Raw genomic sequence first — 55,617 nt, 5'->3', positions numbered from 1 at the left:
CGCTCAGCTCATCGAGCGCGACGGCTCGTTGCGCCCGCACGCGTTCGAGATCAGGTCGATAGCCGGATGCCTCGAGCTCGCGTCGCCACGCATCCTCGCTGCCGAGCCGGGTCGGCTTCTTGTGCGGCCGCTCGTGATCCCACGCCATCGCGGTCAGTCGCGACATCGCGGCTGGTCCTGGTTCCTGGCCCGGATGCGCCGTTCGCCATGCCTTCTCGAAGCGAGCCAGGTTGCGCGCAACCTGCTCGGCACGCTTGCTCATCGCCGCGTTGAACGACTGCAGTTCGGTGGCCTCGGCCGTCACCGGATCGAGCGTGAGGCCGTGCGCGTCGAGGGTCGCCGCGAGCTGCGGGTGAGCTGCGATCACGGCTGTGCCGAGCGCGCGGATCGCACCTTGCTGCCGGAACAGCGCCGCCGTGTCGAGACCTCGCCATGTGGCATCCGCCCAGACTCGCGTGCCGATCTGGAAGTGGATGTGCCGGTGCGGGTCGCCCGCTCGCGAGGTCTTGTGTGAGACCGCGACCGTCTCGAGCTGCTCGACCGGCACCACCCGCTGCCCGCCGCGCGGGCCGACCCGCGTGACCGAGTGCTGGCCGAGCCAGACGCGGATCTCGGCGACCGCATCGCGCTGCGCCGCATCGAGAGCATCGGATACCTCGGGGTGCAGTGCCGCGGCGATCGACAGCGATTTCGGCGCGTTCACGACCATCTCGGCGAACCGCGGTGATCCGTGGCGAGCGTCGCCGGCGTGGCGGGGTGTACCCATCGACTCGCCGGTAAGCGGGTTGATCCAGTCGACCCACTGGGCGTACTGGTCGGGGATGAGTGCGCCCTCGCCGATCAGGTCGCCGTTGCCGTCGACGACGGAGAACTCGGCCAGCGCCGTGCCGCCTTCGAGGTAGTAGTCGTCGGCGCGGGAGCGATCGGACTCGAGGTAGCGGCGCGCGTCGGCCCCGGAACCTCGGTACAGGATCACTCCACCACGCATCGCCTTCCTCCGAGCAAACTCAGGTTCTTGCAACTACCTATGGTAGCATACGTCCATCCATTCTGAAGCGGATGGATGGACGTATGCGCGTGACCGTAGAGCAACCTTGGAGCAGTTCGCATAGGTGCCCTTTGGCGGAGCATCGTCGTAGTGATCAGCTGCATGTGAGGATTGCGCCATTGAGTCGTTGACTGATCCTCATTCGGGCAGTGCCCGTGAGTGGACCATTCGTGCACGGATTGGCTGATGCCCCGCGGCAGCTGGGCTGTTCCCGCTGGGAGCGATGCACAGAACGAGCTTTGCCCGGGGGGAGCTTCCTAGTGTTCGACGACCCACTCCTCGTACCAACGAGGTCCGTCGCCTTCGAGGCCGTCGAACTTACTGCCGTCGATGTTCCCGGCGGCGCGAAACGCATAGTCCGGCAGCTCTGACCGTGCGATGAGTTCGCCATCGTCGTAGTCAGGTCCGTGAGACAAGAACACACGGTCGCTCGGCTGGGTCGTGCGTGCGAGGCGACGATCGCGGCGAACTGCGTCGCGACGGCGCTCCTCTGCCTTGAGGTCCCGCTCGCTCATGTTGAATCTCACGTTGCGCTCAAGCTGGTTGGGTCCGGTCACGTCGCTGGTGAAGCCCGCCAGAAGCGCACCGGCGATGAACGCGCCGTTGGTGAGATAGTCGCCTCGGAGCTCTTCTGCCAGGTGCTTGAGTCCATAACTCGAACGTGAGCGGTTCAGGCCCTTTAGCGGTGTAACGCTCTCGATCAGCCAGTCGTGGACCCACCGGATCGCCTCGAGCTCGCCGCGCAAATACTCGCGCAGCTCGGTGAGCTTCATGTCGCGTTCCTGAGGCGAGAGGGCGAAGTACTTGCGCGTGCCGAACGCGGTACCCCGGATACCGTCCATGCCGACGCTTGTGAGCTGCGGCCAGTCCTGCATGAGCAGCGCGAGCCGGCGTTCAAAGTCGTCCGCCGAGCGAAGGGCAGCCCAGTTCGTGAACCCGGCCTCCTGCGCGATGAGGTGCTGTGTCCTCTGCAGGGAGCGCGCCTCTTCCGGCGGAGTGCGGTGCTCCTTGAGTCGCTGGCGGGCGAGAATCTTGAAAGCGCGAACGGAATCCATGTGATGTCACTTTCCGGCCCGGCATAGTCGCTCGCATAGACAGCCGAACCGCGGTGAGATCACAGATGGTTCGTGAGGTACTGCTGGAACTGGCGAAGCCTTCGCGCGAGCCGCGGGCATGTCCCTATGCCCGGGGCCAGTGTACATGGCACCCAAATCTCCCGCTCAGGTTACCGATCCGCCTCGAGTATCGTTTCCTCCGTTTCGGCTGCCGGAGCTCGTCCGGCGATGCGCGAAACGGGAGCGTCGCGTGCGACCGCCAGCGAGCGCGTAGGCCATCCGCCGTGCGTGTGGCGCAGGTGAGTCAACGGCTCCCAGGAGCGTCGACCAGACATCTCACGGATGCGGTTGCGTGCGCCGCGTTTGAGGGGCGCCCGTTGGGCTCATCTGGGGCGCGACTCTATTGATGCCCTGCCGTGGGCCTACTCCGACGCAGTGGGTGAGGATGGCGCATATGGGAAGAACCCATATCGCAACGACCCTGAAGTCGACTTGCTGAACTCAATCTCTTCGAGACCCCCACCCTGAGATGCCGGCGGGTTCACATTCTCCATAACGATGACTTGAACATTCGATGCGAGATCCTCAACGGACGCGTAGAAGCGCGCGGCGAAGTCCGGTGGAAGGAGTGATGCTTCGTCGCTGAGATCTTCGTCGCCATTCTTCGGCGGCTTGTATGTCACGAGCGGAGAGTCGAGCACGACAAATCCGGGATGCGGCAGCCCCTTCGACACACAGTACTGGGCGAGTGCAATCGTGAACGCCGCATGGAGAACAGCTCGCACGCCTTTTCCGTGGCCCGATCGGAGTTGGCCGTCAGCCACGATGTCATTTGCTGCCCGGTCGTACTTGGAGTGCTCGGCGTCAGGATAGCCCCACTGGGTGAGCACATCCGACACTTGCGAGGAGAACGCATCGATGGTGAGCAGTCCTATCGATTCGGCTTGTGCAGCCTTTTCTGCGGTAGTTTCCGCCTGGATGTCGGCAAGTAGCGTTCGGTATGTAGTCAGCTGGTCCCATAGAGCCAAGGACTTCTCGACTTCGAGCCGCAGATCTTGAAGCTCGCGGATTTCAGTTAGCGCCGGCGCATGACTGGCGTCCAGCTCCCTCAGGGCTTGTTCTCGCTCGCGCAGAATGCTGAGGTTGCGCGAGTGCTCCTCGCGAATGCTCACTTGATCGGTTTCCAGATCAGACAGTGTCTTCCGCAGATCTTCATGAAGTCGTGAGGTCTTCTCGATCTCCGACTTCACTGCATCCGCAAACGGGACTGATTCCTGATGCGCAAATTCGTGCTTCGATGAATCGCTCACGGTGCTTCCGCAGAACGGGCAGACTGCCGTGGAGAAGAATCCGAGGAGGCTGCCAACTTCTGAAATCATGTCTAGTCGCGAGAGATCCGAGGCGTACTGCGTATCGAGCAGACCGAGTCGCGCGGCCAGGGCACGCGTGTTGAGGAAGTCGGCACGTAGGGCCTTCACGTCGCCCTCAGACTTAGTTACCAGCTCCAGTGCTTCAGCACGCGCCCCAACGGCGTCACTCACCAAACTGTTTAGACTCGTCGTGCTCGCGTTGATGCGTGAGAGCTGGTCGCGCAGCTCAGATTCTTCTGCCACGCCGTGGAGTTTCAGGTCGACGTCGCGGATGAGCGTTTCCACCACTTCTGCCTTCGCCGCCTTCGCGCGCTTCTGCTGTGGTGTCGCCGAGATCGCGGTCAGGTCGGAGTCATCTCGGCCCTCTAGCAAGAGCTTGAGAACCGACAGTTCTTTCGTGCGGGTGGTCGGGCTTATGCCGGTGTAAACCGGCTCAAGCTCAGATTGCATCTGTGTTTCATCGACTACCGCGAAATGAGCGAGGTTGCGGAAGCTAAGAGAGTCTGTCTCATTACGAGCATTCCTCCTGATCTTTAGCCCGTCGAAACCCGTCAGTTTCAGAAGAAAGCGTGAGAGATTATCGTCCGTCACCGCATTGTGCTGAGTCGCCAGAGTTTGCTCAGGAGGGAACGTTGGCGTGGAGCGGATGTCTCCTTCATACAGAGAAACTCGTCCGCCTTTGATTGGGCGTGCGAGAGTAAAGTTCTCGCCGGCGATTGTCTTTAGGCCGAGAAGCACGTGCGAATAGGGCTCCAGGCCTTTGACTACCTTGAGCTTCTTGCTGCCGAGCGCGAAGTCGATGGCGTCGACGATAAACGACTTCCCAGTGTCAGACGGCCCGTGAATTACCGACAGTGCTGGACCGAAGCCCACGGACGCGGGCTCGACGTTTGTCCCGGCGAGAGTGAGATGGGTAAGCCGAATCAATGAGTCTCCAAGTAGTCAGTAGCATCGGCGGCGCTGAACTCCTCGGACCGGTCGCCGAGAAGTTCAGCGATCCGCGACCGGAGTTCGAGGTCGGACGCCTCGGAAAACGTGTCACAGACCCAATTAGCGCGTTGCGCCAATTCAACGTAGTAGTCAGCTGTCAGCAAGGACAGAAAGCCCGGCGCGTTCTCGGAGGCGCGAAACTCAATCCCGCCCGCGGTGGCGTGAACCTCCGCAAGGCCTACCCGGCATGCAAACTCAACACCATCGCTGATTAGGCTTCGTTTCATCCCGAGTTCTCCACTTCGCAAGGGAAGCTCAGGGTGGAGGCTCGGTGGGCCCCCTAGATCGGCGGTATGAAGCAGGGCATGATCCAGAAGCACAAGGCGTGCAATGTCCAGATGCGACGGAAACGCGGCCGTCAACAACGCACTGACCCGTACGCCGATCTCCAAACCTCCATTCAAGGGGCTCCCCATCTCAACGCACCCACTTCAGCCGGTCGTCGTTAGCGAGATGGTGGCACACCCCGCGGCGGTCCTCCGGACCAGTAATCTCAACGAGGCGTTGGCTGTCGAGTTGCACGTTTGTGGCCTGCGTGAGCACCGCCGTGAGCCGTTCGCGCCCTGTCTGGTAGTCAGCTTCCGCTACTTCGATGACACCTTCGTGCATATGGTCGACGAGTCGGTCGAAGGTACCGGGCGGGACCGAGTCGCGCGCGTACATTCGGAGAGCCTCTGCGCTGTAGAAAGCCCGACGTTGGCGTTGGAAATGGCTTGAGTGGTCAGCGTGGTCTGGCAGGTCGGCGACGCTCATGTCTGCTGAGCCGGTCGCCTCGCGGTACACACGCATCAGTTCTTCAACGTAACGCGCCTCACTGGTTTCGAGTTCAGCCGGTGGCGCGTCGACTGGCCCTCGCTGTGGAAGGGCCGTGCCGAAGCGGAATGCGTGGTACCGCGTTTTAGCGTGACCTGTTAGGAGCTCTGTGAGCTGAGTTGCCGTGAACATCGAGAAGTCCGTCCTCTCGGCCAACTTCCTCACGGCCGCGAGGGTGTCGATTGCGACACCCGCGACCTGCGGCGTGCCATCGGAGATCGCCTGGAGAAACTTCTCCTTCAATTCAGTCGGATGGCTGATGAGGCGGTTGAGCGTGGGCCCTGCTCCGCGCGGTGCCACGAAGAAGTATTTGCGCGGCAAGGTGTAATGATCCAGGCATACGTGTCCGAACATCTTGAGCATCTCGGCGTAGGCGGTCGCGGGAGTTAGCGCGTCGACGTAGTGCTTTGCCTGGTAGCAATCCCACTCACCCTCAAGGTGGTCGTCGCTGAGGAACCCCGCGATGTCGATGCCTTGGTCGCCGCTGCCCCCGATGCGCTTCACCTGGATGTATTCGGGGTGAAGGGAGTGTGCCCACTCGAGGATGAACTGCTCCCATTGATCCGGGTCATAGAAATACACGCGATGCTCCGGGGGCACGGGGGGGCCCGATCCGAGACCGAGCGCCTGCGCATCGGGGGCTGCGAGGTCCACCGCCACGATGGGCGTAACCGCAGGGTTCGACATAGCTGGCACGACTTCCGGGGTCAGAAACATGTGGTCCGCCTTGACCACCGACTTGGCTGATCCTATAGCTCGTTGAGGTCGGTGAAGTTGACCGCCACGGAGGAGTGCTCGGTCCATGGTGGAGTGAGGACCGCACGCGCTGCAGGCGACCGAGTCCGTTGTGTGCCGTCCGTGAACGAGTAGAGAAACTCCTCTTGGGTCGCCGGAGGTTGTTTCTCTCGAAGTTCGAGCAATGGGCCATAGGACGGGCGCGCTTGATCTGGCCGCGCGCGCACGAAGGCGCGTTCGAGACCCGATGATTGGCATGTGACTGATCAAACATGGATCGAGCGTGATGTCCCCGTTGGCGTGCGCCTCGCGCTCGGGGACCTCGTTCTCGCTGCAGCCGACCTCGAGCGGTATGCCTACGACATCGCAGCGGTATTCCGCATTTCGGCACCAGAGCGTCAGCCAGCGAAGCGGATCGTCGGCCTCATTCAGGCTCGCGTCGGCGAGCTCGGAACACCGCCCTGGGCCTCTGTCAGCCGCGAAGCCCTTCTCGCGTGGTGCCTGGAAGCCCGCGACGTGCTCACAGAACGGGACCGACACATTCACGCCTCGATGACGTTCATGAGAAACGATGACTCTTCGGGTTGGTATCCGGCACGAGCGACAATCCGCGACGGAGCAGAAGTGGAGATGGATGTTGAGTACCTTCGGGACCTGGTCATGCGGCTACTCGACGCTCGCAACAGTGCGCTACAGATCTTTCGGAGACGGCTGACCTTTCCCCCGTCCCCTTCCCACAGCTACTACCGGATTCCCGATTACGTACCGATCGATGGGCAGACGAGAACGTCGAATGACGAGTTGAATCCAGACTGGACTGCTTGGATAGGTCGCGCCGGCGCGACCTACTCTCACGCGGCCCACGAACGTAGCCGGGTAGCTCGATAGCCGCCACGATGGAATTTGGCCATCCAATAGATGATGCGGGAGTGCCGATCGAACGCTGCGGGCATGGAAGCCCATCCTTAGCCGCCGGTCGGCCGACTTCGACCGGACCCACCTTGGTGTGCGAGCTGTCCTTTCGGTTACCTCGCTCAGTGAAGTTGGCCCTAGAGCAGCGCCAACTTCAGCAGTGGGCCCGTCCGGTAGCGGCGATCAGGTGGGTCTCTAGGTGCCGATCCGCTTTGCTTCGTTTCGGAGCTGCCGCAGAGTGTGGCCTCCGACTCCGTGGTGTTGCTAGCCCGCCCGCCCGCGTCGCCCCGGCGGCAGGAGTCCGCGCTCGCGGGCCTTCGTGATCCAACCCTGTGCGGTCGACAGCGCGACCCCATTGATCTCCGCCATCGTGGCGCTCGGGTTCGCGTCGCCCTGCTGCGTCAGCTGGCCGTGCTGCAGGGCGACAAGCTCGTAGAAGTCGGGGGTCTTCTTCGGGTCGCCGAGCGGGTTGAGCAGGTCGCGCTCGCGGATCTTGTGGCCTGAGGGCAGCACGATCTTGCCGCCGGTGATCGTCTCCGTGCGCTTCATCGCGAAGAGGCGCTTGTTGATCGCGGCCTCGATGCGGGCGGTGGGCAGCTCACGGAGGAGTTGGCTCGTGATCGGGTCGCCCGGGCGCCAGGGGAGGTAGATCACGCCGGTGATGCGGATCTCCTCGGGCACGGCGAGAAGCTGGCGCTGCAGGCGGATCATTACGCGGGTGTGCGTGGCTTCGTGCTCGAGGTAGCGCCAGCGTCCGTCGATCGTCTCGTTCTCGTCAGAGGTGCGCTGGCCTTCGGCCTGCGAGTCGGTCGTGATGCTGTCGTCGTAGCCGAGCACCGCGTCGATCTTTGCGCTCGCATCGTCGTCGCGCTCACCGGGAAACCGGCTGGGCAGGTACCAGCCATCGGGCAGGTCTTCGGCGAGCAGCAGGTCGTCGTGCGACTGGTCGCCAGGGCGGTGCGGGGAGTCCGGCATGCGACGAGTCTAGTCACTAACTCAGATACTTGCCGAAATCTGCGACGCTGTGGTAATCTCAGGTACTTGCAAATAGCCGCGCGTGGGTCGGCATGCACGAGATGCCAGCCGGCGGCCGATGAGTCGAGGAGGAACGTCATGGCCGACACCGCGTGGAGGGTCGAGTACCTGAGCCGAGTCGAGGCGGCTGAGCGGTGTCGCATTCCGGTCTCGAGCTTCGACAAGCTGCGCCACGACGGACTCATCCCCGAGCCCGACGCACGCATGGGCAAGCACCTGCTCTGGAGCGCCGACACGATCGACGAGCTGCTCGCCCGGGGTGGAACGGAACACTGATGGCCGGGCGGCCGACGAAGGACACCCCGTCGCGGGTCGATCCGCGCACGGGTCGGCCGCTGCCCGAGGGCATCCGCTGGCGCGCCGACCGGCAGCGGTACCAGATCCGCGTCGTCGGCCCGAGCGTCGAGGGCGGCGCCGCCGAGCGGTCGCGCACCTTCTTGACGCTCGCCGAGGCCAAGCGCGAGCTTGCCAAGATGGTCGCCGGCCGCAACCCGAACGGGTCGATGACGCTCGACCAGTGGTACGACAAGTACTGGCCGGCGATCGAGTCGTCCATCCGCCCGGCGACGGCCCGCAGTTACGGCGTCGCTTGGCGGCTGCGCGTGAAGCCGAGTCTCGGCCGGCACCGGCTCGACGAGATCACCTCTCCCATGATCGAGTCGGCGATGGTCGCGTGGTCGGGCGGGGCATCCGCCAAGAACGACGCGCTCGCGGTGCTCTCGCGGTTGCTCGACGGCGCGCGCCGTTCGCGGTTCATCGACTACAACCCGGCCCGCGAGGTGAAGCGGCCGAGCATGCGCGAGTCGATCTCGCCGGTGTCGCGGGCGCTCACGCTCGAGCAGATCAGCAGGCTGCTCGGCCTCATCCCCGACGGCGTCTACCGCCGCTACTTCGCCGCCCTCGTCTACACGGGCATGCGCGCGGGGGAGGCGACCGCGCTGCGCGTCGGCGACGTCGACTTCGGGCGCGGCGTCATCCGCGTCAGTCGCTCGCTGAGTCCGGGCATGCGCGGCGAGCTCATCGAACAGTCGCCCAAGAGCCACAAGTCACGGGATGTCCCGCTGATCGACGCGCTCCGCCCGTACGCCGAAGCTGCCGCGCGCGGCAAGCGGGGGAGCGACCTGCTCTTCGACGGCCCTGACGGCGGACGCCTCACGAATCACAACGCCCGCCGCGCGGTGGGCTGGGAGGAGCTGCGTGAAGCGATCGGTCGGCCCGACCTGCGTATACACGACCTGCGGCACACGTTCGCGACGATCCTGTTCGACGCCGGTGCCACCGCGCCTGACGTGCAGGCGACCCTCGGCCATTCGAGCCTGCAGGTCACCGAGCGCTACTCACGTGCTCGCGAAGGCGTCGCGATCCGAGCCGGCGCAGCACTCAATGACGCGCTCAAGCGAGCCGACGAAGGCACCGATGCGAGCAGAGCCAAGCCCGGCACCAAGAGCGAAGCCAAGCCAGCCCACCCAGAACCAGAAATGGCACAACGCCGAACCAGGCGAACTCTTAATGGCACATTAATGGCACAGCCTCACGAGCGACCTCGAGGAATGTCCCTCTGACACGAAAAAACCCCCGGTAAACCGGGGGTTTTGACTGTGGCTCCGACCGGCATCGATCCGGTGACCTTTCGATTTTCAGTCGAACGCTCTACCAACTGAGCTACAGAGCCTCGAGGTGCGAAAGCATCTCGATAAGGAGAAAGCCCCTTCTCTCGTAAGGGAAAGGGCTTGTCGCCTGAGCGACCCTGACGGGACTTGAACCCGCGACCTCCGCCGTGACAGGGCGGCACGCTAACCAACTGCGCCACAGGGCCTCGTAGTGAGAAATCTCACCGAGACTGTTCAATTGTACTTGCCATTTTTCAGTGACCCCAACGGGATTCGAACCCGTGCTGCCGCCGTGAAAGGGCGGTGTCCTAGGCCACTAAACGATGGGGCCGGAGGTCTTGCCTGGGGCATGACCGCCGACAAGCAAGCATACGTGCTGATTCGCGAGAGTGCAAAACGAGCGGCGCGATGCCTCGCGGCGGCCTGGTTCGCCGGGTTCACGGGTGTCCGTCGACGAGTTCGGGGAGCGCCGAGGCATCCGTGGACATGCCCCTGAAATCCCCGGATTCGGCTTCGCCCGTGCCTATCGTGAAGGCTGCCACTGCCTGCATTCGAGAGCGAGGAGCGCGGGGAACCCGAGGCCCGCGTGGACGGGGAACCATGGACCGCACCACACCACGTACGAGCGCCGTGCGACGACTACTGGCCGGCGCCCTGCTCGTCTCGGTCGCCGTCGTCGGAGCGGTGGCGTCACCGCAGGCCGCCTTCGCCGCCGACTATCCCACGTGGGACGAGGTCGAGCAGGCGAAGGCCGACACCGCCGCCGGCGCCGCGGCGGTCGAGGAGATCGAGGGCCTCATCGGGCAGCTCGAGGTGAACGTGGCCGAGACGAGGGCCGAGGCCGAACGCCGCACCGACGACCTCATGGTCGCGCAGCAGAAGTACGACGACGCGGTGACCAAGGCCGCGCGCATCCAGGCAGAGGCCGACGCCTCGGCGAAGGAGGCCGCCGACGCCGAGCGCAACGCCGGCCAGGTCGCCGCGCAGCTGTATCGCAGCGGCGCGGGCGACCTCAGCGTCAACCTGTTCCTCGAGGCCGGCGACGCGAAGTCGACCGATGCGCTGCTCTCGAAGCTCGGCAGCATGAACCAGATGGTTGAGCGCTCCAGCGAGGTGTACAGCCTCGCGCAGGAGAAGCAGAACGCGGCGGCGGCGCTCGGCGACCAGGCCGAGGTCGCCAAGGCCGAGCGCGAGAAGCTGCGCATCGCCGCCGAGGAGGCGCTGCGCGCCGCGCAGGAGGCGCAGGCGCAGGCCGAGGCCGCGCTCGCCGAGTCGCAGGCGAAGAAGACCGAGCTCGAGGCGCAGCTCAAGTTCCTGAAGGACGCCGAGGCGAAGACGACCGCCGCGTACGAAGAGGGCGAGCGCAAGCGCAAGGAAGAAGAGGAGCGCCGCCGCAAGGAGGAGGAGCGCCGCCGTCGCGAGGCGATCGAGAACGGCAGCGCCGGCGGGGTCGCAACGTCGGGCTGGGCGCTCCCGGCCTCGGGTTGGATCTCGGGCGGCTACGGTCCCCGCGAGGTCATCTGCGAGAACGGGTACTGCTCGAACTCCTTCCACTACGCGACCGATCTCGCCACCGGGTGCTGGTCGCCGATCTACGCGGCCAACAGCGGCGTCGTGACGTACGCCGGCTGGTCGGGCAGCTACGGCAACTTCGTGAAGATCGACCACGGGGGCGGCATCTCGACCGGGTACGCGCACATCGTCGACGGCGGCCTGCTCGTCGGCTACGGCCAGTGGGTGTCGGCGGGGCAGCAGATCGCCTGGACCGGCACGACCGGCGCGTCCACGGGCTGCCACCTCCACTTCGAGGTGTACGACGGATGGAACCGCATCGATCCCGTGCCGTTCATGGCCGCGAGGGGCGTCTACCTTGGCTGAGCAGCGTACCGGTCCCATCTCGCGGAGCTCGGCGGCGGCCTTCTCGGCGGCGGTCGCCGTCGGCGCGGTGACGGCGTCGGTCGGACTGGTCGGGTCGCCGGCGGCGGCCGAGCCCGACTACCCGACCTGGGGCGAGATCGAAGCAGCCAAGCAGAACGAGTCGGCGAAGCTCGCCGAGATCGACCGGCTCGGCGGGCTCATCGCCGGGCTGCAGCAGACGGCGGATGCCGCGGTCGAGGTCTCGATGAAGGCCGACGAGGCCTACCGCCAGGCGATCGACGCGCGCGACACCGCCCTCGTACGCGAGCAGTCGCTCGGCCGCCAGGCCGACGAGGCCGAGGCGGTCGCCGAGATCTCGAAGATGCGCGCCGGGCTCATCGCTGCGCACCTCGCCCGTTCGGGCGGCGGCGATCTCACGAGCGAGCTCATGTTCGCCCCCGACCGCGCCGACGACCTGCTGCACCAGCTCGGCACGGCCGCGAAGCTCGGCGAGCAGGCACAGGGGCTCTACGAGCAGGCGCGAGCCGACCGCAACTCGGCCGCCTCGCTGCGCGAGCAGGCCGAGCAGGCTGCCGACGAGCGCGAGCGGCTCGCGGAGGTCGCCGAGACGCGCGCCGATGAGGCCCGTGCGGCCGCCGACGCGGCGACCGCCGCCGTGGCCGAGGCGGAGCAGCGGTCGGTCCAGCTCTACGCCCAACTCGCGTCGCTCAAGGACACGACCGCCGAGCTCGAGCGTGAGCGCGTCGAGGGGCAGGCCCGGGAGGCGGCCCAGGCCGCGCTCGAGGAGCAGGAGCGCCGGGAACGCGAGGAGCGTGAGCGCGAGGAGCGCGAGCAGGACGCTCGCGACGACGCCGCAGCGGGGAACGGCGGCACTGGTGGCGGCAGCGCCCCTGCTCCGGCCCCGCCGCCCAGGCCCGCCCCGCCGCCGGCTCCGGCACCGCCGAATCGCAGCGCCGTCGAGTCGGCGATCTGGTTCGCGAGCCAGCAGCTCGGCGAACGCTACGTGCTCGGCGGCGCCGGCCCCGACGTGTGGGACTGCTCGGGCCTCACCAAGGGCGCCTACGCTTACGCGGGCATCGGCATCGGCACGCACTCGGCGACGAACCAGTACTACACGCTCGCCGCGCGCGGCAAGGCGGTGCCGCTCGGCAGCATCGAGCGCGGTGACCTGCTCTTCTGGGGCTCGGGCGGCGACTACTACCACGTGGCGATCTACCTCGGCGGCGGTCGCATCCTCGAGGCGCCGCGCGAGGGCGTGCCCGTGCGCGAGTACTTCATCTGGGGGAGCCCCTCGGCGGCCGCCCGCCCGGCGGGCTGAGGCTTCGAGGGTCGCTGCGCTCCTCCTCGACCCGGTGGGCAGGCGAAAGGGGGCGAGCCGCACGGCCCGCCCCCTTTCGCTGCCCGGATGCCGCGAGGCATCCCGAAGTTTCGACCGGTCAGTGACCGGGGAACGCCTCGATCGCCTTCTGGATGAGCGCCTCGGCCTCGGCCGCGTTCGCCCAGCCCTCGGTCTTGACCCACTTGCCGGGCTCGAGGTCCTTGTAGTGCTCGAAGAAGTGCTCGATCTCCTTGCGCGTGAACTCGGGGATCGAGTCGACGTCCTGGATGTGGTTCCAGCGCGGGTCGCCCGCGGGCACCGCGATGACCTTCGCGTCGCCGCCGCCGTCGTCGGTCATGTGGAAGACGCCGACCGGGCGCACCTTGACGCCGACGCCCGGGAAGAGCGGGTACTCGAGCAGCACGAGCACGTCGAGCGGGTCGCCGTCGTCGCCGAGGGTGTTCTCGAAGAAGCCGTAGTCGGTCGGGTAGACGAACCCGGTGTAGAGCACGCGGTCGAGGAAGACCCGGCCGGTCTCGTGGTCGACCTCGTACTTGTTGCGGCTCCCCTTGGGGATCTCGATGACGGCGTTGTACTCGCCCATATGGCTCTCCTTGCGATGGAAGTCTGCGCTGTTGCGACAGCATGGCCGGGCGCTCGGCGCGCGGCGGAATAAGGTTACCCCGATGCCTTCAGACCAGCACATGGATGCCTCCGGCCCACGTCGCCCGCGACTGACCCCGCCGATCGCCGACGTGCGGCGCGCGGTGCGCGCCGCTCTGGGTGGAGGTGCGCCGCCGCAGGCGCCGCGCCCCGAGACCACGACCGGGCAGTCGCTCGTGCTCGTCGCGCTCTCCGGGGGCGCCGACTCGCTCGCGCTCGCCGCGGCCACCGCGTTCGAGGCGCCCCGCGCGGGCCGGCGGGCGGGCGCCGTGATCGTCGACCACGGCCTCCAGCCGGAGTCCGGGGATGTCGCGGAGCGCGCCGCTCGCGCCGCTCGCGAGCTCGGGCTCGACCCGGTCGTCGTGCGCCGGGTCGACGTCACAGCGGGCGCCGGCCCCGAGGCATCCGCCCGTGACGCGCGCTACGCCGCGCTCGACGAGGTCGCCCGCGAGACGGGTGCGGCGCTCGTGCTGCTCGGCCACACGCTCGACGACCAGGCCGAGACCGTGCTGCTCGGCCTCGCCCGCGGGTCGGGGGCGGCGAGCCTGTCGGGCATGGCGCCCGTGACGGGGCGGTACGCGCGGCCGCTGCTCGGCATCCGCCGGGCGACGACGCGTCGGGCCTGCCTCGACGCCGGGCTCGAACCGTGGGACGATCCGCACAACCTCGACCCCGCGTACGCCCGGGTGAGGGTGCGCGAGCAGGTGCTGCCCGTGCTCGAGCGAGAACTCGGCCCCGGCATCGCCGAGGCCCTCGCGCGCACGGCCGAGCAGCTGCGCGAGGACGAGGCGGCGTTCGCCGAGCAGATCGAGGAGTTCATCGAGGAGATCTGCGAACCCGCCGAGGCGGGCATCGCCGTCTCGGCGGCCGCGCTCGGCGCGAACCCGGCGGCGCTGCGGCAGCGCATCATCCGGCACGTGGTCGCGAGCGAGTTCGGGGTGTCGCTCAGCCGGGCGCAGACGCTCGAGGTCGCGCGGCTCGTCACCGACTGGCACGGCCAGGGACCGATCGACCTGCCCGGGGGAGCGCTCGCCACCCGGGCCGGCGGCCATGTGGTCTTCTCCACGACGGGGTCGACCGAGATCATTCCACACGATCACTGAACCGCGATCGCTAGGATCGACGCATGGATGCGCGCGAGATTCAGGCCGACCTCACCGAGACCCTCGTCACCGAAGCCGAGATCCACGCGAAACTCGCCGAACTCGCCCGCCGCATCGAGGCCGACTACGACGGCAAGGACCTGCTGCTCGTCGGCGTGCTGAAGGGCGCCGTCATGGTCATGGCCGACCTGGCGCGCGAGCTGCGGCCGCACCTCAGCATGGACTGGATGGCCGTCTCGTCGTACGGCGCCGGCACCCAGTCGTCGGGCGTCGTGCGCATCCTGAAGGACCTCGACACCGACCTCACCGGCCGGCACGTGCTCATCGTCGAGGACATCATCGACTCGGGGCTCACGCTCAGCTGGCTGCTCGAGAACCTGCGCTCGCGCGGCGCGGCCTCGGTCGAGATCTGCGCCCTGCTGCGCAAGCCCGACGCGGCCAAGGTCGAGGTCGACGTCAGGTACCTCGGCTTCGACATCCCGAACCAGTTCGTCGTCGGCTACGGGCTCGACTACGCAGAGCGCTACCGCAACCTGCGCGACGTCGCGATCCTCGCCCCGCACGTCTACAGCTGACGGCACTCGACCGCCGGTCGGCCAGGCCCTAGGGTCGTGCCATGGGCGAGCAAGTGCGCCGAAGCCGACTGCGCGACGCCGCCGCCGCCTTCGCGTCGAACGCGCGCAACCCGAATCTCCGGCGTGCCCAGCTGAGCTTCCTCGGTGCATGGACCGCCGAATGGGCGTTCACCGTCGCCCTCGGCATCGTCGCGTACCGCGACGGCGGCGCGGCGGCCCTCGGACTCGTCGGGCTGCTGCGGATGGTGCCGTCGGCGATCTTCGCCCCGCTCCTGTCGCCGATCGCCGACCGAGGGCGGCGCGAACGCGTCCTCATCCTCGTCTCGACCGTGCGCGGCGCCGCGACGGCCGCCGCCGCGGTCGTCGTCGCCGTCGCGGGCCCGACGGCGGTCGTCTACGCGCTCGCCGTCGTGTCGACCGTCGCCGCCACGCTCTACCGGCCCGCGCACTCGGCCCTCCTTCCCTCGCTCTGCAGCACCGGGTACGAACTCGCGAGCGCGAACATGGTGCGCGGGCTGCTCGACTCGGCGGCGACGCTCGTCGGCCCGCTGGTGGCCGCGGTTCTCCTGCAGTTCACCGGGGTCGACGTCGTCTTCGCGGTCGCCGCCGCCGCCTCGTTCGCGGCGGCCGGCCTGCTCGTCGGGCTCCGCTACGAGGCACCGCCGCGACCGGCGGCGCCGAAGCGGCGCAGCCTCGCCGCCGAGGTGGTCGAGGGCGTTCGGGCCGCGACCTCGAACCGCGATCTGCTGCTGATCCTCGGGCTCGCCTCGGCGCAGGCGCTCACCCGGGGCGCGCTCACCGTGCTCTCGGTCGTGGTCGCGATCGAACTGCTCGGCACGGGCGAGCCGGGCGTCGGCGCCCTGATGACGGCCGTCGGGGTCGGCGCGGTGCTCGGTTCGCTCGGCGCCTCGCTGCTCGTCGGCTCGCGGCGCCTCGGCGCGTGGTTCGCGGTTGGGGTCGCGCTCTGGGGGCTGCCGCTGGCGCTCGTCGGACTCGTGCCGCAGCAGTCGGCGGCGCTCGGCCTGCTCGCCTTCATCGGCGTCGGCAACGCCCTGATCGACGTCGCCGGCTTCACGCTCATCGGCAGGCTCGCGCCCGACGAGGTGCTCGCCCGCGTGTTCGGCGTGCTCGAGAGCCTCGTCGCCGTCTTCATCGGCATCGGCGCCGTCGTCGCCTCGACGCTCATCGACCTGACGGGCGTGCAGGCGACGCTCATCTCGATCGGGCTCGTCTGCCCGCTGCTCGCCCTCGCCGCCTGGCGGCGCCTCCGCGGGCTCGACCGCACCGTCGACGTGCTCGACGGCGATGTCGCGCTGCTGCGCCGCGTGCCGATGTTCCGCACGCTGCCCCTGCCGGCCGTGGAGCAGCTCGCCCGCGGGCTCGAGCCGGTCGCCGTCGCCGACGGCGACCCGGTCTTCCGCCAGGGCGATCCGGGCGACCGGTACTACCTGATCGAAGACGGTGCGGCCGACGTCGTCGGCGACGGCCGGGTGGTGGCGTCGCTCGGCCCCGGCGAGGGGTTCGGCGAGATCGCGCTCCTCCGGCGCAGCCGACGCACCGCCACCGTCGTGGCGGTCGGCGCGCTCCGGCTTCGCGCGCTCACCTCGGATCGATTCCTCCCCGTCGTGCTCGGCTACACGCCCAGCGCCCGCCGGGCTGCGGCCGACGCCGACGACCTGCTCGAGCGGTTCGAGCCGCGCGAGCCGTTCGACGATCCGCCCGCGACCCCCGATTCGCGGGGTTGATGCCGCCCCGGATCGATGACAGCCTGTCGACATGGAGTCCGGCCGGGCGGTACTGCTGATCGCCGACATCGGGGGCTACACCGACTACATGAGCTCACATCGGTTCAGCCTCGCGCACGCCGAGGTGAACACCGCGCGCATGCTCGACAAGATGATCGACGCCGCACCCGGCTACGACCTCATCGAGATCGAGGGCGACGCCGCGTTCCTCTCGCGCCCCGCAGGTGGCCGCGACCCCGAATCCGAGGTCGCCGGGGTCCTGCAGGTCGCGGTCGCCATGCACCGGGCCTTCCACCTCGAGCGCCAGAACGTCGCGGCGAACCTCTGCCCGTGCGCGGGCTGCAAGGAGGCCGCCGAGCTCAAGCTCAAGTTCGTCGCGCACGTCGGGGATGTCGCGACCCAGACCATCCGCGACCGGGTCAAGCTCGTCGGCATCGACGTCATCCACGTGCATCGCATGCTCAAGAACCCCGTCGCCATCTCGGAGTACGTGCTGCTCTCCGACGAGCTCCACCGCGGCGGCGGGAGCGCCCTGCCCGCGGCGGTGCACGAGATCTCGCAGGAGCTCGAGGGCATCGGCACGGTGCGCGCGTACTTCGTCGACGTCGGCGACCTCGACGGCGAGCTCCCGCCGCTGCCGGGGCCATCCGTCCGAGGGCGCCTCGGGCGCACCTTCGCGGCCGCCGGTCTCGGCATGCCGTACCTGCTGGGCCTGCGCCGGAGCCGGCGCGCGACCGCCGCAGGCTGAGCGCTGCGCGCTTTCAGCGAACAGGCAGCCGCCGCCCAGTGGGGCCGAGGTAGCCTTGCAAGATCATGAACATGAAGAAGGTCTTCCGCGGGCCGATCATCTACATCCTGCTCGCGATCGTCGCCGTGTGGATCGGTTCGAGCCTGATCACGGCGTCCGGGTTCAAAGAGGTGTCCACGCAGAAGGGCCTCGAGCTGCTGAGCGACGGCAAGGTCGCCGCCGTGAAGATCGTCGACGGCGAGAACCGGGTCGACCTCACCCTCGCCAAAGAAGACGAGAAGCTCGGCAAGCAGGTGCAGTTCTACTACGTGACGCCGCGCGGCACCGACATCGTCGACGCGGTCGACGATGCGAACCCGAAGGACGGCTACAACGACGAGGTGCCGCAGCCGAACTGGTTCATGTCGATGCTCGGCATCCTGCTGCCGCTCCTCCTGATCGGCGTCTTCTTCTGGATCATGCTGTCGGGCATGCAGGGCGGCGGCAACCGCGTCATGCAGTTCGGCAAGTCGAAGGCGAAGCTCGTCTCGAAGGAGAGCCCGAAGGTCACGTTCGCCGACGTCGCGGGCGCCGACGAGGCCATCGAGGAGCTGCAGGAGATCAAGGACTTCCTGAAGGAGCCGGCGAAGTTCCAGGCCGTCGGGGCGCGCATCCCGAAGGGCGTGCTGCTCTACGGCCCTCCCGGCACCGGCAAGACGCTGCTCGCGCGCGCCGTCGCGGGCGAGGCGGGCGTGCCGTTCTACTCGATCTCGGGTTCCGACTTCGTCGAGATGTTCGTCGGCGTCGGCGCGAGCCGCGTGCGCGACCTGTTCGACCAGGCGAAGCAGAATGCCCCCGCCATCATCTTCGTCGACGAGATCGACGCGGTCGGCCGCCACCGAGGCGCCGGCATGGGCGGCGGGCACGACGAGCGCGAGCAGACGCTCAACCAGCTGCTCGTCGAGATGGACGGCTTCGACCCCAAGACGAACGTCATCATGATCGCGGCGACGAACCGCCCCGACATCCTCGACCCGGCGCTGCTGCGTCCCGGCCGCTTCGACCGCCAGATCGGCGTCGACGCGCCCGACATGAAGGGCCGCCAGCGCATTCTCGAGGTGCACTCGATGGGCAAGCCGCTCGCGAAGGGCGTCGACCTCGAGGTGCTCGCGCGCAAGACGCCGGGCTTCACGGGCGCCGACCTCGCGAACGTGCTCAACGAGGCCGCCCTGCTCACCGCTCGCTCCAACGCGCAGCTCATCGACAACCGGGCTCTCGACGAGGCGGTCGACCGCGTCATCGCCGGCCCGCAGCGTCGCACCCGGGTCATGAAAGACAAGGAGAAGCTCATCACCGCGTACCACGAGGGCGGCCACGCCCTCGCCGCGGCGGCGATGAACTACACCGACCCGGTCACGAAGATCACGATCCTGCCGCGCGGCCGGGCCCTCGGCTACACGATGGTCATGCCGCTCGAAGACAAGTACTCGGTGACCCGCAACGAGCTGCTCGACCAGCTGACGTACGCCATGGGCGGTCGCGTCGCGGAGGAGATCGTGTTCCACGACCCCTCGACCGGCGCCTCGAACGACATCGAGAAGGCGACCGCGACCGCACGCAAGATGGTCACCGAGTACGGCATGTCGGCCAACGTCGGCGCCGTGAAGCTCGGCCAGTCGTCGGGCGAGATGTTCCTCGGCCGCGACATGGGGCACCAGCGCGACTACTCCGAGGGCATCGCCGAGAAGGTCGACGCCGAGGTGCGCACCCTCATCGAGCAGGCGCACGACGAGGCGTGGCAGGTGCTCAACGACAACCGCGACATCCTCGACAAGCTGGCCGCCGAGCTGCTCGAGCACGAGACGCTCGACCACAACCAGATCGCCGAGATCTTCAAGGACGTCAAGAAGCTGCCCGAGCGCCCGCTCTGGCTCTCGAGCGACAACCGCCCGGTGAGCGACCTCCCGCCGATCAGCTTCCCGACCGAGAAGCTGCCGATCGACTCGGGTGCCGTCGACGGCGGCGTCGACTCGGGCGGGGCCCCGAGCGAGGAGCCGGCCGCCGCGCGCGCGCCGCGCTCGAACCCCCGGCCCGCCACCGCGTAGGCCGAGACCGAAGGGCGGCCGATGGCCGGAGTCGACAACGAACGCATCGAGCGGGCCGTGCTCGAGATCCTCCTCGCGATCGGGGAGGATCCGGCGCGTCCCGGGCTCGAGCGCACCCCGCAGCGCGTCGCCGAGGCGTACGCCGACTTCTTCGGCGGCCTCGACGTCGACCCGCTGACGCACCTCGCCGACAGCGTGCCGCTCGGTGCCACCGAGGCCGGCGTGCCCGCGACGAGCGACGCCGTCGTGCTCCGCGACCTGGCGTTCCGCTCGGTGTGCGAACACCACCTCCTGCCGTTCGTCGGCACCGCCCACGTGGCCTACCTGCCCGGCGAACGGGTCGTCGGCCTCGGCCGCATCCCCGCCGTCGTCGACACGCTCGCCCGCCGGCCCCAGCTGCAGGAGCGCCTGACCGAGGAGATCGCCGACACCCTCGTCGCCGGCCTCGACCCGAAGGGCGTGCTCGTCGTGCTCGACGCGCAGCACCGCTGCGTGACGACTCGAGGGTCGCGCCAGGAGCGCAGCTCGACCGTCACGATCGCGAGCCGCGGCGCACTCGCCGAGCCGGCGGCGCGGGCCGAGATCATCGCACTCATCGGGGCGCACGATGGGTGAGCAGCGACCCGGCCTCCGGGCCGCTCGACCGGCGGCGGCCGTGCAGGTGATGGGCGTCGTCAACGTCACGCCCGACTCGTTCAGCGACGGGGGGCGGTGGTTCGACGCCGAATCGGCGATCGCCCACGGCATCGAGCTCGTGGCGCAGGGCGCCGACCTCGTCGACGTCGGCGGCGAGTCGACGAGGCCCGGCGCGTCACGGGTCGAGCCCGATGAGGAGCTCCGCCGCGTGGTGCCCGTCATCCGCGGGCTCACGGAACGAGGCATCCGGGTGAGCGTCGACACGATGCGCGCCGCGACCGCCCTCGCTGCGGTCGAGGCCGGCGCCGAGATCATCAACGACGTGTCCGCCGGCCTCGCCGACGAGGGCATGGCGCGCGTGGCCGCCGAGACCGGGGCCCGCTACGTGGCGATGCACTGGCGAGGGCACTCCGACCGCATGGACTCGCTCGCCGAGTACGACGACGTCGCCGCCGAGGTGCGCGACGAGCTCTCGGCGCGCGTCGACGCCCTCGTGGCCGTGGGCGTCGACGCCGATCGGATCATCCTCGACCCCGGGCTCGGCTTCGCGAAGCGCGGCGAGCAGAACTGGCAGCTGCTCGGACGGCTCGACGTGCTCGCCGGCCTCGGGCTGCCGATCCTCGTCGGCGCCTCGCGCAAGCGCTTCCTCGGGGCGATGCTCCCGGCCGAGGCATCCGTGGTCGAACGCGACCTGCCGACCGCGGTCGTCAGCGTGCTGTCGGCGCAGTCGGGAGCGTGGGGCGTGCGCGTGCACGACGTCGTCGGCACCCGCCGCGCGCTCGACGTCCTCGGGGCGTGGCAGAGTGGACGACGTGGCTGAACAGCGCGATCGACGCGACCGCATCACCCTGACCGGGCTGCGTGTGCGCGCCCACCACGGCGTCTTCGAGTTCGAGCGCGCCGAGGGGCAGGAGTTCGTGATCGACGTGACCGTCGCCGTCGACCTCGCGGCCGCAGCACGCGGCGACGACCTCGCGAGCACCGTGCACTACGGCGAGCTCGCCGAGCAGGTGGTCGCCGCCGTCGAACGCGACCCGGTCGACCTCATCGAGACGGTCGCCGAACGGGTCGCGGGCGTCGCGCTCGGGTTCACGGCCGTCGACGAGGTCGAGGTCACGGTGCACAAGCCGCAGGCGCCCATCGCCGTTCCGTTCGGGGATGTCTCGGTCACGATCGTGAGGCGACGGGCATGAGCCGCGCCGTCATCGCGTTCGGGGCGAACCTCGGCGACCGCGAGGCGACCATCGACGCCGCGGCCAGGGCGCTCGCCGACGCCGAGGGGGTCGAGCTCGTCGCGGTGTCGCCGATCTACGAGACGCCCGCGCTCAAGACGACCGGGGTCGACCACGACGCACCCGGCTACCTCAACGGCGTGCTCGTCGTCGAGACGGTGCTCGAACCGCACGCGCTGCTCGACGTGCTGCAGGGCATCGAGCACGAACAGGGTCGGGTGCGCGCCGAGCGCTGGGGCGACCGCACCCTCGACCTCGACCTCATCGACGTCGACGGGCTCGAGCTCGCCGACGAGCGGCTCGAGCTCCCGCATCCGCGCGCCTGGCAGCGGGCCTTCGTGCTGCAGCCGTGGCTCGACGTCGATCCCGACGCCGTGCTCGCCGGCCGGGGCAGCGTGGCGGCGCTCCGCGCCGAGGCATCCGACCAGGTGGTGCGGCGATGAAGCGCACCCACTTCTCGACCGTGCTCGCGTTCGTGCTCGGCGGCCTCGTCATCGGGTACCTCGGTGACCTCGCGATCGTGAGCGCCGGGGCGAAGGCGCTCGTGCCGCCGATCTCGCTCGCCATCACGCTCGTCGGCGTCGCCGCGATCGTCGTCGCGCTCGCGTGGCCGATCCGCCGGGCGGTCACGGGCAAGACGACGCGGCGGATCGATCCGTTCAGCGCGATGCGCATCGCCGTGCTCGCGAAGGCCTGCAGCCTGGCCGGCGCGCTCGTGCTCGGCGCGGGGCTCGGCATCGCGCTCTTCCTGCTGACGCGCACCGTGATGCCGCCGGCCGGCGTGGTGTGGCAGGCCGTCGCGACCGCGATCGGCGCGGCCCTGCTGCTGGCCGGCGGGCTCATCGCCGAATGGTGCTGCACGCTGCCGCCGCCCGAAGACCCCGACGAGAAAGAGGAGCACGCGCATGCCTGAGCCCGAAGGCGCGCACGTGCCCGACGACGCCTGGCGGCGGGTGTCGCCGAAGTACATCGTGGTCGAGGTCGTCGGCTCCCTCATCGGCATGGTCGTGTTCGTCGGCGGCTTCGTCGTCGTCCACCTGCTCTGGCAGCCGTGGTGGGCGCTCTGGGCGGCGGGGGCGGTCGCGCTCGTCTCGATCGTCGGCATCGCGCTCGAACCGCGGCGCGTGCGCTCGATCCGGTACCGCCTTCGTGACGACGACCTGCTCTTCCGTCGCGGCATCATGTTCCAGCGTCAGGTGGCGGTGCCGTACGGGCGCATGCAGCTCATCGACATCACGCGCGGCCCCGTGGCCCGTGCGCTCGGCCTCGCCGAGCTCAAGTTCGTCACGGCCGCGGCGGCCACCGCGGTGACGGTGCCCGGCATTCCGATGGAGGAGGCCGACCGGCTCCGCGACGAGCTCGTCGCGCTCGCCGAGACCCGCCGGGCGGGGCTGTGAGCGCACCCGCGCGCCCGGCGCCGGTGACGAACCTCGCCGACGGCGAATGGCACCGGCTCCATCCCGCGAGCCCGCTGCTGCGCGGCGGCCTCGTGTTCATCGCCGTGCTCGGCTTCGTGATCGCGAACCTGCGCGAGCGCGCGGTCGACCTGCTGCTGCCGGTCTTCGCGCCCGAGGCCGACGAAGAACTGGGGCCGCGCTACGACGAGTGGCAGAGCGACTGGGTGAACGACCCGATCGGCGGGGTCGTGTCGCACGGACTCGTGGGGTGGGCGCTGCTCGCGGTGGCGGTCGTCATCGTCGCCGTGATCATCGGCTTCTGGATGTCGTGGCGGATGCACACGTTCCGGGTGACCCGCGAGGCGGTCGAGGTGCGCCGCGGCATCCTCTTCAGGTCGCACCGCAGCGCGCGGCTCGACCGCATCCAGGGCATCAACGTCAGCCGGCCCCTGTTCGCCCGGCTCTTCGGCACCGCGAAGCTCGAGGTCTCGGTCGCGGGCCAGTCGGGCAACGTCGAGCTCTCGTACCTCGGCTCCTCGCTCGCCGACGGACTGCGCGCCGACATCCTCCGGCTCGCGTCGGGCGTGCGGGCCGAGCGTGCGGCGGCCGACGCCGCCGCCCGAGAAGCGACCGCGCCGAGCCATGCGGCACCGGCTGCCGCCGCGACCGCCGCGGCAGCCGCCACGATCGACGCGGTCGTCGCGCCGGCCGGAACCGGCGCCCGACCCGACGGAACGGGCGACGGGGCACCCGCAGCCCCCGGCACCGTCGAACCGGGCGCGGCGCCCGCCGGGCCTTCCCGCCAGGCCGTCGGCGCCCGCGCCGGAGCCCTCGTCAACCAGCGGGTCGACGAGTTCCTCGCGCCCGAGCTCGACCCCGACCTCGCCCCGCCCGAGTCGGTCGTGCACCTGCCGATCCCGCGGGTGATCGGTTCGACCGTGCTCGGCGGCTCGACGATCTGGGCGGCGATCCTCATCGCGATCATCGCCGTCGGGGTCTCGACCGGGCAGACGTGGGTGCTGTTCAGCTTCGTGCCCGCGGCGATCGGTCTCGTGAGCTACATGTGGTCGCGCATCACGAAGTCGCTGCGCTACTCGATCGCCGGCACCCCCGACGGCGTCCGCATCGGCCACGGCCTGCTGTCGACCGGCAACCAGACGATCCCGCCCGGCCGCATCCACGCGATCGAGGCGACGCAGTGGGTGTTCTGGCGTCCGTTCGGCTGGTGGTCGATCCGCATCAACGTGGCCGGTCACTCCGTCGCGAACTCGAACGAGGCGGCGCAGCGCACGACGGTGCTGCCGGTCGGCACCGTCGCCGACGTGCACCGCGTGCTCGCCCTGCTGCTGCCGGATGCCGCGGCCGAGGTCGACCCGCTCGTCGGCGCCGGCCTCACCGGGCGCGGGGCGGGCGCGGGCTTCTCGTCGACCCCGCGGCGCGCCGCGTGGTTGAGGCCGTTCTCGTGGCGCCGCATCGGTTGGGCCGCGGCCGACGGGGTCGCGCTCATCCGCCGGGGCGCGCTCGTGCGCAGCCTCACGCTCGTGCCGCTCGCCCGCATGCAGTCGGTCGCGGTGTCGGCGGGGCCGATCGATCGCACGCTGCGGTTGTCGGCCCTGCGCCTGCACACGGTCACCGGCCCCGTCAGCGCCGTGCTGCCGGTCGTCGACCGCGACGAGGCGAGCGTGCTCTTCGAACGGCTCGCCGACGAGGCCGTCGCCCGCGCCGCGAGCGATACGACGCACCACTGGGGTGCCCTGCCCGGAGGAGCTCCCGATGCCGGCTGAACGTGCAGGACGACTCGGGGTCGGCACGATCGGCGCCGGCCGCGTCGGCGCCGTGCTCGCCGCCGCGCTCGGCGGCGCCGGGCACGCCCTGACCGGCGTCGCCGCCGTCTCGGACGAGAGCCGCGAGCGTGCCGCCGTGATGCTGCCCGGCGTGCCGGTGCTCGAGGTGCCGGTCATCGTCGAGCGCAGCGAGCTCGTCCTGCTCGCGCTGCCCGACGACGAGCTCGAGGGTCTCGTGGCGGGGCTCGCCGACGCGGGCGTCTGGCAGCCCGGGCAGCTCGTGCTGCACACCTCGGCGGGGTTCGGCACGAGTGTGCTCGAGCCGGCCCGCCGCGCCGGGGCGATCCCGCTCGCGGTGCACCCGGCGATGACGTTCACGGGCACGAGCATCGACCTCGCCCGGCTGCCCGGCACTTGGTTCGCCGTCACCGCGCCGTCGCCCGTGCTGCCGATCGGGCAAGCCCTCGTCGTCGAGATGGGCGGTGAGCCGTTCATCGTCGCCGAGGCCGATCGGGCCGCATACGGCGACGCGGTCGACACCGTCGTGTCGTTCTCGAGCGCGATCGTCGACCAGGCGAGCACGCAGCTCGACGCGATCGGGGTGCCGCGTCCCGGCGCCGTCCTCGCCGCGCTCGCGCGGAGCGCCGTCGAGAACGCCCTCGCCCGCCACGACCGCGGGCCGTTGCCCGACGGTACGATCGACGGGGCCGGATTCGACCGGCCGCTGGGAGGTGGCGCGTGAGCGCGATCGACGCCCGACCCGAGGGCACGCGCGTGGTCCCGACGATCGCCGAACTGCGCGCCGTCATCGCCGACGAGCGGCGGGGCGGGGCGACCATCGCCTTCGTGCCGACGATGGGTGCGCTGCACGACGGACACCTGGCACTCGTCGCCCGCGCGCGCGAGCTCGCCGACGTCGTCGTCGTCTCGATCTTCGTCAACCCGCTGCAGTTCGGGCCGGGCGAGGACCTCGACCGCTACCCGCGCACGCTCGACGCCGACGTCGCGGCCCTCTCCGGCCTCGAGGTCGAGGTCGTGTTCGCGCCGACGGCGGCCGAGATGTATCCCGACGGGCAAAGCTCGACGCGCGTCGTCGCGGGCGAGGTCGGGGCGCTGTACGAGGGCGCTTCGCGCCCGGGGCACTTCGACGGCATGCTCACGGTCGTGCAGAAGCTCTTCCACATCGTCGCCCCCGACGTCGCAGTGTTCGGCCAGAAGGACGCGCAGCAGGTGTTCCTCGTGCGCCGGATGGTGCGCGACCTCGACCTGCCCGTCGAGATCGAGGTCGTGCCGACGGTCCGCGAGGGCGACGGTCTCGCGCTCTCGAGTCGCAACCGCTTCCTCGACGAAGACGAGCGGCGCACCGCGCTCGTGCTCTCCGAGGCGCTCGCCGCGGCCGCCGACTCGGCGGCCGACGGGGTCGACGAGGCGCTCGCCGAGGCGGTGGCCGCGTTCGGCGACCACGACGGCGCCGAGCTCGACTACTTCGTGATCGTCGACCCTGCGACGTTCCTGCCGGTGGCGACGGATGCCTCGGGGCCGGCGCTCGCGCTCGTCGCGGCGAGGGTCGGCGCGACCCGCCTGATCGACAACCGGCTGATCGAACTCGGCTGATCGGGCCGCCTGCGGGCGGCAAGTAGGCTTGAGCACGCACCCGGATCCTGCTGCGGCAGGCACTGCCCGCGCGACGAGAGAGAACGATGGCCGACGAGACGCCGAACCAGACCGCCGAACCCACTGCCGACGAGATCAGTGAGCAGAAGGCCGTGCGGCTCGCCAAGCGCGAGCGGCTCATCGCCGAGGCATCCGGTCTCGGCGGCGGGGCCTACCCGGTGCGCCTGCCGATCACGGCGACCATCCCCGAGGTGCGCGACCGATTCGTCGGCCTCGGCGTCGACGAGGCGTCGGGTGAGACGGTCGGGCTCGCAGGTCGCGTCGTGCACCTGCGCAACACCGGCAAGCTCTGCTTCGCCGCCCTGCAGTCGGGCGACGGCAGCCGCATCCAGGCGATGGTCTCGCTCGGCGAGGTCGGCGAGGAGTCGCTCGCCGCGTGGAAGGAGCTCGTCGACCTCGGCGACCACGTGTTCGTCTCGGGCGAGGTCATCACGAGCCGCCGCGGCGAGCTCTCGATCATGGTGAAGGAGTGGCGCATCGCGGCGAAGGCGATCCTGCCGCTGCCGAACCTGCACAACGAGCTCAACGAAGAGACGCGGGTGCGCTCGCGCTACCTCGACCTCATCGCCCGCGAGCAGGCCCGCCGCAACGTGATCGACCGCGCGAAGGTCAACGCGAGCCTGCGGCAGACCTTCACGAGCCTCGGCTTCATCGAGGTCGAGACCCCGATGCTGCAGGTCATGCACGGCGGCGCCTCCGCCCGTCCGTTCGTCACGCACTCGAACGCGTTCGACACCGAGCTGTACCTGCGCATCGCGCCCGAGCTGTACCTCAAGCGCGCCGTCGTCGGCGGCATCGAGCGGGTGTACGAGATCAACCGCAACTTCCGCAACGAGGGCGCCGACTCGACGCACTCGCCCGAGTTCGCGATGCTCGAGGCCTACGAGGCGTACGGCGACTACAACACGATCGCCGACCTCACCCAGAAGCTGATCCAGGACGCCGCAGCCGCGGTGTCGGGCTCGCACGTCGTGACCTGGGCCGACGGCACCGAGTACGACCTCGGCGGCGACTGGGACCGCATCTCGATGTACGGCTCGCTCTCGCAGGCGGTCGGCGAGGAGATCACGCCCGAGACGCCGATGTCGCGCCTGAAGGAGCTCGCCGACGAGGCCGGCATCGAGATCGACCACCCGATCCCCGGCAAGTACGTCGAAGAGCTCTGGGAGCACCACATCAAGGGCGGCCTCGAGCGGCCGACCTTCGTCATGGACTTCCCCGAGGACACGTCGCCGCTCGTGCGCGGCCACCGCGACATCGCGGGCGTCGTCGAGAAGTGGGACCTCTACATCCGCGGCTTCGAGCTCGCGACGGGGTACTCCGAGCTCGTCGACCCGGTCATCCAGCGCGACCGCTTCGTGGCCCAGGCCAAGCTCGCCGCCGGCGGCGACCCCGAGGCGATGCGCCTCGACGAGGAGTTCCTGCGGGCGCTCGAGTTCGGCATGCCGCCGTCGGGCGGCATGGGCATGGGCATCGACCGGCTGCTCATGGCCGTCACCGGCCTCGGCATCCGCGAGACGATCCTCTTCCCGCTCGTCAAGTAGCGCGTACCCCGCCCCCTCTGAACGGATGCCTCGCATGAACGACCGACCCGACGACCGGCCGAACGGCGAGAAGCCCGATCGCGAGCCGCCCTCGAGGGCGCGCGTCGTGATCTGGGTCGTCGTCGCCGCGGTCGGGCTCTACCTCGTGGGTTCGGGCGTGTGGGGACTGCTCACCCCGGGTTGATCGGGTCGGCGCGGGGCGGCGCCGCGACGTCGGTCACGGCGCCGCCCACGGCCGCCATCAGGTGCGCCCGACGAAGACGACGCCGCGGTAGCCCGCTGCGCCCCAGGCCACCATGCGGTCGAGGTCGGCGTGCGCGATCGGCAGTTCGTGCGAGTCGACCCACGTCTCGCCCTCGTCCGAGCTGATCCAGGGATCCTCGATCACGACCACGCCGTGGCCCGCGGCATGCGCGAGCACCCAGTGCGGTCCGGTCTCCCCGTGCATCGGCGCTTCATCGATGAGCAGCAGGGCGAGGTCGCCGCCGGCGACGCGCCGTGCGATCTCTTCGATGCCGATCCGCGTACGGTGCACCGCGAGCCCGACCGCCTCGCCCTGGCGCAGCGACTCGGCCTGCAGTTCCGCCCTGAAGTCGCGTTCGAATCCCGCGTAGGCCTCGATGAGCACCGGCCCGTCATGGTCGAGGAACACCTCGACCGGGCGGTCGGCAGGCAGGTGCTCCCGCATGACGACGCCGAGCCCGACGGGCTCGATCGCCGGGAAGTTGCTCGCCCGTCGCCAGAATGCGAGCTCGAGGTCGCGGTCGGCGACCGAGGGCAGCTGCGCCGAGCCCTGCGGGTCGTCCGGCGAGGCATCACGAGCACCGCCGAAGCCGGTGGCCCCCGCCGCCTCCGCCGCGAGCAGCCCGCTCACCGCGCCGCAGGTGTAGAGCGTCGTCTGCGCGTAGTAGGGCGCCTCGGCGTGCGGCAGCTCGACGAGCCAGCGCACGTAGCCGCGCGCCCCGAGCGTGCCCGGGGCCGAGGGGTGCGGCGAGGCGAGGGGCGCGAAGCCGCGCTCCGAGGCGAACGCCGGGAGGTCCCGTCCGAGCGGCACCTCCCACTTCACTGCGGCGTCGCCGGCGGCCTCCGCCCGGGCGACGATGTCGTCGACGAGGGCCGCCGCCGTCGCGGCATCCGCCTCGGTGCGCCACCAGACGTCGACGATCTTCATCGCGGCGGTCGCTCCCCGGCGCGAGGTGAGCGCCGCCGCGACCGGCCGCCCGTCGCGGTGCACGAGGTCGACGCGCGGCGCGTACGGCGCCCGCGGCGACGCCCAGCGGGCCGCGCGCTCGGCGCCGAGCGCCGATCGCAGGTCGTCGTCGAGCAGGGGATCGGCGGTGGTCGTCATCCGACGGGGGTCCTTCCTGTGCTGTCGCGGTGCGCCGCCGCGACCAAGAGCCTGGTGTAGTCCTCGGCGGGATCGTCGAGCACCTGTGCGCAGGTACCGTGTTCGACGACCCGCCCTTGCCAGACGACCGTGACGGTGTCGGCGATGCGGCGCACGACGGCGAGGTCGTGGGAGATGAAGAGGATCGCGATGTCGAGCTCGTCGCGCAGGCGCCCGAGCAGGTCGAGGATCTGCGCCTGCACCTGCACGTCGAGCGCCGAGACCGACTCGTCGCAGATGAGCAGGCGCGGCCGCGGCGCCAGAGCGCGGGCGATCGCCACCCGCTGGCGCTGGCCGCCCGAGAGCTGCGCCGGCCGTTTCACCGCCGCGTCGACCGGCAGGCCGACGAGCTCGAGCAGCGCCGGAACCTCGTCTGGACGGCGCCCGCCGACGGCGAGCGCCTCGCGGAGGATCGCGCCGATCGACATCATCGGGTTGAGCGACGAGTAGGGATCCTGGAACACGATCTGCATCTGCTCGGGCGTGCGCGACCGGCGACCGGGTGCGAGCGGGCGGCCGTCGAAGGCGATCATGCCGTCGTCCTCGCGTTCGAGGCCGGCGATGCATCGGGCGAGGGTCGACTTCCCCGATCCGGACTCGCCGACGACACCGGCGATCTGGCCGGGGGCGATCGAGAGGTCGACGCCGTCGAGCACCGTGCGCGGCCCGAAGCGCTTGACCACGCCCGAGGCGGCGACGAGCGGTGCACGCCCGCCCGCGTCGGCGCCGTCGTCGTGCCCGAGGCCGGGCGCGGTGTCGCCCGTGTGGTCGGCCTCGAGGGCGAGCGCCGGGTCGGCGGCGATGAGCGCGCGGGTGTACGCGTGCTCGGGCGCCGAGAGCACCGTCGCGGTGGAGCCGCGCTCGACCACCTCGCCGTGCCGCATGACGAGCACCTCGTCGGTGCGGCCGCGGACCAGCCCGAGGTCGTGCGAGATGAGGAGCATCGCCATGCCGCGCTCGTGCTGCAGTTCGCGGAGCAGGTCGAGGATCTCGGCCTGGTTCGAGGCGTCGAGCGCCGTCGTCGGCTCGTCGGCGATGAGCAGGCGCGGGTCGCTCGCGATCGCGGCGGCGATCGCGACGCGCTGCCGCATGCCGCCCGACAGCTCGTGCGGGTAGGCGCGTGCCACCCGGGCCGGCAGGTTGACCTCGGCGAGGCGCGTCGCCACGGCCACGTCGAGCTCGCGCTTCGACAGCCGCCGGCCGGCCTTCGCCTCGAGGGTCCACGCGATCTGCGGCCCGCAGCGGTGCACGGGGGAGAGACTCGTGAACGGGTCCTGCAGCAGGAGGGAGACCTCGCGGCCGCGCACCCGTCGCCACGAAACATCCGTCGACGCGAGCGGGTGCTCGCGTCCGTCGACCCGCAAGACGCCCCGGGCGCCGAATCCGGGCGGGAGGAGGCCGACGAGGCTCTTCGCCGTGAGCGTCTTGCCCGACCCCGACTCGCCGATGAGCGCGAGCGAGGCTCCCGGTTCGATGGCGAAGGAGAGCGCCTCGACCATCGGCCCCGCGGGCCCGGCGATGCCGTCGATCGCCACCTCGATGCCGGTCATGCGAGGCCTCCCGAGCGGGTCATGCGCTGGCCGAGCCAGTCGCCGACGAGGTTGACCGCGCACGCGACGACGATGATGAGGAGCGCCGGCACGATCACCGCCGCGGGGTTGTCGAACATGATCGCCCGGCTGTCGGTGAGCTGGCGGCCCCAGTCGGCAGTGCCGGGCGGCACGCCCACGCCGAGGAATGACAGCGATGAGAAGGCGACGAGGGCGAACGCGACGTTGAGCATCGCGTTCGTGATGACGAGTGAGGAGACGTTCGGCAGGATGTGCCGGAACATCACGCGCCAGCGAGAGAGCGAGAGCATCTGCGCCGCCTCGATGTACGGGCGCGCCGACTGCTCGAGGACGCCCGCCCGGACGATCCGGATGTCGGACGGCGAGAAGAGCAGCACGAGCAGCGCGACGGTCGTCCAGTAGCCGCCGCCGAAGACGCCCGAGACGACGATCGCGGCGAGCAGCACCGGCAGGGCGAGGAGCAGGTCGGTCCACCGGCTGATCGCGAAGTCGAGCGGGCCCCGCTCGTACCCGGCGAGGGTGCCGAGCAGGATGCCGAGGAGCATCGAGCCGACCGCGACGCACACGGGGCCGACGAGCGCCGACGCCGCGCCCGCGACGGTGAGGGCGAGGATGTCGCGGCCGAGCTCGTCGGTCCCGAGGGGGTGCCCGGGCGAGCCGGCGGGCATGAGGCTCGAGAGGATGTCCTGCTTGGTCGCGTCGGGGAACAGCAGCGGGCCGAACAGCACGGCGAGCAGCACGACGGCGAGCAGCACGAGGCAGACGACGATGGACGCGGGCACGCGCCTGCCGGAGCGGAATCCGACGCCGACGGCGCCGAGCGAGGCGGTCATGCGGCACCTCCCTGCGCGCGGACGCGCGGATCGAGCACCAGGTAGGCGACGTCGGCGAGCAGCGCGATCACGGCGATCACGAGCGCGACGAGCAGCGTGAGCGCCTGCACGACGGCGAGGTCCTTGAAGAGCACCGAATCCTGCAGCAGCGTGCCGAGGCCGGGGAGCGCGTACGTCGTCTCGGCGAGCACGGTTCCGCCGACGAGGAACGTGAGCAGCAGGCTCGCGCCGGTGACGATCGGGATGGCTGCGTTGCGCAGGGCGAGTCGGAGGGTGCGCGACTCGGGGATGCCGCGCGCACGCGCGGACGTGACGTAGTCGGCATCGAGTTCGCGCAGCATCGCCGTGCGGGTGAGCTTCAGCACGATCGCACCGAGGCCCGCCGCGAGGGTGACCGCCGGCAGCACGAGGTGGTAGAGCGTGTCGAGGGGCCCTCGTCCTCCGCCGTACACCGGGAAGATCGGCAGGTAGTACGCGAAGACGTAGAGCAGCAGGAGCCCGACGGCGAAGGTGGGTGCGCTGAGGCCGATGACCCCGAGCGCGGTCCCCGTGCGGTCGATCACGCCGCCCGCGCGCACGGCGCTCTGCACGCCGAGCGGGATGCCGACGACGAGGGCCATCGCGAAGGCCAGCCCGCACAGGGCGAGCGTGAGCCCGAGTCGCGAACCGATCGCGTCGGCGACCGAGGTCTGCAGGCGGATCGACTGCCCGAGGTCGCCGCTCAGCACGCCGCCGAGCCAGCGCAGGTACTGGACGGGCAGCGGGTCGTCGAGGTGGTACTGCTCTCGGATCGCTGCGACGGCCTCGGGCGAGGCCGGGCGCGTGCCGAGCAGCGTCTTGACGAGGTCTCCGGGCGCCAGGTGCAGCATCGAGAACACGACGATCGACAGGATGAACAGGATCGCCGCCGTGCCCAGCACGCGCACCGCGAGCATCCGGCCGAGGGGCCGGAGTCGCGGCGCGCGTGCGATGGGAGCGGACTCGGTCACGGCGCGGTGCGGTAGAGCTGGGTCGGCCACGACGAGATGAAGGCGAACGAGCTGTAGTCGTCGAAGCCGAGGTCGTTCGCGAACGCGGTGGCCGACTGGCCCCACCAGAGCGGCACGTTCACGATGTCCTCCGCCTGCAGCGTCTCGGCCTGCACGAGCAGGTCGACGCGCGCGGCGGGGTCGGACTCCGCTCCAGCCTGTGCGAGCAGCTCGTCGATCTCGGGGTTCGAGTACGCCGAGGGGTTGCCGGCGCCGAGCAGGTAGCTCGGCACCTCGGCCGGGTCGCCGAGGGTCGAGAAGTACCACATCATGCCGACGCCGTAGCTCGACGAGGCGTCGAGGCTCGCGAGCCATTCCTCGATGGGCACCTCGCGGACGTTCAGCGTGATGCCGATCGCCGAGAGGTTCTCCGCGAGCGACTGCGCGGCGGTGCCGAGCTGCGGGCCGGTCGACGGCGTGAGGAGTTCCGCCTCGAAGCCGTCGGGGTGGTCGGAGGCGGCGAGCGCCGCCTTCGCGGCGTCGAGGTCGAAGTCGTACTGGGGGATGCCGGCGAGCACCTCGCGAGCCTCGTCGCCGTCGTACGCCTTGCCGAGCGACTCGGGCGTCATGATCGCGGTCGCGGCCTCGCCGTGGCCGCGCAGCAGCTTGTCGACGACGGCGTCGCGGTCGACCGCGTGCGCGAAGGCCTCGCGCACCTTGGGGTCGTCGAACGGCGCGAGCGAGGTGTTGAAGTAGAGCCCGACGTACGAGAGGTCGTTGACGTACTCGACCCGCATGGTCTGCAGCTGCTCCCACTGCGTCGCCTGCGCGAGCGGCACGTTGAAGGCGACGTCGACGTCGCCGGACTGCGCCGCGAGCAGGCGCGTCGACTCGTCGGGGATGAACTCGACGGTGATGGACTTCACCTTGGGGAGCTCGCCCCACCAGGTGTCGACCCGTTCGAACTGCACGTGCGAGTCGGGCACGAACTCGGTCACCTGGTACGGTCCGGTGCCGAGCAGCAGCGCGTCGGCCGTTCCGACCTTGCCGCCGTGCTCCTCCCAGAATGCCTGCGAGGTGATGAAGGCGGCTCCGCCCGAGCTCATGTTCGCGGCGAAGGCGGCGTCGGGCGCGGTGAGCGTGATCGTCACCTCGTGCTCGTCGGTCTTCTCGATCGTGTCGACGCCGGCGAGGTAGTACGCGAGGCCCGGCGAGGTCGTCTCGTCGCGGGCCTGCTCGAGGCTGAACACGACGTCGTCGGCGGTGACCGGCGTACCGTCCTGGAACTCCGCATCGTCGCGGAGCTCGTAGACGTAGGTGACGTCGTCGGTCTGCTCCCACGACTCGGCGAGCCCCGGCTGCACCCGTCCCTGGGCATCGACCGAGACGAGGCCCTCCTGCGCGATCGACGCGATGTAGTAGTTCAGGATGCCGGCCTCCTGGCCGACGTACAGGTTCGAGAGCGAGCCCGGCAGCGCGACGCTGATGTGCTCGATCTCCTCGCCGGTGTCGGTGCCGGTACTCGATTCGGCTGCGCCGCTCGTGCAGGCGGCCAGCAGCAGCACACCGGCTGCTGCGGCGCCTGCCCGCGCGATGCGGGAACGGGATGATGCGGACATGGGGGAGTCCTCCTCTTGCGATCTCGGGAGTGGTGCGAGGGCGATGGGGCGTGCGAAGCGCGCACGATGTCCGTTCGAGCGGCGCCGGGCTTCGGCGAGCGCCTCGACCTCGTAGCCGCTCGGACGACGTGCGGCGAGCATGCGCAGGCTCGCCGCGACGGCGGGGATCTCGCTCGCCTCGGCGAGCGTGACGGCGACGGTGCGGAGACTGAGCGCCGGGCTCAGGCCGAGTGCCCGCACACCCGGCGGCGGGGCCGACGCGAACGCGCTCTCGGGCAGGAACGTCGCCCCGAAGCCCCCCGCGACGAGTGCGAGCGCGGCATCGGGGCGGCTGACCTCGAGGTCGCCGGGTCCGGTCGCGCGGCCCACGGCCGCAGCCACGACGCCCGAACGCGTTCCCTCGCCGAAGATCCACGGCAGCTGGGTGAGCGCGGATGCCTCGACGCGGGTGCCGTGACCGGGACGCTCGTCGAACGGGAGGGCGGCGATGAGCTCCTCGGCGTAGAGGAACGTCGATCGCAGGCCGTCGCGGCGGAGGCGCTGCCCGCGCTCGCCGGAGGCGCCGGTGATCACGGCGACGTCGACGCGCCCCGATCGCACGAGTTCGAGCGCCTCATCGGCCTCGGCCTCGACGAAGCGCACCTCGACCCCCGGGATGTCGGCGGCGATGCGGGCGAGCGCGGGGGCGATGGTGCCGACGACGGCCTCGGCGGGGGCGGCGATGCGCACGGTGCCCACCCGGTGCCCGAGCGCCCGCGCGAGTTCGGTGGCGGCCGCGGTCAGGCTCGCGTCGATGCGCGGCGCGTGGGCAGCGAGCAGCTGGCCGATCGCGGTGAGGCTCGCCGAGCGGGCGGTGCGGGCGACGAGCGGCGTGCCGAGCCGTGATTCGAGGCGCTGCACGTGCTGGGTGATGGTCGGCTGGCTGAATCCGAGCGAGCGCGCGGCCGCGCTGATCGAGCCGGTCCGGTCGATCGCGACCAGGATCCGCAGCGAATGGACGTCGAGCACCCGCGTCAGGGCGTCGATCTCGATGAGTCCTGCATCCTCCATAGGCAGAGACTATAGATCTCTAGGTTTCGATGGCGTAACAATATGCATACGAACGTCATGCGACGTCGTCGACATCGAGAACGGGAGCCTCATGGACCTGGGCGCAGCGCACGAGGAGTGGATCGAGGAGCGAGAGGCCCGAGTGTGGGGCGAGTGGGGCATCGCGACGCTCGCCGCGACGCACTGGCTCACGGCCGAGCCGGCCGAACTCGACGGACTGCCCGGCCGCTGGCATGCGAGCGGCGGCGACGTGCTCGGCGACGACGGACTGCGCCTCGCCCCCGGGCAGGAGGCGGAGGTCGCTGGCCTCCTTCTGCGAGCCTTCGAGCGCGACGGGGCGTCGGCACTGAGGGTCCTCGATCCCGGCGCGCCGGCCGCCAGGGGGATCTCGTCGATCGAGCGGTTCGCGTTCACGGAGGCGGCGCGGCTGACGGGACGCGTGCGGCCGACGGCGACCACGACCGAGACGATCTCGGTCGACGGCCACGCCGCCGCGTCGGCGTTCGACGCGGTCGTCGACCTCGAATGGGCGGGCGAGGCGTTCTCGCTGACGGTGCAGGAGGACGACGGCTGGTTCTCCGCCGCCTTCGCCGACGCGACGGCCGGGCGCGAGAGCCACCCGTTCCGATTCATCCGCTTCCCCGCGTCGGCCGGCGGAACGGTCGTCGTGGACTTCAATCGCGCCACCCTGCCGCCGTGCGCGTTCTCCGACCACTACGTCTGCGTGATGCCCGTGCCCGGCAATCGCTGGCCCGTGCCGATCCGCGCCGGCGAGCGGATCGTCCGATGAGCACCCGAGTGCCGGCCGCGACGGTGGAACTCGCAGGGAAGCCGGATATCCTGTACGCACTATGAACGACTTCTGGGCGAACGCGATCTGGTCGCTCGCGCCGACCGTGCTCATCGGCCTCATCTTCTGGTTCGTGATGCGCGCGGTCATCCGCGCCGATCGCAACGAGCGCAAGGCGTACGCGCGGATCGAAGCCGAGGAGCGCGCCAAGATCGCCCGCGAGCACCCGGCCGCCTGACGGCATGGGCTCCGGCGTCGAGCAGACGACCCTCGTCATCACGGTGGTCCTGCTCATCGTCGACCTGGTCGTGCGCGTGATCGCGGTCATCGTGGTGCCGCGAAACCGCCGCCCGACGGCGGGCATGGCGTGGCTGCTCGCGATCTTCTTCATCCCGTTCCTCGGGGTGCTGTTCTTCGTGCTCATCGGCAACCCGAAGCTGCCCAAGCATCGTCGTGAGAAGCAGGCGGAGGTCGACCGGTACATCCGCGAGTCGACGCACGGCGTCGAGCGGGTGAGCGACTCGCGTGCCTGGCCGAGCTGGTTCGAAGGGGTCGTGCGGCTCAACCGCAACCTCGGCTCGATGCCGCTCATCGGGCAGAACAGCGCGAGCCTCATCGGCGACTACCAGGGCTCGCTCGACGCGATGACGGCGGCGATCCGGAGCGCGAGGCGGTTCGTGCACGTCGAGTTCTACATCTTCGCGCTCGACGCGACGACGGCGCCGTTCTTCGACGCGCTCGGCCACGCGGTCGCCCGCGGCGTCGACGTCAAGGTCCTGCTCGACCACGTCGCCTCGGCCAGGGTCGCCGGCTACCGCAGGACGTTGAAGCGCCTCGACCGCATGGGCGTGCGCTGGCAGCTCATGCTGCCGGTGCAGCCGTTCAAGGGCAAGTACCAGCGGCCCGACCTGCGCAATCACCGCAAGATCCTGGTCGTCGACGGCGACGTCGGCTTCATGGGATCGCAGAACATCATCGACCGCAGCTACAACAAGCGCAGCAACCGGCGCCGCGGGCTCAAGTGGAAGGAGCTCGTCACCCGGGTCGAGGGCCCCATCGTCGCGGGCCTCGACGCGATCTTCGCGACCGACTGGTACCTCGAGACGGGGGAGGAGCCCGCTCGCGACCTCACCGACGCGCTCGAGCAGCCGGGCGAGGCGCAGGACCTCGACTGCCAGGTCGTGCCGAGCGGCCCCGGCTTCCGCAGCGAGAACAACCTCAAGCTCTTCCTCGCGCTGCTCTACGCGGCGAAGGAGAAGCTCATCATCACGAGCCCGTACTTCGTGCCGGACGAGTCGATGCTCTACGCCATCAGCGGCGCCACGCAGCGGGGCGTGCACGTCGAGCTCTTCGTCTCAGAGATCGGCGACCAGGCGCTCGTGTACCACGCGCAGCGCTCGTACTACGAGGCGCTGCTGCGCGCCGGCGTCAAGATCTACATGTACAAGGCGCCGTACATCCTGCACGCGAAGCACTTCACGATCGACGACGACGTCGCGGTCATCGGGTCGAGCAACATGGACATCCGGTCGTTCGAGCTCAACATGGAGGTGTCGCTGCTCGTGCGGGGCGCCTCGTTCGTGCGCGAGATGCGCGCGGTCGAAGACGGCTATCGGCACGACAGCCGCGAGCTCACGCTCGACGAATGGCTGCAGCAACCGCTGCGTTCGACGGTGCTCGACAACCTCGCCAGGCTGACCTCCGCCCTGCAATAGCCGGCAGCGGTCGGTGGCCTCGGAGGGACGCCCACGGCGAGGCATCCACGATCGGGAGGTTCAGGACCGCGGCTTCAGCCTGACCGTCGGCAGGTCGGGTGCCGGCAGCGGGGCTCCCTCGTAGTCGACGTGCCCGAAGCGCCCGTCGGGGTTGTCGCGGCCGATCACCTCGGCCTGCCACTGGCGGCGGTACTCGACGATCTCGTCGTGGTCGCGGCCGATGAAGTTCCACCACATCACGAGCTCCTCGCCGAACGGCACGCCCCCGAGCAGCACGACCCGCACCGGGCCGTGGTCGGCGCGGAGGCGAACCCCCTCGTGCCCGACGGGCAGGTAGCCGAGCTCGCTCCGGTCGAGCACCGCCGAGTGGCCCGCGACGGCGAGCCCGTCGGCGTCGGCGCGCGTCTCGTCGACCTCGTCGTCGGTCGGCGCGATCGTGACGTGCACGGGGCCGACGTCGACGAGCACGCCGTGCTCGAACGCCGGGTCGAGCTCGATCCACGCCTCGCCGCCGGCCGCGATGTCGATCTGGGCGCCGACGATCGGGCTGAACAGCGTCACGCCGGCATCGTCGCCGATCGAGGGGAGGGAGCCGGCGAACACCCGGACGACGGCGTCGTCGACCTCGTGCGCCTCGACCTCGGCGTGCTCGAAGAACGGCGCCGTGTGACGGGAGGCGTCGGGCAGGGCGACCCAGAGCTGCACGCCGTGAAGTCGTGCGGTCGTCGCCGTCGAGACCTCGGAGTGCGAGATGCCGCGGCCGGCGGTCATGAGGTTCACCTGCCCGGGCCGCACGAGCTCTCGGCTGCCGGTTGAGTCGCGGTGCTCGATCTCGCCCTCGAACAGCCAGCTCACGGTCTGCAGCCCGGTGTGCGGGTGCGGGGGCACGACCATGCCGCCGGAGACGGCGACGTCGTCGGGGCCGTAGTGGTCGGCGAAGCACCAGGCGCCGATCGTCGTGCGGCCGCGCTGCGGCAGCGTGCGCCGCACGTTCATGGCCCGCGGGCCGCCGAGCGGCACGTCGCGGGGTTCGAGGACCTGCACGGCCGGGCCCTGCCGCCCCTCGGGCGGGCAGAGCAGTTCGAGCGGATCCTTCTCGAGATTGCTCATGGCGCCAGCCTAATCCGCGCCGACGACGCGGCCGGGCGGGCTGAATCAGCGGCGGTCGACCGGATAGCATTGCCGCATGGCTACCTCCGTGCGTCTTCGTCGTGCCGGCCTCGCTGCCGCGGCCCTGGCTTCCGTGTTCCTGCTCGCGGCGTGCGCGCCGCCGAAGACGCCCGCCGAGAACTACTCGGGTGCCCCCGTGTCCGATCACGAGGGCGAGGCGAGCGGTGAAGAGGGCGGCGACGGCACGGGTGAGCCGCAGGCCGGCTGGGTCGGCGAGGGCGGCCAGCTCTCGGTCACGCTGTGGGGCAGTTCGACGTGCCCGCCGGTGGGCGAGCGCATCAGCGTCGTCGAACCGGCCGCCACGGGCAACCGGGTCGCGATCGAGATGAAGCAGTACCCCGAGAACCAGATGTGCACCATGGACCTCGTGCCGCACACGACCGTCTTCTGGACCCCGATGGACGTGACGACGACGAAGCCGCTCGTCGTCGAGGTGCAGGACACCGAGATCACGGTTCCGATCAAGTAGCCGCGTACTGTACCCCGGTTCGCGGAACCCTCGTACCCCGAATCGGAAATCACCCCTGAACTGGGGTAAGACGTTCGGCATCGAACCCTGAAGTGAGGGGTCCTGCCGCACTAGCGTTGCGATCACGTGCGCCGTTCACCCGGGACGGCAACCCGACACGTGAGGACGTTCTTCGTGCCCAGAAGCAAACTGACGGCTGCTGCCGCCATCGCCGCATTGTTCGGCGCACTCCTGACTCCCGCCTTGCTCGCCGCACCGGCGTCGGCGGCCACGCTCGAACCCGGTGGTCTCCAGACCGGGTTCGAGATCGACGGCAACATGACGCTGGAAGGCTCGGATCCCGGTGACACCGACTGGGACAGCATCCTGGCGCCGCTCCCCGCGGAGGGGACGTCGGACTTCCTCGGGTCGGTCCCGTACACGACCGACCAGGGATTCTCGTCGACCGGTATCGTCTACGCGACGCGCGGATGGGACAACGGCGCCTCCGACATCGCGTGTACCGGCGTCGACCAGACGGGCTCGCCCGGGTCGCAGAAGCAGAACGACAACCCGTGGGCCCCGGCCCCGGCCAACGTCAACGCCAAGGACGACGCCTGCACCGGCGGTGCGGCGTACGAGGTCGTCACCGATGACCAGGGCGACGAGCACGTCGTGCTCTACATGTACTGGACGCGCCTGGACGGCTCGGGCGACATGAGCACCTTCCAGACGTTCGAGGGCCCAGAGGCCGGCCGCTGCGACGACTTCGCGGTGGAGTTCAACTACGACTCGGCGAACAACACGACCACCGCCGGAGCGCTGCGCTGGGTCGCGGCCGACGGCGACTGCACCGACCCCGACGGACCGGGCCTCTGGGTGCCGATCCAGCAGACCCTCGTGTTCGAGGCGGCGGTCGGAGCGCGCATGGAGGGCCCCGGGCCGCTGCCCGGCGAGGCGGGAACGTTCGGCGAGATCGCCGTGGACCTCTCGAGCGTCGGCCTCTTCGACGAGGAGTCGTGCGAGGGCTTCGCGACCGGCATCGGGTTCACGCGCACCGGCAACTCGGCGACCGCCGAGATCATCGACTTCTTCCAGCCGCAGAACCCGCTCGTGATCACGAACTGCGGTGCCCTGAGCGTCACGAAGCTCTCCGACCCGCAGGGCATCACCTCGACCGTCGACTTCGCCTACACGGTGGAGCGCGCGGGCGGGGGCGACATCTACCCCGACCAGACGGCGATCGACGAGACGCTGCGCATCGGCGAGACCGACGTGTGGCCCGACGTCTTCGCGGGCGAGGACTACACGCTCGGCGAGGTCATCCCCGACGGCGTGCCGTGGGAGCTGCTGTCGATGAGCTGCCAGATCGACGACCGCATCATCGAGCTCACCTCGCCCGACGACGTGTTCCCGGTCGAAGAGGGCAACGTGACCGCCTGCACGATCGTGAACACGACCTCGTGGGTCACCGTCGAGAAGCAGACGCTGCCCGACGCCTCGGCCCAGACGTTCGACTTCGACGTCGACGGCACTGCCGTGCAGCTGACCGACGGCCAGACGAGCGCGCCGGTCTACTTCGCGCCCGGCAGCGAGGTGCCCGTGACCGAGACCGTGCCCGAGGGCTGGAACCTCACCGACGTCACCTGCTCGCCGGAGGGAACGGATATCGCCGACGGCGAGACCGTGACCACCGTCGCGGGCGAGGGCACCCACTGCGTCTTCACGAACACGCAGAACGGCGAGATCCAGGTGCACAAGGTGGTCGACGGCACCGAGGGCGCCGTCTTCGAGTACACCGGCAGCTGGCTGGAGGACCCGTCGACGTTCACGATCGACGCGACTGACGGATCGGGCGACAGCGAGGTCTACTCGGTCGAGCCCGGCAGCTACGACCTCGCCGAGACCGCGCTCGAGGGCTACGACACGACGAACCTCGTCTGCGTCGACCCCGACCAGGGCACGATCGTCGACCTCGCCGACTTCTCGGCGGTGCTCGATGTCGACCCGGGTGAGCGCGTCGAGTGCACCTACACGAACACGCAGCGCGGCGAGATCCGCGTCGACAAGGAGACCATCCCCGGTGAGTGGGACCAGGACTTCGACTTCTCGCTGACCGGTGAAGGCGCCGACGAGCAGTTCACGCTCAACGACGCCACCGACGACGAGGCGAACCCGTGGAGCTCGGGACTCATCGTGCCCGGCGACTACACGGTCGCCGAGACGCTGCCTGACGGCTGGGAGCTCGACTCGATCAGCTGCGGCACGCCCGAGGGCACGTCGACGGCCGTCGTCCTCGTGCCCGGCGCCGTCGTGACCTGCGTGTTCACGAACGAGGCGCTCCCGGGCTCGGTCACCGTGACCAAGAGCGTCGAGGGCGTCGCCGACGGCTTCGAGTGGGCGTTCGACCTCACGATCTCGCCGGTCCCCGGCGAGCAGCCCGGCACCCAGACGGTGAGCGGCGCCGGAAACGGCTCCGACAGCGTCACGTGGACCGATCTCGTGCCCGGCGACGACTACACGGTCTTCGAGACCTCGGTCGACGGCTGGAACATGGGCGCCATCACCTGCACCGGTGCCGAGGGCGCGCTCGAGGACGGCAACGGCGACGCACCCGGCTTCCAGTTCACCGCTGAGATCGACACCGAGATCGAATGCGCGCTGACGAACGAGGCCGTGCCCGGCCAGATCGAGGTCACGAAGTCCGCCGTCGGCGGCGACGGCACCTTCGACTTCGAGCTGACCCCGCTCGACGTCGAGGGTGCGCCTGCCGGCGACCCCGTCGTCGAGAGCGTCACGACCGAGGGCGGCGAGGGCACCGCGGTGTTCGAGGGCGTCCTGCCCGGCGGCCGCTTCTCGCTCGCCGAGGCCGACCCGGGCGAGGGCTGGGTCGCGGGCGACCTCGTGTGCACGGTCGACCCGGTCGGCGAGGCCGGCCCGTCGCCGATCGACGCGAGCGACTTCACGGTGCAGCCGGGCGACCTGATCGCCTGCGACATCGAGAATGTCGCACGCGGCCCGCTCGACATCGCCAAGACCGTCGACGGCCCGGCCGTCGACAACGGCGACGGCACGTGGGATGTCTCGTACACGATCACCGTGACGAGCCTGTCGGCGACGGACGAGTCGTACGACCTCACCGACGAGCTGAAGTTCGGCGACGGCATCACGCCGATCTCGGCCGAGATCACCGGCCCCGAGGGCATCGAGATCAACCCGGACTGGGACGGCATCGACGACATCGCGGTCACGACCGCGGTGCTGCCGGCCGGCGGTGAGCACGTCTACGCCGTCGAGGTGACCGCCGACGTCGCGTCGGATGTGACCTCCGACCAGGCCGACTGCGCGGTCGGCTCGAGCGACGAGGGCAGCGGCACGCTGAACTCGGCGACGATCGAGTTCTGGAACGGTTCGTCGTCGAGCGAGGACTGCGCGCCGGTCACGCCCGAGCAGCCGCCGCTGCCGTCGACGGGCGCGAGCCTGACGGCCGGCTGGGTCGGCCTCGCGGTGATCGCCGCGGGTGGCCTGCTGCTCTTCATGCGCCGCCGCCGTACGGTGAAGGCGTAACGCCGGGCGACCGATCGACGGGCCGTCGGGGCAGGATCTGATTTCCTGGCCCGGCGGCCCGTCGTCGTTCAGCGCGGGCGCACGACCAGCAGGTCGCCGACCTCGCACTCGAGCGCTTCGCAGATCGCCTGCAGCGTCGAGAACCGGATGGCTCTGGCGCGATCGTTCTTCAGCACGCTGAGGTTCACGATCGAGACCCCGACGAGCTCGCTGAGCCTCGTCAGCGTCATGCCCCTCGCCTCGAGCAGCTCATCGAGCCGGCAGTGCACGTCGGAGGCCTCGTCGGGTTCGGCGGGGGCCATCAGACGAGGCCCTCGGCGTCGCGCTGCAGCCGCTCGCCGACCTGGAATGCGGCCCCGACGACGGCGAGCACGAGCACCGCGAAGAACGGCACCCAGCTGATCGAGAAGGTGATGCCGTCGTAGGTGTACTCGCTGACGGCCGAGAGGGCCCCGTTCACCGACATGGTCTGGAAGAGCGACCCGAGCACCCATCCGGCCGTGATCGCGGCCGAGCCCCACCAGATGATGCGCGTGTTCGCGCGCGTGAACGCCCGCCCCCTGGCGAGGTTCCAGCAGAGCAGGGCGAGCAGCACGACCCCGGCGGTGACCGCGAGCGCGACGACGATCGGCTCGGCGACGAGGGCGAACTGCGTCGCGGCGGCCGGTTGCGGCACCGTCACGACCGCCTGTTCGACGTCGACCTCGATCGGGGCGCCGTCGGGGCCGATGGGCAGTGTCGCCGCCTCGCCGATGAACGGGACGAGGACGGGGACGTCGCGGCCGGGCACCACTTCGACGAGGCGCGCGACCGCCTGCCACACGGTGGTGACGATCGCCACCGCCGCGATGGCGATGGTCAGGAACATACCGGCCTGGTCGCTCCGGCTGAGTCGGGTGTCGGCGATGAGGGACATTCGCAGCTCCATATCGAAAATCATTAACATCGAATATCGATAACAATGACCCGTCCGCGGTCTCGCGTCAACCACTGCATCGCGATGCGCCCACGGCGAACACCGGCCCACGAGGCATCCCGAGTGTTTACGCTCGATGTAACGACGTCCCCTGCCCAGTGGGGCCGTGAGGAGTAGAGCATGTTCGAGAGATTCACCGACCGAGCCCGTCGTGTCGTCGTCCTGGCCCAAGAAGAGGCCAAGATGCTCAACCACAACTACATCGGCACCGAGCACATCCTGCTCGGGCTCATCCATGAGGGTGAAGGCGTCGCCGCCAAGGCGCTCGAATCGCTCGGCATCTCGCTCGACGCGGTGCGCGAGCAGGTGCAGGACATCATCGGCCAGGGCCAGCAGCAGCCGACGGGGCACATCCCGTTCACGCCGCGCGCCAAGAAGGTGCTCGAGCTCTCGCTCCGCGAGGCGCTGCAGCTGGGCCACAACTACATCGGCACCGAGCACATCCTCCTCGGCCTGATCCGCGAGGGCGAGGGCGTCGCCGCCCAGGTGCTCGTCAAGCTCGGCGCCGACCTCAACCGCGTGCGCCAGCAGGTCATCCAGCTGCTCTCGGGCTACCAGGGCAAGGAGCAGGTGCAGGTCGGCGCGAACGAGCAGCAGACCCCGCAGGGCGGCTCGCAGATCCTCGACCAGTTCGGCCGCAACCTCACGCAGGCCGCTCGCGAGTCGAAGCTCGACCCGGTGATCGGCCGTGAGAAGGAGATCGAGCGGGTCATGCAGATCCTCTCGCGCCGCTCCAAGAACAACCCCGTGCTCATCGGCGAGCCCGGCGTCGGCAAGACCGCCGTCGTCGAGGGGCTCGCGCAGGCGATCGTCAAGGGCGAGGTGCCCGAGACGCTGAAGGACAAGCAGCTCTACTCGCTCGACCTCGGCTCGCTCATCGCCGGTTCCCGCTACCGCGGCGACTTCGAAGAGCGCCTGAAGAAGGTCACCAAAGAGATCCGCACCCGCGGCGACATCATCGTCTTCATCGACGAGATCCACACCCTCGTGGGTGCCGGCGCCGCCGAGGGCGCGATCGACGCCGCGTCGATCCTGAAGCCGCTGCTCGCCCGCGGCGAGCTGCAGACGATCGGTGCGACCACGCTCGACGAGTACCGCAAGCACTTCGAGAAGGACGCCGCGCTCGAGCGCCGGTTCCAGCCGATCCAGGTCGCCGAGCCGAGCCTGCCCCACGCGATCAACATCCTCAAGGGCCTGCGCGACCGCTACGAGGCGCATCACAAGGTGTCGATCACCGACGGCGCCATCGTCGCCGCGGCGAATCTCGCCGACCGCTACATCAGCGACCGCTTCCTGCCCGACAAGGCGATCGACCTGATCGACGAGGCCGGCGCGCGCCTGCGCCTGTCGATCCTGTCGTCGCCGCCCGAGCTGCGCGAGTTCGACGAGAAGATCGCCGTGGTCCGCGCCGCGAAGGAGACGGCGATCGAGGAGCAGGACTTCGAGAAGGCCGCGTCGCTGCGCGACGAGGAGAAGAACCTGCTCGGCGAGCGTCTGCGCCTCGAGAAGCAGTGGAAGTCGGGCGACGTCAAGACCACCGCGGTCGTCGACGAGGGCCTGATCGCCGAGGTGCTGGCCCAGGCCACCGGCATCCCCGTCTTCAAGCTCACCGAAGAGGAGTCGAGCCGGCTCGTCTTCATGGAGAAGGCGCTGCACGAGCGCGTCATCGGCCAGGAGGAGGCGATCTCCGCCCTCTCGAAGACGATCCGGCGCACCCGTGCGGGCCTGAAGGACCCGAAGCGCCCCTCGGGCTCGTTCATCTTCGCCGGCCCCACGGGCGTCGGCAAGACCGAGCTCGCGAAGGCGCTCGCCGAGTTCCTCTTCGACGACGAGGCCGCGATGATCTCGCTCGACATGTCGGAGTACGGCGAGAAGCACACCGTCTCGCGGCTCTTCGGCGCCCCTCCCGGGTTCGTCGGCTTCGAGGAGGGCGGCCAGCTCACCGAGAAGGTCCGCCGCAAGCCGTTCAGCGTCGTGCTCTTCGACGAGATCGAGAAGGCGCACCCCGACATCTTCAACTCGCTCCTGCAGATCCTCGAGGAGGGTCGTCTGACCGACGGTCAGGGTCGCGTCGTCGACTTCAAGAACACCGTCATCATCATGACGACGAACCTCGGCACGAAGGACATCTCGGGCGGGCCGGTCGGCTTCCAGCTCGAGGGCGACACCCGCACCGGGTACGACCTCATGCGCGGCAAGGTCAACGAAGAGCTCAAGAAGCACTTCAAGCCCGAGTTCCTCAACCGCGTCGATGAGATCATCGTGTTCCCGCAGCTCTCGAAGCCCGAGCTGCTGCAGATCGTCGATCTCTTCCTCAAGCGCCTCAGCGAGCGCCTGCTCGACCGCGACATGACGATCGAGCTCACGCAGGCGGCGAAGGAGCGGCTCATCGAGGTCGGGTTCGACCCGGCGCTCGGCGCCCGCCCGCTTCGCCGTGCCGTGCAGCGCGAGGTCGAAGACCGGCTGAGCGAGAAGATCCTGCACGGCGAGCTCAACGCGGGCGACCACGTGCACGTCGACTTCCAGAACGGCGAGTTCGTCTTCACGACGTCGCAGCGGGCGCTGCCGGCGAACGTCGGCGTGAACGCGAACGCCGCCCTCGGCACCGGCACGGCCACGCCCGACCTCGCGGCCGCATCGGGCGAGTAGCGCACACGATACGAGGGGGCGGATGCTGCGGCATCCGCCCCCTCGTCGTGTCCGCCCGCCGTCGTCATCGTCACCCACGCGGCAATACGATGGGCGGATGACGACCGAGTTCCACGTGCGCCGTGCGCGCACGAGCGATGTGCCGAAGATCATCGACGTCGTGGAGCCGTTCGTCACCCGACGCATCCTGCTCGGCAAGGAGCGGGTCGACCTCTACGGCGCCATCCAGGAGTTCCGCGTCGCGGAGACGGCCGACGGGCGGATTATCGGGGCCGGGGCGCTGCACGTCATGTGGGAGGACCTCGGCGAGGTGCGCACGCTCGCGGTGGGCGAGGACTGGCTCGGCCGGGGGGTCGGCCACGCACTGCTCGACGCGCTCGAGGCCGACGCCCGCGAGCTCGGCCTCTCACGGCTGTTCTGCCTCACGTTCGAGGTCGAGTTCTTCGGGCGGCACGGCTTCATGGACATGGGCGCCGAGACCGTCGACCCCGAGGTCTACGCCGAGCTCGTGCGCTCGCACGACGAGGGCGTCGCCGAGTTCCTCGACCTCGCCCGCGTCAAGCAGAACACGCTCGGCAACACCCGCATGCTGAAACGACTCTGAACCGTCCTCCGGGAGCTTGTCGAAACCCGCCGTCCGGGTGCGTCGGGCTGGGCGCCGCTCGGTCGTACCCTGTGACCATGTCGACGAACCCTCCGGCCGGACGCCCGTCACCTCAGGTGTACCGGCGCCGTCGGGTCGTCGTGCTGCTGGTGCTGTTCGCGGTCGTCGCCGCGATCGTGCTCATCATCGTGCGGCCGGGAGCGAGCCAGGGCGAAGAGCCCTCGACCGGCGACGGCAAGCCGGCCGCGACGGACGCCACGAAGACGAGCGACCCCGAGTCGACGACGATTCCGACCGAGCCCACCGCGGCCGACGGCGACCCCTGCGCACCCGAGCAGATCGTGGTCGAGCCGATCACCGACAAGTCGTCGTACGAGGCCGGCCAGCAGCCGCAGCTCTCGGTGACGATCGAGAACACCGGCAAGAACGTGTGCGTGCTGAACGCCGGCACGAAGGCCCAGGTCTTCACGATCACGAGCGGCGACGACGTCTACTGGACGTCGACCGACTGCCAGGTCGACGCGATCGACGCCGAGGTGTCGCTGCAGCCGGGCAAGCCGATCTCGTCGAGCTCGCCGATCGCCTGGGACCGCACGCGTTCGAGCAAGGACACCTGCGAGGGGCCCCGTGAGTCGGTCCCGGCCGGCGGCGCCTCGTACTACCTGGCGGTGTCGATCGACGGCTTCGACTCGGCCGAGAAGAAGCAGTTCCTGCTCTACTGACGGTGTCGCTCGAGGTCGCCGCTCTCGCCGGACCGGCACTGACCCTCGAACTGGGCGTACCCCGAACGGAGCGAACCGGGGGACACTCGGGTGCAGGGATGGTCGAGGGCCTGGCAGGGCGAGATCACCCGGGGGTCGCACTCGTGGTTCGATCCGACGGATACCCGACCGTCGCCCGCGAGTGCGGCCCCGTTCCCGGCGGACTCCCCGGCACGGCGGCCCGGCTACGCTGGAAGGCATGGCAGGCAAGGCGAAGAAGAAGGCGAAGCCGCCGGTCGAGTTCCGCTCGCAGGCGCTCGCCGAGGCGCTCGAACGGCAGGACATGGCGGCCGTCGCCCTCGCACTGCGCAACGGCAACACGGTCGTGCCGCTCATCAAGCCGGGTCCGCGCGACAGGCCGCTCGACGGCGGCGAGGTGTGGACGTACCGCGACCCGAACACCGGTGAGGTCGCGCTGCTGCTCTTCAGCGACGCGGTGAACAAGCCGGCGAACCTGCCGCCCGCGGTCGGCCTGCACAGCCCCGCCTGGCTGCGCGGGTTCCTCAAGCGCCACGAGTCGACGATCACGACGGTGTTCCTCGACATCGCCGGGCCGCATCCCATGCAGGCATCGCCCGCCGAGCTGCTGCGCGCACTCGAGGTCTGACGCGGCTTCTCGAAGTTGCAGGATGAGCGGGTCGGTGGCCCCGTCTGCACGGGTGCCCGCCGAATAGTCCTGCAACTCCTTGCGGGGAGCCCCGGCCTCCGGCACGCTGCGTGCGCCTCCGGCACGCTGCGTGCCCCGGAGATCCGAGTGGCTCGAAGTTGCAGGATGAGCGGGCCGGCGGCCCCGTCTGCACGGGTGCCCGCCGAATAGTCCTGCAACTCCGAGCAGGAGCACCCCGCATCCGGGATGGTGCCGACCGACCGACCGCGCGCCGGCCGAGTCGGGTGAGACCCGGCGAACTCCCGGTGCCGACGACGCGTCAGAACGCCGCGTCGAGCTCGCGCTGGCGGGAGTCGGTCGACGCGAGCATCGCCCGGGCGACGGCGGCGCGAACGCTGCCGGCCTCGACGTCGAGAATCGTCGTGTAGCCCAGACGGCGAGCCTCGGCGGTGCGCTGCTTCGCGGCGGTCACCGGCCGCACCTCGCCGGCGAGGCTGATCTCGCCGAAGGCGGCCAGCTCGTGCGGCACCGCGGCGTCGCGCATGGCCGAGGCGATGGCGACGGCGATCGCGAGGTCGGCACCCGGCTCGGCGAGCCGCACGCCGCCGACCGTCGACACGTACACGTCGTGCTCGCCGAGTGCCTTGAGCCCGGCGCGCCGCTCGAGCACCGCGATGATCATCGCCACGCGTGACGGGTCGACGCCGTTGACGACGCGACGCGGCTGCGGGGCCTTCGTCGCGACGACGAGCGCCTGCACCTCGACGGGCAGCGCGCGGCGGCCCTCGAGCGCGACCGTCACGCACGTGCCGCTCACCTCGCGTCGCCCGGTCGAGCGGAACAGCCCCGACGGGTCGGGCACCTCGGCGATGCCCTCGCCCGTCATCTCGAAGCAGCCGACCTCATCGGTGGGACCGAACCGGTTCTTGAGCGCGCGCACGAAGCGCAGCGCCGTCTGCCGGTCGCCTTCGAACTGGCAGACGACGTCGACGAGGTGCTCGAGCAGGCGCGGCCCCGCGATCGAGCCGTCTTTCGTGACATGGCCGACGAGCAGCAGCGGCAGTTGCCGCTCTTTCGCGACCCGGATGAGCGTGGAGGCGACCTCGCGGACCTGGCTCGGCTGCCCCGGCAGGCCGTCGGAGAGCGACGACGAGACGGTCTGCACCGAGTCGACGATGAGGAGCTCGGGCGAGGTCGCATCGATCTGGCCGAGGATCGTCGCCAGGTCGGTCTCGGCGGCGAGGTAGAGCTCGCCGTGCAGCGCACCGGTGCGACCCGCCCGCAGGCGGACCTGGGCCGTCGACTCTTCGGCGGTCACGTAGAGCACCCGGCGGCCGGTGGCCGCGACCCGGGCGGCGACCTCGAGCAGCAGGGTCGACTTGCCGACGCCGGGCTCGCCCGAGAGCAGGATGGCCGCCCCTGCGACGATGCCACCGCCGAGCACGCGGTCGAACTCGCCGATGCCGCTCGGCCGGTGCGCCGCGTCGGTGGTCTCGACCTCGACGATGGGCCGGGCCGAGCGCGCCTCGCCGACCTTCACGGCCTGCAGCCCGCGCACGATGCCGGTCTGTTCGGCCGCGTCGACGACGGTGCCCCACTGCTGGCACTCGACGCAGCGGCCGACCCACTTGACGGTGGTCCACCCGCACTCGGTGCAGCGGAAGGAGGAGGTGGGGCGGGCCATGCCCAGAGACTACCCGTGGCCGCCGACACCACCGGTGCGAACGGCCGCCGCAGCGAGGGCCGACGCAGCAGGCCGACGCAGCAGGCCGCCCGCCGCGGATCGCCGCCGCGGCGGGCCGCGCACCTCCCGATCGGGGGAGTCGCGGCTCGTCGCACGCGGGCGTACCGTCGAGACATGCGAGCCGACGTCGACGTGCTCGTGATCGGTGCGGGCCAGGCGGGCCTCGCGATGAGCCACGAACTCACCGCCGAGGGCGTGGAGCACGTCGTGCTCGACAGCGAGACGGTCGGCAGCACGTGGGCCGATCGGTGGGACTCGTTCCACCTCGTGACCCCGAACCACTTCATCCGGCTGCCGGGCGGCGAGTACCACGGGCCGTACGGCTCGGGCTACCTGTCGCGCGACGAGGTCATCGCGCACCTGCAGCGGTACGCCGCCTCGTTCGGCGCGCCCGTCGAGGAGCATCGCCCGGTGACCGCGCTCCGCCTCGACGGCGACGACGCCTTGGTCGCCGACACCCCGGCCGGAGGCATCCGCGCCCGCCGTGTCGTCGTCGCGACCGGCGCCTACCAGCACGAGCGGCGCCCGGCGTGGGCGCAGGAGCTCGCGCATCGGATGCCCGTGCTCGGCTCGACGGACTACAGGTCGCCCGACGACGTGCCCGACGACCTGCCCGACGGCGTCGTGCTCGTCGTCGGCGGCGGGCAGAGCGCGGCGCAGCTGGCCGACGAGCTCTTCGCCGCCGGCCGGGAGGTCGTGATGGCGGCGGGATCCGCCCCGGCGATCCCGCGGAGGGTCGCCGGCCGCGACGGCATCGACTGGCTCGAGGCGGCCGGCTTCTTCGAGCAGACGCTCGCCGACCAGCCCTCGGTCGCCGTGCGGGTCGCTGCGAATCCGCTCGTGACCGGCAACCACGGCGGTCAGGACCTCAACCTGCGCACGCTCGCCGACGAGGGCGTGCACCTCTGCGGCCGCGTGCTCGCCATCGACGGCGATCGGCTCGTCGTGGCCGACGACCTCGCCGCCTCCGTCGCGAAGGGCGACGAGGCCTATCGCCAGGTCTGGCAGGCGGCCACTGCGATCTCGGCCGGGTGGGGCCTGCCCGGCCCGGAGGAGCTGCCCGCCGATCCGCCTGCTCCCGTGGCGGTCGCGCCGCCACGGCTGGCCAGGGTCGCCGCAGTGATCGTCGCGTGCGGCTACCGACCCGACTACGGCTGGATCGAGCTCGACGGCGTCACCGACGACCACGGGTTCCCGGTGCAGGAGGGCGGGCGCAGCCCTCGCTCGTCCCGGCTGTGGTTCATCGGCGTGCCCTGGATGACGACCCGCCGGTCGCCGCTGCTCATGGGCGTCGGTGCGGACGCGACCGCGATCGCCCGCGCGATCGCCGCGGCGTGAGGCGCCCTCGTTTTGGTACTGGGCCCGTCGTCGTCTACTATCGATCCCGGTGACGTGTCCGAGCGGCCGAAGGTGCAACTCTCGAAAAGTTGTGTAGGGTAACCCCCTACCGTGGGTTCAAATCCCACCGTCACCGCCACCGAACCCCGCGATCGCAAGGTCGCGGGGTTCGTCGTTTCAGCGTGAGTCGTGAACGCGGGAGGCGCGGATGCTCGAACCGGTCGAACTCGACGGCGGGGTCGTGATGCGCCTGCTCGCACCCGGCGACGGCCCCGCGCTCGCCGCGGCCTACGAGCGCAATCGTGAGCACCTCGCACCGTGGGAGCCCCTGCGCACCCCAGAGTTCTTCACGACGTCATGGCATGAACGGGATGTCGCGGGCGCGATGCTCCGGCTCGAGGCGGGCGCCCTCATTCCCCTCGTCCTCGCCGCAGGCGACGAGGGCGCAGAGATCGTCGGCCGCGTGAACCTCTCCGACCTCGTGCGCGGCGTCTTCCAGAACGCCCACCTCGGGTACTGGGTCGACGGCCGGTTCACCGGACAGGGCCTTGCGACGACCGCAGTCGGCATCGCGCTGCACCACGCTCGCGCGGCCGGCCTGCACCGGGTGCAGGCCGGCACCCTCGTGCACAACCTCGCCTCGCAGCGGGTGCTCGAGCGCAACGGCTTCGAGCGGTTCGGGCTCGCCCGGCGCTACCTCCGCATCGCGGGCGAGTGGCAGGACCACGTGCTGTTCGAGCGGCTGCTCGAGGACTGAGCAGGCGACGGCCGAGCGCGCTCACCACCCGCTGCGCGTCGGCGTGTGCCCCTCCCGGGCCTCCTCCGGCATCGGCATCTCGAGGCGCAGGCCGAGCAGGCGAACGGGCCGTCCGGGCTCGATGCGGTCGCCGGCGAGCGCCTCGACGCTCGCGAGGGCGACGTCGCGATCGCCGGTCGTGGCGATCCTGCGTTGGTGCGTCGTCGTGATGAACGGGGCGTACCGCACCTTCAGGGTGACGCCGATGACGGGTCGTCCCTCGGCGACGATGTCGGCCCACACCTGCTCGAAGAGCGCGTGCAGGGCCGCGTCGACCTCGGCCGGGTCGGTGAGGTCGCGCTGGTAGGTCGTCTCGCGACTGTGCCCGCGGGCCACCCATGGCGTGTCGTCGACGACGCGGGAGCCCTCCCCGCGCCCGAGCTCGCCGTACCAGGGCCCCATCCGCGGGCCGAACTCGGCGGCGAGCACCTCGGGGTCGGCAGCGGCGAGCTCGGCCACGGTCGTGATGCCGTGCCCGGCGAGCCGACGCGAGATCTTGGCGCCCACGCCCCAGAGGTCCCGCGTGGGGCGCTGCCCCATGACCTCGAGCCAGTTGTCGGCCGTCAGCCGGAACACCCCGCGCGGCTTGCCGAACCCGGTCGCGACCTTCGCCCGCACGAGCGTGTCGCCGATGCCGACGCTGCAGTGCAGGGCCGTGCGGTCGAGCACCGCCTGCTGCAGGCGGCGTGCGTAGGCCTCGGGGTCGTCGAGCTCGACGCCGACGAACGCCTCGTCCCAGCCGAGCACCTGCACGGTGGCGCCCGGCTGCGACCGGAGCGTCGACATCACCTCGTCGGAGGCGGCGAGGTACGCCTCGGCGTCGACCGGCAGGATGACGGCATCCGGAACCTTGCGCGCGGCGATGCGCAGCGGCATCCCCGACCCGACGCCGTACTCGCGCGCCTCGTACGAGGCGGTCGACACCACCGCGCGCTCGGTCGGGTCGCCGCGCCCGCCCACGATCACCGGCCGCCCGGCGAGTTCGGGGCGGCGCAGGACCTCGACCGCTGCGATGAACTGGTCGAGGTCGACGTGCAGCACCCACGGGCGCACGGGCCGGGTCACCCCGCCAGTCTGCCGCCTCGCAGCCGCCGGGTGTTAGCGTTGATCGCGTCCCGCCCACGTCGGAGGGCGGGCACGATCGATGAGGGGAGCGCCGCCGTGATCGAGCTGATCGCCGAGCTCTTCCGCTACCTCCAGGCCTCGCTCGAGCTCGCGCTCGCGTCGAACGCGACGCTCGCGGTGCTGCTCGTGGGCGTCGTCGGCGCCGCCGCGCTCGCGGTGGTCGTGCTCGCGGTCCGGGCGCTGCCCGCGCTCGTCGCGGCGGACGCCTCGGGCGCCGCTCGACGCCTGCGGCAGACCGCCGATCCGGGTGCGCTGCTCTCGCAGAGCGACCCCGACGCCCCAGGACGAGCACGGCCGAGGGCACCGGGCCGCGGCCTCGCGGCCGCGTAGCGCGCGACGATCGAACGCCCGCCGAGCGCGGGCGGGCCTGCCGACGGCGACCCGCCGACGGTCGGCGACCCCACCGGCGGCGACCCGCCGTGGGCGGACGACCGGACGGATGACTCGTCGACCGGTGGCTCGACGTCGCAGCGTCCGCGCGGCCAGACGGAACCCAGTTTCCTCGACCGCGAACGGATCACACCTTGGACCTCTACAGCTTTCCTCCCATCGCCGCGCTCCTCGACGGAGCGCACGACCTCCTCATCGGCCTGGCCGACCTGCTCGAGCCGCTGATCGGCGTCGCGAGCGCGGCGGCGGCGATCGTCCTCGTCACGCTGCTCGTGCGTGCGGCGCTCATCCCCGTCGGCGTCTCGCAGGCGAAGGCCGAGCAGGGCCGGGCCCGGCTCGCGCCGAAGCTCGCCGCCCTGCAGCGCCGGTTCGCGAAGCAGCCCGAGCGACTCCAGCGCGAGATGATGGCGCTCTACCGCGACGAGGGCACGTCGCCCCTCGCGGGCTGCCTGCCCATGCTGGCGCAGGCACCCGTCGTGGGCGTGATCTACGCCCTGTTCGTGCTGCAGGCGATCGCCGGTCACCCGAACGCGCTGCTGCAGCACACGCTGGCGGGCGTGCCCCTCGGCTCGAGCCTCGCGGGGATGCTCACGGTCGGCACGCTCACCCCGTCGGCGCTCGCCGTGTTCGCGATCGTCGTCGTCTCGATCGCCCTCGTCGGCGAGACGACACGGCGGGTGTTCCGCGCACCGGTGTCGACGGCGCCGCCGGCCGGGCGCGTCCCCGGCGAGGCATCCGCGTCACCGCTCGCGAACCCCGCCGCCGTGCGGATGCTCGGCCTGCTGCAGTACGCGACCGCCGTGGTCGCGATGTTCGTTCCGCTCGCAGCCGCGCTCTACCTGCTCGTCACCGTCGCGTGGACGCTCGGGCAGCGCATGGTGCTCCGGCGCGCGTATCCGCTGCCCGAGCCGGCGTGACCGCACTGATACCGTGTCGGCGCCGCGCCGCACAAGCCCTTGCCGCGCGTCGCCCGCGGTGGTTCGGTTGAGGCATCCGAATCGAAGGAGCTGCCATGAGTTTCCTCGCTTTCCTGGTGCTCGGCCTCATCGCCGGCGCCATCGCCAAGCTGATCCTGCCCGGCAAGCAGGGCGGCGGCTGGTTCGTCACGCTGCTGCTCGGCGTCGTCGGCGCCCTGCTGGGAGGCTGGCTGGGCAGCCTCATCCTCAACCGCCCCCTGACGGAGTTCTGGGATCTCGGCACGTGGCTGCTCGCCATCGCCGGGTCGATCGTCGTGCTGCTGATCTGGGGCCTCATCACCCGGGGCAACAGCAAGAGCACCGCCTGACGAGGCGCGGGCCGGTCGCCGACCGGCCCGGTCACGGGTCGACGAGGTGGATGCCTCCAGCGGCATGCGTCTCGTCGGCCCGGTCGGTCAGCGCGCGTCGGCGAGCTCGACGAAGCGCGCCAGCAGGCGCTGCGGTTCGGTCACGGATGCCTCGGCGAGGCGCCGCGAGACCTCGCGCAGTTCGCTCGCCGGGAAGTAGCCGTGGTGCCGGTACACCTGCGCCCGCGCGATGAAGTCGTCGGTCGTGACCTCGGGGTGGAACTGGGTCGCGTACA

53 protein-coding genes and 4 tRNA genes (2 of these 57 cut by a window edge) are annotated in these 55,617 nt (G+C 70.4%); 36 read left to right on the top strand and 21 right to left on the bottom strand.

The genetic code is table 11. From position 1 onward, the window contains the following. The 5 genes from mobF to ACFWGP_RS06870 form a co-directional block, all read right to left on the bottom strand. Positions 1-988, bottom strand: the 5' end (the start) of a protein-coding gene (mobF, locus tag ACFWGP_RS06890) for a MobF family relaxase (RefSeq protein WP_376930479.1). It extends 1,658 nt beyond the left edge of the window; the window shows 988 of its 2,646 coding nt (coding positions 1-988); the start codon lies at positions 986-988; its stop codon lies beyond the left edge, outside the window. A gap of 317 nt (positions 989-1,305) precedes the next feature. After that, positions 1,306-2,103, bottom strand: coding sequence for a hypothetical protein (locus tag ACFWGP_RS06885; RefSeq protein ID WP_376930478.1), 798 nt, complete (start codon positions 2,101-2,103; stop codon positions 1,306-1,308). Between the two features lie 422 nt (positions 2,104-2,525). Continuing rightward, positions 2,526-4,346 carry a hypothetical protein gene (locus tag ACFWGP_RS06880; RefSeq protein WP_376930477.1) on the bottom strand — a complete coding sequence of 607 codons (1,821 nt, stop codon included), beginning with the start codon at positions 4,344-4,346 and terminating at the stop codon, positions 2,526-2,528. 50 nt (positions 4,347-4,396) lie between these two features. Next, entirely contained in the window at positions 4,397-4,855 is a 459-nt protein-coding gene (locus ACFWGP_RS06875) for an ABC-three component system middle component 2 (RefSeq protein ID WP_376930476.1), read from the bottom strand. A gap of 25 nt (positions 4,856-4,880) precedes the next feature. After that, complete coding sequence (locus ACFWGP_RS06870) at positions 4,881-5,993, bottom strand: ABC-three component system protein (protein ID WP_376930475.1); 1,113 nt, start codon at positions 5,991-5,993, stop codon at positions 4,881-4,883. Between the two features lie 276 nt (positions 5,994-6,269). Here ACFWGP_RS06870 and ACFWGP_RS06865 point away from each other — a divergent pair, with 276 nt between their 5' ends. After that, a complete protein-coding gene (locus ACFWGP_RS06865) occupies positions 6,270-6,899 on the top strand; it encodes a hypothetical protein (RefSeq protein ID WP_376930474.1) in 630 nt (209 codons plus the stop codon). A gap of 288 nt (positions 6,900-7,187) precedes the next feature. On the opposite strand, the gene ACFWGP_RS06860 is transcribed toward ACFWGP_RS06865, so the two are convergent. After that, positions 7,188-7,898, bottom strand: a complete 711-nt coding sequence (locus ACFWGP_RS06860; protein WP_376930473.1) for a hypothetical protein — start codon at positions 7,896-7,898, stop codon at positions 7,188-7,190. A 138-nt stretch (positions 7,899-8,036) separates the two neighbouring features. Here ACFWGP_RS06860 and ACFWGP_RS06855 point away from each other — a divergent pair, with 138 nt between their 5' ends. Together ACFWGP_RS06855 and ACFWGP_RS06850 are read left to right on the top strand one after the other, a co-directional pair. Further along, a complete protein-coding gene (locus ACFWGP_RS06855; protein WP_127794348.1) occupies positions 8,037-8,234 on the top strand; it encodes an XRE family transcriptional regulator in 198 nt (65 codons plus the stop codon). Then, positions 8,234-9,520 (top strand): tyrosine-type recombinase/integrase, encoded by a 1,287-nt coding sequence (locus tag ACFWGP_RS06850; RefSeq protein ID WP_376930472.1) that lies wholly within the window; start codon positions 8,234-8,236, stop codon positions 9,518-9,520. The genes ACFWGP_RS06855 and ACFWGP_RS06850 overlap by 1 nt, the downstream gene beginning before the upstream one ends. A 37-nt stretch (positions 9,521-9,557) precedes the next feature. Here ACFWGP_RS06850 and ACFWGP_RS06845 read toward each other — a convergent pair. The 3 genes from ACFWGP_RS06845 to ACFWGP_RS06835 all read right to left on the bottom strand — a co-directional run bounded on the left by ACFWGP_RS06845 (position 9,558) and on the right by ACFWGP_RS06835 (position 9,899). Further along, a tRNA-Phe gene (locus ACFWGP_RS06845) sits at positions 9,558-9,630 on the bottom strand. A 70-nt stretch (positions 9,631-9,700) separates the two neighbouring features. Continuing rightward, a tRNA-Asp gene (locus ACFWGP_RS06840) sits at positions 9,701-9,774 on the bottom strand. 52 nt (positions 9,775-9,826) lie between these two features. Beyond that, positions 9,827-9,899, bottom strand: a tRNA-Glu gene (locus ACFWGP_RS06835). A gap of 299 nt (positions 9,900-10,198) precedes the next feature. On the opposite strand from ACFWGP_RS06835, the gene ACFWGP_RS06830 reads away from it, so the two are divergent. Then, entirely contained in the window at positions 10,199-11,446 is a 1,248-nt protein-coding gene (locus ACFWGP_RS06830) for a M23 family metallopeptidase (RefSeq protein ID WP_231429996.1), read from the top strand. Then, positions 11,439-12,764, top strand: coding sequence for a C40 family peptidase (locus ACFWGP_RS06825; protein WP_376930471.1), 1,326 nt, complete (start codon positions 11,439-11,441; stop codon positions 12,762-12,764). Before ACFWGP_RS06830 ends, ACFWGP_RS06825 begins: the two co-directional genes overlap by 8 nt. A 118-nt stretch (positions 12,765-12,882) precedes the next feature. Here ACFWGP_RS06825 and ppa read toward each other — a convergent pair whose 3' ends face one another. Further along, on the bottom strand, positions 12,883-13,368 hold the full coding sequence (gene ppa, locus ACFWGP_RS06820; protein WP_231429998.1) for an inorganic diphosphatase: 486 nt from the start codon (positions 13,366-13,368) through the stop codon (positions 12,883-12,885). A gap of 82 nt (positions 13,369-13,450) precedes the next feature. Between ppa and tilS the strand changes: the two genes are divergently transcribed. From tilS to ACFWGP_RS06740, 16 genes are all read left to right on the top strand, one after another. After that, on the top strand, positions 13,451-14,530 hold the full coding sequence (gene tilS / locus ACFWGP_RS06815) for a tRNA lysidine(34) synthetase TilS (protein WP_376930470.1): 1,080 nt from the start codon (positions 13,451-13,453) through the stop codon (positions 14,528-14,530). A 23-nt stretch (positions 14,531-14,553) separates the two neighbouring features. Then, positions 14,554-15,105: a hypoxanthine phosphoribosyltransferase gene (hpt, locus tag ACFWGP_RS06810; RefSeq protein WP_231430000.1), complete on the top strand. Its 552-nt coding sequence runs from the start codon at positions 14,554-14,556 to the stop codon at positions 15,103-15,105. Positions 15,106-15,146: 41 nt separating this feature from the next. Next, entirely contained in the window at positions 15,147-16,850 is a 1,704-nt protein-coding gene (locus tag ACFWGP_RS06805) for an MFS transporter (protein ID WP_231430001.1), read from the top strand. Positions 16,851-16,881: 31 nt separating this feature from the next. Next, complete coding sequence (locus tag ACFWGP_RS06800) at positions 16,882-17,598, top strand: DUF2652 domain-containing protein (protein ID WP_231430002.1); 717 nt, start codon at positions 16,882-16,884, stop codon at positions 17,596-17,598. A gap of 65 nt (positions 17,599-17,663) precedes the next feature. Further along, positions 17,664-19,682, top strand: a complete 2,019-nt coding sequence (gene ftsH / locus ACFWGP_RS06795) for an ATP-dependent zinc metalloprotease FtsH (protein ID WP_376930469.1) — start codon at positions 17,664-17,666, stop codon at positions 19,680-19,682. 21 nt (positions 19,683-19,703) lie between these two features. Continuing rightward, the gene (gene folE / locus ACFWGP_RS06790; RefSeq protein ID WP_231430004.1) at positions 19,704-20,297 is read left to right on the top strand and encodes a GTP cyclohydrolase I; all 594 of its coding nucleotides are present in this window, start codon (positions 19,704-19,706) and stop codon (positions 20,295-20,297) included. Beyond that, positions 20,290-21,138: a dihydropteroate synthase gene (folP, locus tag ACFWGP_RS06785; RefSeq protein ID WP_376930468.1), complete on the top strand. Its 849-nt coding sequence runs from the start codon at positions 20,290-20,292 to the stop codon at positions 21,136-21,138. The genes folE and folP overlap by 8 nt, the downstream gene beginning before the upstream one ends. Further along, the gene (gene folB / locus ACFWGP_RS06780; RefSeq protein WP_231430006.1) at positions 21,131-21,511 is read left to right on the top strand and encodes a dihydroneopterin aldolase; all 381 of its coding nucleotides are present in this window, start codon (positions 21,131-21,133) and stop codon (positions 21,509-21,511) included. Before folP ends, folB begins: the two co-directional genes overlap by 8 nt. Continuing rightward, positions 21,508-21,993: a 2-amino-4-hydroxy-6-hydroxymethyldihydropteridine diphosphokinase gene (gene folK, locus ACFWGP_RS06775; RefSeq protein ID WP_231430007.1), complete on the top strand. Its 486-nt coding sequence runs from the start codon at positions 21,508-21,510 to the stop codon at positions 21,991-21,993. The genes folB and folK overlap by 4 nt, the downstream gene beginning before the upstream one ends. Beyond that, a complete protein-coding gene (locus ACFWGP_RS06770) occupies positions 21,990-22,463 on the top strand; it encodes a DUF3180 domain-containing protein (RefSeq protein ID WP_231430008.1) in 474 nt (157 codons plus the stop codon). The genes folK and ACFWGP_RS06770 overlap by 4 nt, the downstream gene beginning before the upstream one ends. Continuing rightward, positions 22,456-22,947: a PH domain-containing protein gene (locus ACFWGP_RS06765; protein ID WP_376930467.1), complete on the top strand. Its 492-nt coding sequence runs from the start codon at positions 22,456-22,458 to the stop codon at positions 22,945-22,947. Before ACFWGP_RS06770 ends, ACFWGP_RS06765 begins: the two co-directional genes overlap by 8 nt. Beyond that, positions 22,944-24,731 (top strand): PH domain-containing protein, encoded by a 1,788-nt coding sequence (locus tag ACFWGP_RS06760; protein ID WP_376930466.1) that lies wholly within the window; start codon positions 22,944-22,946, stop codon positions 24,729-24,731. Before ACFWGP_RS06765 ends, ACFWGP_RS06760 begins: the two co-directional genes overlap by 4 nt. Next, a complete protein-coding gene (locus ACFWGP_RS06755) occupies positions 24,721-25,473 on the top strand; it encodes a Rossmann-like and DUF2520 domain-containing protein (RefSeq protein WP_231430011.1) in 753 nt (250 codons plus the stop codon). Before ACFWGP_RS06760 ends, ACFWGP_RS06755 begins: the two co-directional genes overlap by 11 nt. Continuing rightward, on the top strand, positions 25,470-26,345 hold the full coding sequence (gene panC, locus ACFWGP_RS06750; RefSeq protein ID WP_376930465.1) for a pantoate--beta-alanine ligase: 876 nt from the start codon (positions 25,470-25,472) through the stop codon (positions 26,343-26,345). The genes ACFWGP_RS06755 and panC overlap by 4 nt, the downstream gene beginning before the upstream one ends. Before the next feature lie 86 nt (positions 26,346-26,431). Next, positions 26,432-27,949 (top strand): lysine--tRNA ligase, encoded by a 1,518-nt coding sequence (lysS, locus tag ACFWGP_RS06745; RefSeq protein ID WP_231430012.1) that lies wholly within the window; start codon positions 26,432-26,434, stop codon positions 27,947-27,949. Positions 27,950-27,983: 34 nt separating this feature from the next. Further along, positions 27,984-28,133, top strand: a complete 150-nt coding sequence (locus ACFWGP_RS06740; protein ID WP_231430013.1) for a hypothetical protein — start codon at positions 27,984-27,986, stop codon at positions 28,131-28,133. A gap of 57 nt (positions 28,134-28,190) precedes the next feature. On the opposite strand, the gene ACFWGP_RS06735 is transcribed toward ACFWGP_RS06740, so the two are convergent. Genes ACFWGP_RS06735 through ACFWGP_RS06715 form a run of 5 tightly spaced genes read right to left on the bottom strand, consistent with a single transcriptional unit; the run spans position 28,191 to position 35,377 of the window. After that, positions 28,191-29,297 carry a peptidase C39 family protein gene (locus tag ACFWGP_RS06735; RefSeq protein WP_376930464.1) on the bottom strand — a complete coding sequence of 369 codons (1,107 nt, stop codon included), beginning with the start codon at positions 29,295-29,297 and terminating at the stop codon, positions 28,191-28,193. After that, the gene (locus tag ACFWGP_RS06730; protein ID WP_376930463.1) at positions 29,294-30,886 is read right to left on the bottom strand and encodes an ATP-binding cassette domain-containing protein; all 1,593 of its coding nucleotides are present in this window, start codon (positions 30,884-30,886) and stop codon (positions 29,294-29,296) included. Before ACFWGP_RS06730 ends, ACFWGP_RS06735 begins: the two co-directional genes overlap by 4 nt. Further along, on the bottom strand, positions 30,883-31,740 hold the full coding sequence (locus ACFWGP_RS06725; protein ID WP_376930462.1) for an ABC transporter permease: 858 nt from the start codon (positions 31,738-31,740) through the stop codon (positions 30,883-30,885). The genes ACFWGP_RS06730 and ACFWGP_RS06725 overlap by 4 nt, the downstream gene beginning before the upstream one ends. Beyond that, positions 31,737-32,729 (bottom strand): ABC transporter permease, encoded by a 993-nt coding sequence (locus ACFWGP_RS06720; protein WP_376930461.1) that lies wholly within the window; start codon positions 32,727-32,729, stop codon positions 31,737-31,739. The genes ACFWGP_RS06725 and ACFWGP_RS06720 overlap by 4 nt, the downstream gene beginning before the upstream one ends. Further along, positions 32,726-35,377, bottom strand: coding sequence for an ABC transporter substrate-binding protein (locus ACFWGP_RS06715; protein ID WP_231430018.1), 2,652 nt, complete (start codon positions 35,375-35,377; stop codon positions 32,726-32,728). The genes ACFWGP_RS06720 and ACFWGP_RS06715 overlap by 4 nt, the downstream gene beginning before the upstream one ends. A gap of 91 nt (positions 35,378-35,468) precedes the next feature. On the opposite strand from ACFWGP_RS06715, the gene ACFWGP_RS06710 reads away from it, so the two are divergent. From ACFWGP_RS06710 to cls, 3 genes are all read left to right on the top strand, one after another. Then, positions 35,469-36,167, top strand: a complete 699-nt coding sequence (locus ACFWGP_RS06710) for a DUF1684 domain-containing protein (protein WP_376930460.1) — start codon at positions 35,469-35,471, stop codon at positions 36,165-36,167. 61 nt (positions 36,168-36,228) lie between these two features. After that, entirely contained in the window at positions 36,229-36,405 is a 177-nt protein-coding gene (locus ACFWGP_RS06705) for a hypothetical protein (protein ID WP_231430020.1), read from the top strand. 4 nt (positions 36,406-36,409) lie between these two features. Next, a complete protein-coding gene (gene cls, locus ACFWGP_RS06700; protein ID WP_376930459.1) occupies positions 36,410-37,882 on the top strand; it encodes a cardiolipin synthase in 1,473 nt (490 codons plus the stop codon). Between the two features lie 60 nt (positions 37,883-37,942). Here the strand turns inward: cls and ACFWGP_RS06695 are convergent, their stop codons facing one another. Continuing rightward, a complete protein-coding gene (locus tag ACFWGP_RS06695) occupies positions 37,943-38,992 on the bottom strand; it encodes a pirin family protein (protein ID WP_231430022.1) in 1,050 nt (349 codons plus the stop codon). 76 nt (positions 38,993-39,068) lie between these two features. Here ACFWGP_RS06695 and ACFWGP_RS06690 point away from each other — a divergent pair, with 76 nt between their 5' ends. Both ACFWGP_RS06690 and ACFWGP_RS06685 read left to right on the top strand, forming a co-directional pair. After that, positions 39,069-39,521, top strand: coding sequence for a hypothetical protein (locus tag ACFWGP_RS06690; protein ID WP_231430023.1), 453 nt, complete (start codon positions 39,069-39,071; stop codon positions 39,519-39,521). A 174-nt stretch (positions 39,522-39,695) separates the two neighbouring features. Then, entirely contained in the window at positions 39,696-43,067 is a 3,372-nt protein-coding gene (locus ACFWGP_RS06685) for an LPXTG cell wall anchor domain-containing protein (protein WP_376930458.1), read from the top strand. Between the two features lie 68 nt (positions 43,068-43,135). Here the strand turns inward: ACFWGP_RS06685 and ACFWGP_RS06680 are convergent, their stop codons facing one another. Continuing rightward, entirely contained in the window at positions 43,136-43,369 is a 234-nt protein-coding gene (locus ACFWGP_RS06680) for a helix-turn-helix transcriptional regulator (RefSeq protein WP_231430025.1), read from the bottom strand. After that, positions 43,369-43,983 carry a hypothetical protein gene (locus ACFWGP_RS06675; protein WP_231430026.1) on the bottom strand — a complete coding sequence of 205 codons (615 nt, stop codon included), beginning with the start codon at positions 43,981-43,983 and terminating at the stop codon, positions 43,369-43,371. The genes ACFWGP_RS06680 and ACFWGP_RS06675 overlap by 1 nt, the downstream gene beginning before the upstream one ends. A gap of 180 nt (positions 43,984-44,163) precedes the next feature. Between ACFWGP_RS06675 and ACFWGP_RS06670 the strand changes: the two genes are divergently transcribed. From ACFWGP_RS06670 to ACFWGP_RS06655, 4 genes are all read left to right on the top strand, one after another. Next, positions 44,164-46,692, top strand: a complete 2,529-nt coding sequence (locus tag ACFWGP_RS06670) for an ATP-dependent Clp protease ATP-binding subunit (protein ID WP_231430027.1) — start codon at positions 44,164-44,166, stop codon at positions 46,690-46,692. A gap of 97 nt (positions 46,693-46,789) precedes the next feature. Then, entirely contained in the window at positions 46,790-47,296 is a 507-nt protein-coding gene (locus ACFWGP_RS06665) for an amino-acid N-acetyltransferase (protein ID WP_231430028.1), read from the top strand. Between the two features lie 77 nt (positions 47,297-47,373). Then, positions 47,374-48,018: a hypothetical protein gene (locus ACFWGP_RS06660; RefSeq protein ID WP_376930457.1), complete on the top strand. Its 645-nt coding sequence runs from the start codon at positions 47,374-47,376 to the stop codon at positions 48,016-48,018. 238 nt (positions 48,019-48,256) lie between these two features. Further along, positions 48,257-48,664, top strand: coding sequence for a dehydrogenase (locus ACFWGP_RS06655; RefSeq protein WP_231430030.1), 408 nt, complete (start codon positions 48,257-48,259; stop codon positions 48,662-48,664). Positions 48,665-48,983: 319 nt separating this feature from the next. On the opposite strand, the gene radA is transcribed toward ACFWGP_RS06655, so the two are convergent. Beyond that, positions 48,984-50,348: a DNA repair protein RadA gene (radA, locus tag ACFWGP_RS06650; protein ID WP_231430031.1), complete on the bottom strand. Its 1,365-nt coding sequence runs from the start codon at positions 50,346-50,348 to the stop codon at positions 48,984-48,986. 174 nt (positions 50,349-50,522) lie between these two features. Between radA and ACFWGP_RS06645 the strand changes: the two genes are divergently transcribed. From ACFWGP_RS06645 to ACFWGP_RS06635, 3 genes are all read left to right on the top strand, one after another. Further along, on the top strand, positions 50,523-51,746 hold the full coding sequence (locus tag ACFWGP_RS06645) for an NAD(P)-binding domain-containing protein (RefSeq protein ID WP_376930456.1): 1,224 nt from the start codon (positions 50,523-50,525) through the stop codon (positions 51,744-51,746). Between the two features lie 48 nt (positions 51,747-51,794). Beyond that, positions 51,795-51,885: transfer RNA gene (locus tag ACFWGP_RS06640), tRNA-Ser, on the top strand. 69 nt (positions 51,886-51,954) lie between these two features. Next, a complete protein-coding gene (locus ACFWGP_RS06635; protein WP_231430033.1) occupies positions 51,955-52,503 on the top strand; it encodes a GNAT family N-acetyltransferase in 549 nt (182 codons plus the stop codon). A gap of 21 nt (positions 52,504-52,524) precedes the next feature. On the opposite strand, the gene ACFWGP_RS06630 is transcribed toward ACFWGP_RS06635, so the two are convergent. After that, the gene (locus tag ACFWGP_RS06630) at positions 52,525-53,583 is read right to left on the bottom strand and encodes a DNA polymerase IV (RefSeq protein ID WP_376930749.1); all 1,059 of its coding nucleotides are present in this window, start codon (positions 53,581-53,583) and stop codon (positions 52,525-52,527) included. A gap of 120 nt (positions 53,584-53,703) precedes the next feature. Between ACFWGP_RS06630 and ACFWGP_RS06625 the strand changes: the two genes are divergently transcribed. From ACFWGP_RS06625 to ACFWGP_RS06615, 3 genes are all read left to right on the top strand, one after another. Then, a complete protein-coding gene (locus ACFWGP_RS06625; protein WP_231430034.1) occupies positions 53,704-53,997 on the top strand; it encodes a DUF6412 domain-containing protein in 294 nt (97 codons plus the stop codon). A gap of 194 nt (positions 53,998-54,191) precedes the next feature. Then, a complete protein-coding gene (locus ACFWGP_RS06620) occupies positions 54,192-54,974 on the top strand; it encodes a membrane protein insertase YidC (RefSeq protein ID WP_231430035.1) in 783 nt (260 codons plus the stop codon). A gap of 95 nt (positions 54,975-55,069) precedes the next feature. Then, positions 55,070-55,342: a GlsB/YeaQ/YmgE family stress response membrane protein gene (locus tag ACFWGP_RS06615; RefSeq protein WP_231430036.1), complete on the top strand. Its 273-nt coding sequence runs from the start codon at positions 55,070-55,072 to the stop codon at positions 55,340-55,342. A gap of 87 nt (positions 55,343-55,429) precedes the next feature. On the opposite strand, the gene ACFWGP_RS06610 is transcribed toward ACFWGP_RS06615, so the two are convergent. After that, positions 55,430-55,617, bottom strand: partial view of a glutamine amidotransferase gene (locus ACFWGP_RS06610; RefSeq protein ID WP_376930455.1) — the 3' end only. It continues 556 nt past the right edge of the window; 188 of the gene's 744 nt are visible here — the last part of the coding sequence; its start codon lies beyond the right edge, outside the window; the stop codon is at positions 55,430-55,432.

The sequence above is a fragment of the Agromyces sp. NPDC127015 genome (assembly GCF_042725165.1).
GTDB classification, from domain to species: Bacteria; Actinomycetota; Actinomycetes; order Actinomycetales; family Microbacteriaceae; genus Agromyces; species Agromyces chromiiresistens.
This window is presented reverse-complemented; position numbering and strand designations above follow the sequence as displayed.

Excerpts from the sequence above, each read along its gene's own strand:
- ACFWGP_RS06660 (WP_376930457.1), top strand. The coding sequence starts at position 47,374 with ATGTCGACGAACCCTCCGGCCGGACGCCCGTCACCTCAGGTGTACCGG.
- ACFWGP_RS06615 (WP_231430036.1), top strand. The coding sequence starts at position 55,070 with ATGAGTTTCCTCGCTTTCCTGGTGCTCGGCCTCATCGCCGGCGCCATC.
- folP (WP_376930468.1), top strand. The coding sequence starts at position 20,290 with ATGGGTGAGCAGCGACCCGGCCTCCGGGCCGCTCGACCGGCGGCGGCC.
- ppa (WP_231429998.1), bottom strand. The coding sequence starts at position 13,368 with ATGGGCGAGTACAACGCCGTCATCGAGATCCCCAAGGGGAGCCGCAAC.
- ACFWGP_RS06735 (WP_376930464.1), bottom strand. The coding sequence starts at position 29,297 with ATGACGACCACCGCCGATCCCCTGCTCGACGACGACCTGCGATCGGCG.
- folK (WP_231430007.1), top strand. The coding sequence starts at position 21,508 with ATGAGCCGCGCCGTCATCGCGTTCGGGGCGAACCTCGGCGACCGCGAG.
- cls (WP_376930459.1), top strand. The coding sequence starts at position 36,410 with ATGGGCTCCGGCGTCGAGCAGACGACCCTCGTCATCACGGTGGTCCTG.
- ACFWGP_RS06645 (WP_376930456.1), top strand. The coding sequence starts at position 50,523 with ATGCGAGCCGACGTCGACGTGCTCGTGATCGGTGCGGGCCAGGCGGGC.
- ACFWGP_RS06740 (WP_231430013.1), top strand. The coding sequence starts at position 27,984 with ATGAACGACCGACCCGACGACCGGCCGAACGGCGAGAAGCCCGATCGC.
- ACFWGP_RS06680 (WP_231430025.1), bottom strand. The coding sequence starts at position 43,369 with ATGGCCCCCGCCGAACCCGACGAGGCCTCCGACGTGCACTGCCGGCTC.
- tilS (WP_376930470.1), top strand. The coding sequence starts at position 13,451 with ATGCCTTCAGACCAGCACATGGATGCCTCCGGCCCACGTCGCCCGCGA.
- ACFWGP_RS06860 (WP_376930473.1), bottom strand. The coding sequence starts at position 7,898 with ATGCCGGACTCCCCGCACCGCCCTGGCGACCAGTCGCACGACGACCTG.
- ACFWGP_RS06670 (WP_231430027.1), top strand. The coding sequence starts at position 44,164 with ATGTTCGAGAGATTCACCGACCGAGCCCGTCGTGTCGTCGTCCTGGCC.
- ACFWGP_RS06755 (WP_231430011.1), top strand. The coding sequence starts at position 24,721 with ATGCCGGCTGAACGTGCAGGACGACTCGGGGTCGGCACGATCGGCGCC.
- ACFWGP_RS06855 (WP_127794348.1), top strand. The coding sequence starts at position 8,037 with ATGGCCGACACCGCGTGGAGGGTCGAGTACCTGAGCCGAGTCGAGGCG.
- ACFWGP_RS06675 (WP_231430026.1), bottom strand. The coding sequence starts at position 43,983 with ATGTCCCTCATCGCCGACACCCGACTCAGCCGGAGCGACCAGGCCGGT.
- ACFWGP_RS06725 (WP_376930462.1), bottom strand. The coding sequence starts at position 31,740 with ATGACCGCCTCGCTCGGCGCCGTCGGCGTCGGATTCCGCTCCGGCAGG.
- ACFWGP_RS06885 (WP_376930478.1), bottom strand. The coding sequence starts at position 2,103 with ATGGATTCCGTTCGCGCTTTCAAGATTCTCGCCCGCCAGCGACTCAAG.
- ACFWGP_RS06690 (WP_231430023.1), top strand. The coding sequence starts at position 39,069 with ATGGCTACCTCCGTGCGTCTTCGTCGTGCCGGCCTCGCTGCCGCGGCC.
- ACFWGP_RS06705 (WP_231430020.1), top strand. The coding sequence starts at position 36,229 with ATGAACGACTTCTGGGCGAACGCGATCTGGTCGCTCGCGCCGACCGTG.
- hpt (WP_231430000.1), top strand. The coding sequence starts at position 14,554 with ATGGATGCGCGCGAGATTCAGGCCGACCTCACCGAGACCCTCGTCACC.
- ACFWGP_RS06765 (WP_376930467.1), top strand. The coding sequence starts at position 22,456 with ATGCCTGAGCCCGAAGGCGCGCACGTGCCCGACGACGCCTGGCGGCGG.
- ACFWGP_RS06730 (WP_376930463.1), bottom strand. The coding sequence starts at position 30,886 with ATGACCGGCATCGAGGTGGCGATCGACGGCATCGCCGGGCCCGCGGGG.
- ACFWGP_RS06655 (WP_231430030.1), top strand. The coding sequence starts at position 48,257 with ATGGCAGGCAAGGCGAAGAAGAAGGCGAAGCCGCCGGTCGAGTTCCGC.
- ACFWGP_RS06665 (WP_231430028.1), top strand. The coding sequence starts at position 46,790 with ATGACGACCGAGTTCCACGTGCGCCGTGCGCGCACGAGCGATGTGCCG.
- ftsH (WP_376930469.1), top strand. The coding sequence starts at position 17,664 with ATGAACATGAAGAAGGTCTTCCGCGGGCCGATCATCTACATCCTGCTC.
- ACFWGP_RS06870 (WP_376930475.1), bottom strand. The coding sequence starts at position 5,993 with ATGTTTCTGACCCCGGAAGTCGTGCCAGCTATGTCGAACCCTGCGGTT.
- ACFWGP_RS06695 (WP_231430022.1), bottom strand. The coding sequence starts at position 38,992 with ATGAGCAATCTCGAGAAGGATCCGCTCGAACTGCTCTGCCCGCCCGAG.
- ACFWGP_RS06850 (WP_376930472.1), top strand. The coding sequence starts at position 8,234 with ATGGCCGGGCGGCCGACGAAGGACACCCCGTCGCGGGTCGATCCGCGC.
- ACFWGP_RS06800 (WP_231430002.1), top strand. The coding sequence starts at position 16,882 with ATGGAGTCCGGCCGGGCGGTACTGCTGATCGCCGACATCGGGGGCTAC.
- ACFWGP_RS06770 (WP_231430008.1), top strand. The coding sequence starts at position 21,990 with ATGAAGCGCACCCACTTCTCGACCGTGCTCGCGTTCGTGCTCGGCGGC.
- ACFWGP_RS06805 (WP_231430001.1), top strand. The coding sequence starts at position 15,147 with ATGGGCGAGCAAGTGCGCCGAAGCCGACTGCGCGACGCCGCCGCCGCC.
- ACFWGP_RS06715 (WP_231430018.1), bottom strand. The coding sequence starts at position 35,377 with ATGGAGGATGCAGGACTCATCGAGATCGACGCCCTGACGCGGGTGCTC.
- folE (WP_231430004.1), top strand. The coding sequence starts at position 19,704 with ATGGCCGGAGTCGACAACGAACGCATCGAGCGGGCCGTGCTCGAGATC.
- lysS (WP_231430012.1), top strand. The coding sequence starts at position 26,432 with ATGGCCGACGAGACGCCGAACCAGACCGCCGAACCCACTGCCGACGAG.
- radA (WP_231430031.1), bottom strand. The coding sequence starts at position 50,348 with ATGGCCCGCCCCACCTCCTCCTTCCGCTGCACCGAGTGCGGGTGGACC.
- ACFWGP_RS06710 (WP_376930460.1), top strand. The coding sequence starts at position 35,469 with ATGGACCTGGGCGCAGCGCACGAGGAGTGGATCGAGGAGCGAGAGGCC.
- ACFWGP_RS06635 (WP_231430033.1), top strand. The coding sequence starts at position 51,955 with ATGCTCGAACCGGTCGAACTCGACGGCGGGGTCGTGATGCGCCTGCTC.